The sequence below is a fragment of the uncultured Helicobacter sp. genome, from assembly GCF_949282165.1.
Classification (GTDB): Bacteria; Campylobacterota; Campylobacteria; order Campylobacterales; family Helicobacteraceae; genus Helicobacter_F.
Map to the genome: position 1 here is coordinate 56,197 of NZ_CASDOV010000001.1, position 55,758 is coordinate 111,954.

56 protein-coding genes and 3 tRNA genes (2 of these 59 cut by a window edge) are annotated in these 55,758 nt (G+C 48.5%); 23 read left to right on the top strand and 36 right to left on the bottom strand.

Annotated elements, in window-relative coordinates; translation table 11 throughout:
* The 5 genes from ACH2BK_RS00300 to feoB form a co-directional block, all read right to left on the bottom strand.
* A protein-coding gene (locus ACH2BK_RS00300) for a glycosyltransferase family 4 protein (RefSeq protein WP_395001648.1) crosses the window boundary here: on the bottom strand, positions 1–293 show its start. It extends 967 nt beyond the left edge of the window; only the first 293 of its 1,260 coding nucleotides appear in the window; the start codon lies at positions 291–293; its stop codon lies off the left edge, out of view.
* Positions 283–1,983, bottom strand: coding sequence for a DapH/DapD/GlmU-related protein (locus tag ACH2BK_RS00305; protein ID WP_395001649.1), 1,701 nt, complete (start codon positions 1,981–1,983; stop codon positions 283–285). The genes ACH2BK_RS00300 and ACH2BK_RS00305 overlap by 11 nt, the downstream gene beginning before the upstream one ends.
* Positions 1,973–2,530 (bottom strand): glycosyltransferase, encoded by a 558-nt coding sequence (locus ACH2BK_RS00310; protein WP_395001650.1) that lies wholly within the window; start codon positions 2,528–2,530, stop codon positions 1,973–1,975. The genes ACH2BK_RS00305 and ACH2BK_RS00310 overlap by 11 nt, the downstream gene beginning before the upstream one ends.
* A complete protein-coding gene (locus ACH2BK_RS00315) occupies positions 2,421–3,923 on the bottom strand; it encodes a glycosyltransferase family 4 protein (protein ID WP_395001651.1) in 1,503 nt (500 codons plus the stop codon). The genes ACH2BK_RS00310 and ACH2BK_RS00315 overlap by 110 nt, the downstream gene beginning before the upstream one ends.
* A gap of 617 nt (positions 3,924–4,540) precedes the next feature.
* A complete protein-coding gene (gene feoB, locus ACH2BK_RS00320; RefSeq protein ID WP_395001652.1) occupies positions 4,541–6,517 on the bottom strand; it encodes a ferrous iron transport protein B in 1,977 nt (658 codons plus the stop codon).
* Positions 6,518–6,890: 373 nt separating this feature from the next.
* Between feoB and ACH2BK_RS00325 the strand changes: the two genes are divergently transcribed.
* Positions 6,891–7,409 (top strand): HdeD family acid-resistance protein, encoded by a 519-nt coding sequence (locus ACH2BK_RS00325; protein WP_394996391.1) that lies wholly within the window; start codon positions 6,891–6,893, stop codon positions 7,407–7,409.
* Positions 7,410–7,419: 10 nt separating this feature from the next.
* Positions 7,420–8,088 (top strand): uroporphyrinogen-III synthase, encoded by a 669-nt coding sequence (locus ACH2BK_RS00330; RefSeq protein WP_394996228.1) that lies wholly within the window; start codon positions 7,420–7,422, stop codon positions 8,086–8,088.
* On the opposite strand, the gene ACH2BK_RS00335 is transcribed toward ACH2BK_RS00330, so the two are convergent.
* From ACH2BK_RS00335 to ACH2BK_RS00345, 3 genes are read right to left on the bottom strand one after another with little or no spacing between them, the layout of a single operon-like run.
* A complete protein-coding gene (locus ACH2BK_RS00335; RefSeq protein ID WP_395001653.1) occupies positions 8,085–8,531 on the bottom strand; it encodes a hypothetical protein in 447 nt (148 codons plus the stop codon). The genes ACH2BK_RS00330 and ACH2BK_RS00335 overlap by 4 nt on opposite strands.
* Complete coding sequence (locus tag ACH2BK_RS00340) at positions 8,524–9,264, bottom strand: glycosyltransferase family 10 domain-containing protein (protein ID WP_395001654.1); 741 nt, start codon at positions 9,262–9,264, stop codon at positions 8,524–8,526. The genes ACH2BK_RS00335 and ACH2BK_RS00340 overlap by 8 nt, the downstream gene beginning before the upstream one ends.
* 27 nt (positions 9,265–9,291) lie before the next feature.
* On the bottom strand, positions 9,292–10,566 hold the full coding sequence (locus ACH2BK_RS00345) for an Opr family porin (protein ID WP_395001655.1): 1,275 nt from the start codon (positions 10,564–10,566) through the stop codon (positions 9,292–9,294).
* Positions 10,567–10,750: 184 nt separating this feature from the next.
* Between ACH2BK_RS00345 and ACH2BK_RS00350 the strand changes: the two genes are divergently transcribed.
* Together ACH2BK_RS00350 and ACH2BK_RS00355 are read left to right on the top strand one after the other, a co-directional pair.
* Positions 10,751–11,320 (top strand): PAS domain-containing protein, encoded by a 570-nt coding sequence (locus ACH2BK_RS00350; protein ID WP_395001656.1) that lies wholly within the window; start codon positions 10,751–10,753, stop codon positions 11,318–11,320.
* Positions 11,321–11,455: 135 nt separating this feature from the next.
* Positions 11,456–11,644 (top strand): hypothetical protein, encoded by a 189-nt coding sequence (locus ACH2BK_RS00355; RefSeq protein WP_395001657.1) that lies wholly within the window; start codon positions 11,456–11,458, stop codon positions 11,642–11,644.
* A 997-nt stretch (positions 11,645–12,641) separates the two neighbouring features.
* On the opposite strand, the gene ACH2BK_RS00360 is transcribed toward ACH2BK_RS00355, so the two are convergent.
* Positions 12,642–13,370, bottom strand: coding sequence for a class I SAM-dependent methyltransferase (locus tag ACH2BK_RS00360; protein WP_395001658.1), 729 nt, complete (start codon positions 13,368–13,370; stop codon positions 12,642–12,644).
* A 149-nt stretch (positions 13,371–13,519) separates the two neighbouring features.
* Here ACH2BK_RS00360 and ACH2BK_RS00365 point away from each other — a divergent pair, with 149 nt between their 5' ends.
* Complete coding sequence (locus tag ACH2BK_RS00365) at positions 13,520–13,666, top strand: hypothetical protein (protein WP_395001659.1); 147 nt, start codon at positions 13,520–13,522, stop codon at positions 13,664–13,666.
* A gap of 152 nt (positions 13,667–13,818) precedes the next feature.
* Here ACH2BK_RS00365 and ACH2BK_RS00370 read toward each other — a convergent pair whose 3' ends face one another.
* A complete protein-coding gene (locus ACH2BK_RS00370) occupies positions 13,819–14,496 on the bottom strand; it encodes a YggS family pyridoxal phosphate-dependent enzyme (RefSeq protein ID WP_394996066.1) in 678 nt (225 codons plus the stop codon).
* 129 nt (positions 14,497–14,625) lie between these two features.
* Here ACH2BK_RS00370 and ACH2BK_RS00375 point away from each other — a divergent pair, with 129 nt between their 5' ends.
* Complete coding sequence (locus ACH2BK_RS00375) at positions 14,626–15,339, top strand: hypothetical protein (RefSeq protein WP_395001660.1); 714 nt, start codon at positions 14,626–14,628, stop codon at positions 15,337–15,339.
* Positions 15,340–15,644: 305 nt separating this feature from the next.
* Here the strand turns inward: ACH2BK_RS00375 and ACH2BK_RS00380 are convergent, their stop codons facing one another.
* Positions 15,645–16,310: a non-canonical purine NTP pyrophosphatase gene (locus ACH2BK_RS00380; protein ID WP_395001661.1), complete on the bottom strand. Its 666-nt coding sequence runs from the start codon at positions 16,308–16,310 to the stop codon at positions 15,645–15,647.
* Positions 16,311–16,357: 47 nt separating this feature from the next.
* Positions 16,358–16,434 (bottom strand) — tRNA-Arg (locus ACH2BK_RS00385).
* Positions 16,435–16,544: 110 nt separating this feature from the next.
* On the opposite strand from ACH2BK_RS00385, the gene gap reads away from it, so the two are divergent.
* Together gap and ACH2BK_RS00395 are read left to right on the top strand one after the other, a co-directional pair.
* Positions 16,545–17,531, top strand: a complete 987-nt coding sequence (gene gap / locus ACH2BK_RS00390) for a type I glyceraldehyde-3-phosphate dehydrogenase (RefSeq protein WP_395001662.1) — start codon at positions 16,545–16,547, stop codon at positions 17,529–17,531.
* A gap of 20 nt (positions 17,532–17,551) precedes the next feature.
* On the top strand, positions 17,552–18,787 hold the full coding sequence (locus ACH2BK_RS00395) for a glucose-6-phosphate isomerase (RefSeq protein ID WP_395001663.1): 1,236 nt from the start codon (positions 17,552–17,554) through the stop codon (positions 18,785–18,787).
* A gap of 544 nt (positions 18,788–19,331) precedes the next feature.
* On the opposite strand, the gene ACH2BK_RS00400 is transcribed toward ACH2BK_RS00395, so the two are convergent.
* Genes ACH2BK_RS00400 through ACH2BK_RS00420 form a run of 5 tightly spaced genes read right to left on the bottom strand, consistent with a single transcriptional unit; the run spans position 19,332 to position 23,409 of the window.
* Positions 19,332–19,916, bottom strand: coding sequence for a hypothetical protein (locus tag ACH2BK_RS00400; RefSeq protein WP_395001664.1), 585 nt, complete (start codon positions 19,914–19,916; stop codon positions 19,332–19,334).
* Positions 19,913–20,728 (bottom strand): 4-(cytidine 5'-diphospho)-2-C-methyl-D-erythritol kinase, encoded by an 816-nt coding sequence (locus ACH2BK_RS00405; protein WP_395001665.1) that lies wholly within the window; start codon positions 20,726–20,728, stop codon positions 19,913–19,915. The genes ACH2BK_RS00400 and ACH2BK_RS00405 overlap by 4 nt, the downstream gene beginning before the upstream one ends.
* A 1-nt stretch (position 20,729) precedes the next feature.
* The gene (locus tag ACH2BK_RS00410) at positions 20,730–20,963 is read right to left on the bottom strand and encodes a carbon storage regulator (protein ID WP_394996045.1); all 234 of its coding nucleotides are present in this window, start codon (positions 20,961–20,963) and stop codon (positions 20,730–20,732) included.
* Positions 20,947–21,822, bottom strand: a complete 876-nt coding sequence (truB, locus tag ACH2BK_RS00415; protein ID WP_394996043.1) for a tRNA pseudouridine(55) synthase TruB — start codon at positions 21,820–21,822, stop codon at positions 20,947–20,949. The genes ACH2BK_RS00410 and truB overlap by 17 nt, the downstream gene beginning before the upstream one ends.
* Before the next feature lie 12 nt (positions 21,823–21,834).
* A complete protein-coding gene (locus ACH2BK_RS00420; protein ID WP_395001666.1) occupies positions 21,835–23,409 on the bottom strand; it encodes a methyl-accepting chemotaxis protein in 1,575 nt (524 codons plus the stop codon).
* Between the two features lie 118 nt (positions 23,410–23,527).
* On the opposite strand from ACH2BK_RS00420, the gene ACH2BK_RS00425 reads away from it, so the two are divergent.
* Positions 23,528–23,917 (top strand): hypothetical protein, encoded by a 390-nt coding sequence (locus tag ACH2BK_RS00425; RefSeq protein ID WP_395001667.1) that lies wholly within the window; start codon positions 23,528–23,530, stop codon positions 23,915–23,917.
* Positions 23,918–24,046: 129 nt separating this feature from the next.
* Here ACH2BK_RS00425 and ACH2BK_RS00430 read toward each other — a convergent pair whose 3' ends face one another.
* Positions 24,047–24,502: a hypothetical protein gene (locus tag ACH2BK_RS00430; RefSeq protein WP_395001668.1), complete on the bottom strand. Its 456-nt coding sequence runs from the start codon at positions 24,500–24,502 to the stop codon at positions 24,047–24,049.
* On the opposite strand from ACH2BK_RS00430, the gene ACH2BK_RS00435 reads away from it, so the two are divergent.
* From ACH2BK_RS00435 to ACH2BK_RS00450, 4 genes are all read left to right on the top strand, one after another.
* Positions 24,485–24,742, top strand: a complete 258-nt coding sequence (locus ACH2BK_RS00435; protein ID WP_395001669.1) for a hypothetical protein — start codon at positions 24,485–24,487, stop codon at positions 24,740–24,742. The two genes, ACH2BK_RS00430 and ACH2BK_RS00435, sit on opposite strands and share 18 nt — an antisense overlap.
* Positions 24,743–24,744: 2 nt before the next feature.
* A complete protein-coding gene (locus ACH2BK_RS00440) occupies positions 24,745–26,190 on the top strand; it encodes an L-aspartate oxidase (protein WP_395001670.1) in 1,446 nt (481 codons plus the stop codon).
* A gap of 68 nt (positions 26,191–26,258) precedes the next feature.
* Positions 26,259–26,333 (top strand) — tRNA-Gln (locus tag ACH2BK_RS00445).
* A 31-nt stretch (positions 26,334–26,364) separates the two neighbouring features.
* A tRNA-Met gene (locus tag ACH2BK_RS00450) sits at positions 26,365–26,441 on the top strand.
* Between the two features lie 247 nt (positions 26,442–26,688).
* Here the strand turns inward: ACH2BK_RS00450 and ACH2BK_RS00455 are convergent.
* The 3 genes from ACH2BK_RS00455 to ligA form a co-directional block, all read right to left on the bottom strand.
* On the bottom strand, positions 26,689–27,504 hold the full coding sequence (locus ACH2BK_RS00455) for a glycosyltransferase family A protein (RefSeq protein ID WP_395001671.1): 816 nt from the start codon (positions 27,502–27,504) through the stop codon (positions 26,689–26,691).
* Positions 27,434–27,658: a hypothetical protein gene (locus ACH2BK_RS00460; protein ID WP_395001672.1), complete on the bottom strand. Its 225-nt coding sequence runs from the start codon at positions 27,656–27,658 to the stop codon at positions 27,434–27,436. Before ACH2BK_RS00460 ends, ACH2BK_RS00455 begins: the two co-directional genes overlap by 71 nt.
* Before the next feature lie 427 nt (positions 27,659–28,085).
* On the bottom strand, positions 28,086–30,038 hold the full coding sequence (gene ligA, locus ACH2BK_RS00465; RefSeq protein WP_395001869.1) for an NAD-dependent DNA ligase LigA: 1,953 nt from the start codon (positions 30,036–30,038) through the stop codon (positions 28,086–28,088).
* Between the two features lie 107 nt (positions 30,039–30,145).
* On the opposite strand from ligA, the gene ACH2BK_RS00470 reads away from it, so the two are divergent.
* The 5 genes from ACH2BK_RS00470 to acnB all read left to right on the top strand — a co-directional run bounded on the left by ACH2BK_RS00470 (position 30,146) and on the right by acnB (position 36,859).
* Positions 30,146–31,096, top strand: a complete 951-nt coding sequence (locus tag ACH2BK_RS00470) for a chemotaxis protein CheW (protein ID WP_394996022.1) — start codon at positions 30,146–30,148, stop codon at positions 31,094–31,096.
* Between the two features lie 26 nt (positions 31,097–31,122).
* A complete protein-coding gene (gene aspS, locus ACH2BK_RS00475) occupies positions 31,123–32,883 on the top strand; it encodes an aspartate--tRNA ligase (protein ID WP_395001673.1) in 1,761 nt (586 codons plus the stop codon).
* Positions 32,884–32,925: 42 nt separating this feature from the next.
* The gene (locus tag ACH2BK_RS00480) at positions 32,926–33,498 is read left to right on the top strand and encodes an adenylate kinase (protein ID WP_394996017.1); all 573 of its coding nucleotides are present in this window, start codon (positions 32,926–32,928) and stop codon (positions 33,496–33,498) included.
* 16 nt (positions 33,499–33,514) lie between these two features.
* Entirely contained in the window at positions 33,515–34,036 is a 522-nt protein-coding gene (gene ppa / locus ACH2BK_RS00485) for an inorganic diphosphatase (protein ID WP_394996015.1), read from the top strand.
* Positions 34,037–34,282: 246 nt separating this feature from the next.
* Complete coding sequence (acnB, locus tag ACH2BK_RS00490) at positions 34,283–36,859, top strand: bifunctional aconitate hydratase 2/2-methylisocitrate dehydratase (RefSeq protein ID WP_394996013.1); 2,577 nt, start codon at positions 34,283–34,285, stop codon at positions 36,857–36,859.
* Positions 36,860–36,882: 23 nt separating this feature from the next.
* Here the strand turns inward: acnB and ACH2BK_RS00495 are convergent, their stop codons facing one another.
* Positions 36,883–37,926 carry an FkbM family methyltransferase gene (locus ACH2BK_RS00495; protein ID WP_395001674.1) on the bottom strand — a complete coding sequence of 348 codons (1,044 nt, stop codon included), beginning with the start codon at positions 37,924–37,926 and terminating at the stop codon, positions 36,883–36,885.
* Between the two features lie 298 nt (positions 37,927–38,224).
* Between ACH2BK_RS00495 and ACH2BK_RS00500 the strand changes: the two genes are divergently transcribed.
* Both ACH2BK_RS00500 and ACH2BK_RS00505 read left to right on the top strand, forming a co-directional pair.
* Positions 38,225–39,532, top strand: coding sequence for an MBL fold metallo-hydrolase (locus ACH2BK_RS00500; RefSeq protein WP_395001675.1), 1,308 nt, complete (start codon positions 38,225–38,227; stop codon positions 39,530–39,532).
* An 89-nt stretch (positions 39,533–39,621) separates the two neighbouring features.
* Entirely contained in the window at positions 39,622–39,750 is a 129-nt protein-coding gene (locus tag ACH2BK_RS00505) for a hypothetical protein (RefSeq protein ID WP_395001676.1), read from the top strand.
* 65 nt (positions 39,751–39,815) lie between these two features.
* Here the strand turns inward: ACH2BK_RS00505 and ACH2BK_RS00510 are convergent, their stop codons facing one another.
* The 7 genes from ACH2BK_RS00510 to ACH2BK_RS00540 all read right to left on the bottom strand — a co-directional run bounded on the left by ACH2BK_RS00510 (position 39,816) and on the right by ACH2BK_RS00540 (position 46,975).
* The gene (locus ACH2BK_RS00510) at positions 39,816–39,959 is read right to left on the bottom strand and encodes a hypothetical protein (RefSeq protein ID WP_395001677.1); all 144 of its coding nucleotides are present in this window, start codon (positions 39,957–39,959) and stop codon (positions 39,816–39,818) included.
* 255 nt (positions 39,960–40,214) lie between these two features.
* The gene (gene cydB, locus ACH2BK_RS00515; RefSeq protein WP_395001678.1) at positions 40,215–41,330 is read right to left on the bottom strand and encodes a cytochrome d ubiquinol oxidase subunit II; all 1,116 of its coding nucleotides are present in this window, start codon (positions 41,328–41,330) and stop codon (positions 40,215–40,217) included.
* Positions 41,330–42,928 carry a cytochrome ubiquinol oxidase subunit I gene (locus tag ACH2BK_RS00520; protein WP_395001679.1) on the bottom strand — a complete coding sequence of 533 codons (1,599 nt, stop codon included), beginning with the start codon at positions 42,926–42,928 and terminating at the stop codon, positions 41,330–41,332. Before ACH2BK_RS00520 ends, cydB begins: the two co-directional genes overlap by 1 nt.
* 8 nt (positions 42,929–42,936) lie before the next feature.
* Positions 42,937–43,149: a DUF4492 domain-containing protein gene (locus ACH2BK_RS00525; protein WP_394995998.1), complete on the bottom strand. Its 213-nt coding sequence runs from the start codon at positions 43,147–43,149 to the stop codon at positions 42,937–42,939.
* Positions 43,150–43,220: 71 nt separating this feature from the next.
* Positions 43,221–44,153, bottom strand: a complete 933-nt coding sequence (locus ACH2BK_RS00530) for an SLAC1 anion channel family protein (protein WP_395001680.1) — start codon at positions 44,151–44,153, stop codon at positions 43,221–43,223.
* Positions 44,154–44,271: 118 nt separating this feature from the next.
* Positions 44,272–45,705 (bottom strand): aldehyde dehydrogenase family protein, encoded by a 1,434-nt coding sequence (locus ACH2BK_RS00535; protein WP_395001681.1) that lies wholly within the window; start codon positions 45,703–45,705, stop codon positions 44,272–44,274.
* A complete protein-coding gene (locus ACH2BK_RS00540) occupies positions 45,692–46,975 on the bottom strand; it encodes a citrate synthase (RefSeq protein ID WP_394995991.1) in 1,284 nt (427 codons plus the stop codon). The genes ACH2BK_RS00535 and ACH2BK_RS00540 overlap by 14 nt, the downstream gene beginning before the upstream one ends.
* A gap of 155 nt (positions 46,976–47,130) precedes the next feature.
* On the opposite strand from ACH2BK_RS00540, the gene ACH2BK_RS00545 reads away from it, so the two are divergent.
* Positions 47,131–48,195, top strand: a complete 1,065-nt coding sequence (locus ACH2BK_RS00545) for a CapA family protein (RefSeq protein ID WP_395001682.1) — start codon at positions 47,131–47,133, stop codon at positions 48,193–48,195.
* A gap of 18 nt (positions 48,196–48,213) precedes the next feature.
* Positions 48,214–49,164, top strand: coding sequence for an aspartate carbamoyltransferase catalytic subunit (locus ACH2BK_RS00550; protein ID WP_395001683.1), 951 nt, complete (start codon positions 48,214–48,216; stop codon positions 49,162–49,164).
* Positions 49,165–49,192: 28 nt separating this feature from the next.
* Here ACH2BK_RS00550 and ACH2BK_RS00555 read toward each other — a convergent pair whose 3' ends face one another.
* The 7 genes from ACH2BK_RS00555 to ACH2BK_RS00585 all read right to left on the bottom strand — a co-directional run bounded on the left by ACH2BK_RS00555 (position 49,193) and on the right by ACH2BK_RS00585 (position 54,971).
* The gene (locus tag ACH2BK_RS00555) at positions 49,193–49,342 is read right to left on the bottom strand and encodes a hypothetical protein (protein ID WP_395001684.1); all 150 of its coding nucleotides are present in this window, start codon (positions 49,340–49,342) and stop codon (positions 49,193–49,195) included.
* A 180-nt stretch (positions 49,343–49,522) separates the two neighbouring features.
* Positions 49,523–50,299 carry a DUF815 domain-containing protein gene (locus tag ACH2BK_RS00560; protein ID WP_395001685.1) on the bottom strand — a complete coding sequence of 259 codons (777 nt, stop codon included), beginning with the start codon at positions 50,297–50,299 and terminating at the stop codon, positions 49,523–49,525.
* Positions 50,300–50,542: 243 nt separating this feature from the next.
* Entirely contained in the window at positions 50,543–51,544 is a 1,002-nt protein-coding gene (locus ACH2BK_RS00565) for a glycosyltransferase family 25 protein (RefSeq protein WP_395001686.1), read from the bottom strand.
* Positions 51,537–51,776, bottom strand: a complete 240-nt coding sequence (locus ACH2BK_RS00570) for a HypC/HybG/HupF family hydrogenase formation chaperone (protein ID WP_395001687.1) — start codon at positions 51,774–51,776, stop codon at positions 51,537–51,539. Before ACH2BK_RS00570 ends, ACH2BK_RS00565 begins: the two co-directional genes overlap by 8 nt.
* A 133-nt stretch (positions 51,777–51,909) precedes the next feature.
* A complete protein-coding gene (hypB, locus tag ACH2BK_RS00575) occupies positions 51,910–52,716 on the bottom strand; it encodes a hydrogenase nickel incorporation protein HypB (protein ID WP_395001688.1) in 807 nt (268 codons plus the stop codon).
* 8 nt (positions 52,717–52,724) lie between these two features.
* The gene (traF, locus tag ACH2BK_RS00580) at positions 52,725–54,566 is read right to left on the bottom strand and encodes a conjugal transfer protein TraF (protein WP_395001689.1); all 1,842 of its coding nucleotides are present in this window, start codon (positions 54,564–54,566) and stop codon (positions 52,725–52,727) included.
* 183 nt (positions 54,567–54,749) lie between these two features.
* Positions 54,750–54,971, bottom strand: a complete 222-nt coding sequence (locus tag ACH2BK_RS00585; RefSeq protein ID WP_395001690.1) for a hypothetical protein — start codon at positions 54,969–54,971, stop codon at positions 54,750–54,752.
* A 159-nt stretch (positions 54,972–55,130) separates the two neighbouring features.
* Between ACH2BK_RS00585 and ACH2BK_RS00590 the strand changes: the two genes are divergently transcribed.
* Positions 55,131–55,758, top strand: partial view of a trans-sulfuration enzyme family protein gene (locus ACH2BK_RS00590; protein WP_395001691.1) — the 5' portion only. Its footprint extends 524 nt past the window's final position; the window shows 628 of its 1,152 coding nt (coding positions 1–628); it begins with the start codon at positions 55,131–55,133; its stop codon lies beyond the right edge, outside the window.

Genomic DNA, 55,758 nt, shown 5'->3' on the forward strand with positions numbered 1-55,758 from the left:
AGCAGCGTGTTTTTGGGCTTTGTGAGTGCTTTGTAGTAGCTTGGGTGGTAGATATCAAAGTGCTTGTATGCGCGCAGGATTCTCTCATAGGATTCATTAAGCGCGTAGATGAGGCGAGTTTTGCCACAGAAATGCTTTGTGTGCTTGTGGGTGTTTAGGTAGAGATTCTCGCTATATAGGGTGGGTATGAGGGCGCGGGGATTGCGAGCGCAGAGCTCATAGACATAGCGCGAGATGCCGCCGACATATTGCGTGGAAAAAATATCGTGAGAGTAGAGCACACTAGGCAGCATAGGCGACCTCGCGTGCAAATATCGGAGCGTGCGATGCGCAGCAGTGATGCGCTACGCGTTTATCTCCTGCCCCCCCCCCTAATTGCGTTTTATAAAGATTCTTTAAAAGAGATTCTAGGGAGTGGATATTTTGAAAATACGGCGCGTAATGCCTGATATCGCCTAGTGGGAGATCCCACCATTGCAGTGCTTGCAGGGCTTTAATCTGTTCTTTTGTGAATCTAAAGCCAATGAGCCTCGCAGGAGTGCCCCCATAGATTCCATAAGCAAGCAAGTCTTTGGTAACGACACTTCCCGCGCCCACAATCGCGCCATTGCCAATGTGTATGCCGTCTTTGATAATGCTGCCTTGCCCTATCCACACATCATTGCCTATGTGGATATGTGCGTGCTCTTTGAAGAGGTTTTCTCGCACAAAGCTCACGCCTGCCTGCTTGGCGGTGGAGTAAAAGGCTGGGTGCGTGGAGACAAAGCCCTTGCTAGGGTGCATACCAAGCCCTATGTGACAATCTGGAGCGATAGAGCAAAATTTGCCAATCGTGGCGTTGGCAATGCGTGTGTGAGCGCCTATGTAGCTAAAATCCCCGATTGTCACATTGTGCAGGGTGGCATTAGGATAAATATGTGTGTATTGCCCAAAGCGGCATTTGGAGTGAGCGACATTTTCATAAATCCTTGTGTGATTGCGCGCAAAAAATGCCTTGAGTGTGCGTGCGATATATCGTGAGAGAGGATTTTTATACAATGCTTGGAGATTGTGTAGGGCGTTTAGGGAAAAGGCATTTTGGAATCTGCGCTTTATTTTATCGCACAAACGCGTGGCATAGAACTCCTTGTAGGCTTGCTTGGTAAGCTCTAGGGCTTGGGCATTTTCGCAGATAGATTCGGGATAGGCGATGGTAGTTTTGTTATTGAGCAACGCGGTGCTAAAGAAAGATTCTTGTGATTTGGTGCAATGCACTCCAGAATCATCAAAGCCGATATTGCGCACATATGAGATACTAGGGCAGAGGGCTAGGGCTTTGTGTTTGAACGCCGTGGCGTAGTTGAAGACAAACCAAGTGTCGATTTTGCCTTTGGCATTGAGCGTGATTTGGGCAAAATAATCTATGGTATCATCGAGGTTAAACGCTCTTTTTTCTTTTTTGCTAAAGTTTTTTAAGAAATACATAGGATCTTTTTTGTAGTGCTGCCATCTATCGCGCCAAGTGCCCCAACCCCAGCAGTTTATCTCTCTGCTAAAAAAGCTCTCTCCTAGCTTTGGATAATCCAGCGGCAATGCCCAAGCGTTGATACTCCATACTTTAGATTCACACTCATAGCGCGTTAGAGAGGCATTCATATAGTCCAAAAACGCGGGGCTTGTGAAAATATCATCTTCTAAAATAATGGCTTTTGTGTGGTGGGCAAAAATCTCGCTAAGCCCCTCTATGATATTGCGCGAGAGTCCGTAATTGTGCGGGCGTATGATGAGGTGTGTGCGCCTAAAATCGCGTGAGTGTGCGCTAAATGCCATAAGGTAGCGTTTAAGGATTTTATGAGGTTTTTGAAAATCTTTTGGTGAATCTAGAAAAATATAAAGCTCGCTGTTGTGAGCAAGGAAGTTGCGTTTGAGCGCATCTAGGGTTATTTTGGTATGCCTAGGGCGATTGTAAGCAAAAAGGAGAATGGGAGCTAGATTATGCGGCATCTCTAGCTCCTTGTGCGGAGTAGGCACAAAGCAGGGAAGTGGTGGTAGAAAAACTAAAGGATATTAGAGATTCTTGCTTCTCTCTAGCCCCCCCCCCTATTAGAAGTTTATAAGATTGTATGTATTGCTCTGCTATGAGATGATGGGCAAATCTCTGTGTAACGCTCGCTCTAGCGTTGCGGGCGAGCGTGGCGTAAGAGTCTGAATCTAGTCCCAAAACCCACTTAATCCCGCGTGCGAGATCGGCACTATCATTGGGCTTAGCGAGGTAGCCATTGTATTTATGGGTGAGCATATCGCCATTGCCCCCGATGTCAAAGGCTACCACGGGCGTGCCACAGGAGAGAGACTCCATAATGGCATTGCTGAGGTTTTCGGCAAGGGAGGGCGTTATGAAAGCATTGCAGGCGTTGTAGGCGAGGTTTAGCGTGGCATCATCATACAGCATTCCTAAGAAATGCGCCTCTATCCCAGCGATTTCTTGCTGCTTGGCGGATTTGCCAAATACGATGATTTTGGTTTGGGCTTTGAGCGAGGAGGGGAGCATAGAGAGGGCTTGCTCGAGCTGGGAGAAGCCCTTGCGCTCTATGGCATCGCCCCCAATCGCCCCAAACCCAATAACATAATAGGAATGAGTAGCAAAGAGCAGCTTGGCTAAGTGTGCGTGTGCTGCCCCCCCCCCCTAATAGCCTTTCATAGGCTTTTGTGTAGTCTCTAGCGACTTTGCTGCTCTCAAACCTATCCACGACGCTTGCGCGGGCGTTTTGGGCGATCGTGGCGTATTTTTGTGAATCTAGTCCCAAAACCCACTCTATGCCCTCTCGCAAATCGTTGGTGTCAAAGGCTTTGGCGAGGTAGCCATTGTGCTTGTGCGTGATGATGTCTTTGAGCCCCGTGGTGTCAAACGCCACTACCGGCGTGCCACACGCAAGCGATTCGCTAGCGGTTTGCCCAAAAGACTCGGCGTGGCTAGGCACGACCATCACATCACACGCGCTATATACGAGGCGCAAGGACATATCATCGTGCAAAAATCCTAGGAAATGCGTCTGTATCCCCGCGATTTGCTCGCCCTCACTCGCGCCAAAGACAAGCAAAAGCAGGGATTGCTTATCAGGCATAGAATCTAGCGCAGCCCTCAGCTCCTCATAGCCCTTGCGCGGCACGGAGGTGGCACCTATCGCGCCAAAGGCGATGAGCTTTTTTGGCTTGTGCAGGCGCAGCAGCTCGCGCGCAAGGGGCTTTGAGAATGGCGCATAAATCTCTGTATCGATGGGATTTGGGAGATTGATAATGGGCTTATCTCCCAAAAGCGCGCTTTGTTTGGCACAATTGGCAATCCAGCGACTAAGCCCATTAATCGTAAGGTTGTGGATTTGTTTATACGCGTTTTGCTTATGCTTAAAGGTAAAAAAACTAATATCATAGGGAATCTTGGCGTGCAGGAGCGGGCAATTTTTGCAACCGACGCTAACCCCTACACAGGCGGCTGCCACGTAGTGGCAGCCGCCTGTGTAGGGGTTAGCGTCGTGCAAGCTCCAAAGCATAGGAATACCTAGCTTTGAGAGAGCGAGCAAATCGCTAGCATTGATAAAGCCAGATTCTATCCAGTGGAGGTGGATAATATCGGGTTTGAGGCGCGCGATGGTTTTGAGTAGCAGTCTATTGCGCGGAGGGAAAAGCGCGAGGTTTGGCGAAAAGATGTCTTTGTGCCGCTTGGGGTAGAGCATAAGGGGCAGCGTGCTAAGGGCTGGGCGGAGCTTTTCTATAATCTTTTGGAATTTGCTTTTGGCTAGGCGGATAGTTTGCGCGCCATCGCCCTTTTTGCTTTGCACGAGCAGGAGAGAATCTATGCCGTTTTTGAGCAGGGCGGTGTGGAGGCGCGTGCAGGCTCTGCCTGCGCCGCCATCGTCGATTGCGCTGAGGTGTAGGAATCGCATCGCTCTCCTTTTGTGAAAAATAATTAGGACATTCAGCTTTTGGCGATAAATCGTTGATTCTGCGCTCGGTGCTCGGTCACTACCGCTTAAGGTAGCTCCCTTCGCCCCTCGCTTGAAAACAACGATTTCTCATCCAAAATCTTAGAATGCCCGGGCAAGCCAAGTGCAGAATCTAAAGCCAAGTTCAGAATCTGCCATTTCATAGAATCTCATCAAGGCTTTGCCCCAATAAAATATGTAGCGCGTCAGCGCATACCGACACTCGCCCTTGTCGTGTGTGGTAAAGCGTAAGCTTCTTTAGAAAAATGCGTTAAGAAAATGCAGGAGTGCATTTTTAGCATTTTTGCCTAGACAAGGAAAAAGCGAGGCTCTCCCGCCAAAAGATATACTTTGTGGCTGCCGAAAAAGCGGCGGCTTTTTCGGGGCTTTGAGAGTGCGGGGAGGGGATAACACCCCTTTTTGCGAAAAAACACGAGATTCTAAAAAATTAGAAAGTATTCGTGAGAATGCAATTCTAAGGAATACAGAATCTAAAACTTTCAGATTCTAAACTTGCTTGCGAATCTTGCACTTGGTTTGCCTTAGTTCTAAAGCGCGGAATTATAGACTAATTTTCCTTAACCTATCCCTAGCGACGCAACAACATACCCCACAAACGCACATATATACGCCACAACACTCGTAAAAACAAAAAGCAGTGCGCTATATCGCCAGCCCCCAGCTTCTTTGGTAAAAATGATTGTGGCAGCAAGGCAGGGATTATAAAACATCACAAACAAAATAAAGGCAATCGCGGTGGGGAAGCTCACACTCGCCCTAATGGCTTCTTGCAAGCTCGCGCTACTCTCATCAAGCCCCTCGCCCAAGGCATACAGCACGCCCATAGAGGACACCACCACTTCCTTTGCTGCCAAGCCATTGAGTAGGCTGATACATAGCCGCCAATCAAACTCCATAGGCGCAAAGATAGGAGTCATCGCCTCGCCGACACGCCCTAGGAAACTCTGCTCTAGGAGCTTAGATTCTAGCTCTAGGCTAAGGGCGTCTTTGCTCTCTTGTGAATGCGCAAGGGCGATTTGTGCCTCATAGTTTTGCGTGAGCGCGTCGTTTTTGGGATAATTCGTCCCAAACCAAATAAGCATAGAGGCTAGCAGGATAAAGCCCCCCGCCTTTTTGACATACATTTTTGCTTTATTTAGCACACTTAAAAGTACGAGATTGAGGCTTGGGAGGCGGTATTTGGGGATTTCTAGCACAAATGGCTCGCTTTTGCCCCTAAAGACGCTAAGGCGCAGGAGCTTGGCACTCACCAGTGCCATAACCGCTCCTAGGATATAAATCCCAAAGAGCACGCTGCCTGCGACCTCCGCGCTAAAAAATATCCCCACAAAAAGCGTGTAAATAGGCAGTCTCGCGCTGCAACTCATAAAGTTGATGATAAAGAGCGTTAGGAGCTTGTCTATGGGGTTTTGTAGCGTGCGAGTAGCCATAAATGCCGGGACAGAGCAGCCAAATCCGCTCACAAGGGGGATAAAGCTCTTGCCGTGCAGCCCAAAATGCCGCAAGATTCCATCAAGCAGATACGCCACGCGCGCCATATAGCCCGTGCTCTCTAAAAGCACGATTCCTAAAAAAAGTATGAGGATATGGGGCAAAAAGCTTAGCACCGCGCCCACACCCGCGATAATCCCATCGCCCAGCAGCGAGCCAAGCTCGGGGTAGGGGATATGCTCTTTGAGCGTCTGCGCGAGGGAGTCCATACTAGATTCTATCCATTCTTTTGGGTATTCCCCGAGCGTGAAAGTCGTCTGAAAGAGACACCACATAGAGGCGAGAAAAATAGGCAGCCCTAGGAATTTGTGAAGCAGGATAGAATCTAGCTTGCGCGTGAGGCTTGAGGCGGCTTTGGGGCGTGAGGTGGTGCAGAGTTTGGCTAGATTTATGGCTTGTGTGCTAAGGGCGTGTGAATCTTGTGAATCTCGCTCATCGTGTGCGGAGCTAGTGCGCGCATTTTGGATTAAGGGCGCGATAAACTTGCGCGGGCGGAAGTTTGGGGGCGTGGGTGAGGGCATATGCGGGGCACTAAGGCTCACGCGTTTGCGCTCATAGGTGCGCATAATGCCCTCCAAAAGCGCGGGGATATTGTGCTTAGCTTTGGCACTAAGTGGGATACACTCCACGCCGAGATTTTTGGCTAGGAGCTCTGAATCTATACTGAGATTTTCCCTCTGAGCCTCATCGCTCATATTGAGGGCTAGGAGAAGGTGTGGCGTGAGGGAGAGGAGCTGGAGGCTTAGGGCGAGATTGCGCGCGAGATTGGTAGAATCTAGCACATTGACGATGATATCGTATTGGCTATGGTGCAAAAAATTTGTCGTGATGGATTCTTCAAGCGAGTATTGGCTGAGGCTATAAAGTCCGGGCAAATCGATAAAATGCAGGGTGTAGCCCTTGTATTGCAGAGTGGTTTGGGTTTTTTCGATCGTTACTCCGCTGAAATTGCCCACTTTGAGATTTGCGCCCGATATGGCGTTAATAAGCGAGCTTTTGCCCACATTTGGCTGTCCTACAAGCGCGATAGTGATTGTTTGCATACGCTTCCTTTGGGGTTAAAATGTCGGTGTGATTATAGCGGCACAAGGCTAATATAGGAATTATTATTGCTTTGAGTAACGATTTGTCTTAAGCTAAGTCGTGCAAAAATACCCTATAATTTTGGCAAGGATTTTGCTTTGAGTTAAGTTCTATTTAGGCATTGTATTTTTGCTTTGCTAATACGCAGGCTAAGGAGCGAGTTTCTAGGCACAATCTAGATAGATTTATAGAATCTATACAAACGCCAAATCACCTCGATGATGTGGCGACACTGAGATTGTTAGAATCTTGCTCTAGATTCTGTGTGTTGGCGTAGCGGAGGGAATGGGCTTGCCCTAAGTCCCAATACAACAACAAAAAGGGGGAGTAGTGATGAAAACACAGATTTTGAGTATCCTTTGGCTTTTGTGCAGTATTTGTGTGATTATCCTTGGCGTGGCGTGCATTGTGTTCCCAGATGGGACGATGCGCACGCTTAGCTATTTTGCCGCACTTTTGATGTGTAGCGTGGGGATTGTGTCGATTTATTATTATTTTCAGAGCTTGTATAGACCGCGTTGGGTGCTCTTTGATGGGATTATCTCGATTGTCTTGGCACTCATCTTGCTCTTTGGCAACGAGCAGATAGGGGAGAATTTTATCCCGCTTGTGATTGCGTTTTGGGTGCTTTTTAAAGGCATAGTGTGGATTATCCTTGCTTTTAATATGCGCGCCTTTAGCCACAATGCCTTTAGCTCGGTAATGATACTTGGCGTGATTTGCGTGATTTTGGGGCTTGTGTTTGTGGCATTTCCTAAGATTTTGGCGTTTTTACTAAGCTTTGTCGTGGGGCTGACGCTTATCGTGTGCGGCGTGGTGAGCGTGGTGTTTTGGAAAAGCTTTAGAGGCTAGGGGTGGCTAGATGAGAGAGATTGTGCTCGTAGGGACGCGCCCTAGCAAGGAGGTAAAAAGCCTCATCGTGAGTGAGATTGTTTTTAAAGAGATTGAATCTAGCGTGCTAGAGGGCAGGGATAGCCTCATCTTTACTTCCCGCTATGCGATTGCTGCACTCGCACAATGTGCGCAAAATACCCAAAAGCTCGCACATTGGAGAGAGCTGCCAAGCTATGTGATAGGTGGGAGCTCTGCTAAGGAGCTGCAAAAACACGGCGCAAACATCGCATTTATCGGGAGCGATGCGCACGGGGCGAATTTCGCAAACGATCTTGTGAATCTCCTCGCGGGCAAGGCACCGCTCTATGTGCGCGCACAGCACATTGTCTCAAGGCTCAATGAACGCCTGCTCGAGGCGCAGATTAATCTCAAAGAATGTATCGCGTATGTCAATGAGCCCCTAAAGCTTGAAGCCTCGCTAAAGCCAAAAAGCAATAGTGTTTTGATTTTTACCGCACCTAGCTCGTTTGAGAGTTTCAAGCAAAATTTTGGTTGGGATGCGCACTATGTGGCAGTGGCTATTGGTATGAGCACTTTTAGCGCGTTTGATCCCGATATGGTGGCGTTTGTGAGCCCTGTGCAGAGTATTGATGGGTGCATAGAGCTCGCTAGGGATCTCGCTCAAAAAATGCCCTAGACTTTGTATTTTGGCGGCAGTCCGAGGATTTTTAGGGCTTTGTTGCGCAGTTTGTTTTTGTAATACCTCTTAGGATTATCGCCTCGGCGCAAAAGGCTTAGGTGCAGCTCTGCAAAGCCATTTTCCTCCCGCCTTAGGGCATCTTTAGCATTTTGTGAAAAGATAGAATCTAAAAACGCCATTAGCTTTGCCTCGTAATAAGTGTAGGGGTCAAAATCCCCCAAAAACAAGGGTTGTAGATACATCTCCTCGTAGCTTTTTGTGTCTGTGTCGATTCGTATCACTTCTTGGGCGAGATCGTGGAGTGTGGGGAAGTCGTGAGCGTTGATGAAGGCTTTTGGGTTTAGCGTGTAGTCGCGCAAATGCTCTGCAATATGTGGGATAGTGGTATTAATAGCCTCGCGCGCATTTTCACACGCATTTTTGGGTGCGCTTTTAGGCACATTCTCTGCTATGCCCCCCCCCCTTATAGGTTTTAGACATATTTTCTTGCCCACACCGCAGGGTTGGATCGCCCCAATATATCGGGATACAGCCGCAGGCATACGCGTCAAAGAGCTTTTCGGTGAGATATCCCGGGTAGCTTGCGTTTTCAAAGCAAATGTTAAACTTATACCCTTCTAGCCATTTGCGCTTTGAGATTCTATAATCGCCCTCATCGCCCCTATCGCCCACCACGCCGCCTATGTTGTTGTTCCACTGCCCGCCAGAATCCACTTGCTTATATTGGCTTAATATCTCAAAAAACCGCTCGCGCATCCAAGTGTATTTGTCGCTATGCCTTGCCATAAAGGCGCAAAACTTCTCGCGTTTGGGAGCAAAAGCCTGCAGTGCGCGCGTGCGGGAGTGCTCACAGAGGGTTTGCAAATGCGCAGAGGGCAAAAAATCCAGCGGCAGGCGCAAATGCCTATCGCCAAAATCTATGTGATCAAAGTCGATACTATAATCCGCCACTCGCCAATCCGCCCTGACATTCTCGCCAGTGAAAAATATCCGCACACAATCATAGCGCAAATGCGCATAGCCAAAAGGTCCATAGAGTAAAAAGTCGGGATTTTCGCTATAGCGCACATCGTATTTGCGCGATAGGAGTTGTATAAACACATTTTCATAAAAATTCTCCTGCGTATCGGGCACCCACCAATCCACGACGCGCATACTAATGCTTGGTTTCATTGATCGCTCCTTAAATTTTCTTCGCGCTTAAAAAGCAAGCTTCATACCTAGATTCACCGCTGTGGTGTGTGGGTAGTAGAGGTTTTTACCCCCGTGGGTGTTGAGGACATTGAGCAGTAGGGAGGCGTGCTCGCTCATACCAAATTCTAGCAAGACATTCACCTCATTGACACGATCATAGCCCCCCTGCACCCTGCCTAGCGCAGAATACGGATTGTGGAATCTCGTGCTGCCATACACGAGTGCGAGGGAGATTCTATCGATACTAAAATTTATCTTACCAAACCCCAGCGAGGCGTCGCTCCCCAGCAAAAACGCCCTTCCGCCCCACATAAAAAATGGGCTTATGTTGTTGCCGATGATATTGAGGCTGCCTATACCATTTGCGCCGCTCATAATGTAGCCCCCGCTTATCTCCAAGCCATTGCGCATAGTTTCTATAAAGTCCTTCACGCCCACAAACGCGCGCGCATCAAAGACTACTCCATTGCCCGCAGCACTGCCTACAAAACTATGTGCGCCCTCAAAGCTTGTGGTGAAGTTCGCGCTCGCGCCTAGGTAGGAGTTGGAGACTTCGTATTTGAGCCCAGCTTTGAATCCTGCGGCACTAAAGATGGAGGGCGTGAAAATCCCATAAGCCTTGAGGGAAAGCAGATGCTCAAAGGTGTATTGGATACTTGCATTGAGTAAGCCAAAGCCGCTATGGGGGTTTAGCGCATACATTCCTGTCATTTTGTTGTATTGCACATAGCCGCTTGATTTTGCCCAAAATGCCTCTATGAGCGTGTTTTGGAGGGATTTATTGCGCACATAGATTCCATCAATGAGGCGATCTGCCCACTCGCTTTTGGCAAAGATCCGCCCCGCACGCACGCTGGTGTCGCCATCGAAGTATTCTAAATACGACTGCCCGAGCATAGCGCGGTAGGCGGAGTAGAAGTCTTTGGACGCATCGCCTGTGGAGCCTGCGCGGTTTGGGGAGTTTATATCATCAAGCCATAGGGAGTTTTTGTCCGCTTCATACAATGCCTTTGCAGCGCGGAAGCTTATCATAAAACGCCAAGTTTTATAAAATCCCGAGCGGTAGGCTAAGCCTATGCTGCCCGCGACATACCCGCTATTGCTTAGATCGCTGCCCGCGTGCGCTGCCCCGCCCTTTATACTTGTGCTAGAGCCATAGAGCACCACATCGCCATTTGATATGCCATTTTTTAGCGCGTCATCGAGTGTGTCATACGCCCACGCACAGCCCGAGTAGGCTAGAGAGGCTAGGGCTAGAGAGTAGAGGGGTTTTTGTATCATCATAATCCTTAGAAGAGTTTGTTGGCTACAAATCGGATTGTAGCAAAAAAGCTAAACTTAAAGAGGAGCGCGGGCGCGCAGGAGTAGGGAAATGGGAGCGCGTGGGCGGGCTTGTGTAGAAATTGCCAAATATTTGCCTTAAGGGGCACAAAAGAGGGGTAGGCACGCACACAGCCGAGGCTTTGTGCTATACTCATTTTGTAGATTCTATAACGCCCTAGGAGGTAGCACAGATATGGAGATTTTCTTACCCCAAGATTCACTCATCACATCAAAGACGGATTTGCGCGGCAGGATCACCTATGGGAATGACGACTTTGCGCGCTTTAGCGGGTATAGTGAGAGGGAGTTTTTGTATAAGCCTCATAATCTCATTCGCCATCCCGATATGCCGCGCATAGCCTTTAGGCTGCTATGGGAGAGCATAGAGAGTGGGCGGGAGTTTTTTGCGTTTGTTAAAAATCTTAGCAAGCAGCAGCAGGCGTATTGGGTATTTGCCAATATCACGCCTTCATATAATAGCAGTGGGGAGATGATAGGCTACTACTCGGTGAGGCGCTGCCCCAGCAAGGAGGGCGTGAAAACCCTAGAGGGCGTGTATAAGCAGCTCCTAGAGGCAGAAAAGGAGGGCGGTATGGAGTCCTCGCTAAAAACGCTCCAAGAGATTTTGGCGCGCGTTGGTATGAGCTATGAGGGGTTGTGTGTGCATTTGCAGGAGCAGGGGAGAGTGAGTGGGTGGTATGGCTGTGTTTAGGGCATTGAGCTTTTGTGCAGGGAAAATGGCTCCTTGGGTAATCGTTGTGTAGATTTGGCGGGTTTGGGGATAGTCACTACCCTCTAGGTAGCTCCCACCCCCAAACCCGCCAAAAACTCCACAAGCACCACCGCAATGACTAATTTTTTTGTTTGCAATAGCGAGCTCACACAATCCACACCAAGCAGGGCAAAGCCACGCGCGGAATGTAAGGAAAATACAGAATCTAAGGAAAGATTAGAATCTAGCCCAATAGATTCAGAATCCAAAAAACTCACACAATCCACAAAAGGGAATCTACAAAATGCACAACTTACAAACTAAAACAAGTTTAGATTTAAAAGTATTTACAATATCAATAATAGTGCGTGCGATAGCGCAAGCCGAGCAGAATCTAAGGATTTAGATTCTGCCATTTTTGCGCGGCAAAAATCAAATCAATGTGGAGGTGCGATAGCACCAACCGCCCCTCGCCCTTGTCGTGTGTGGCAAAGCGTAAGCTTCTTTAGAAAAATCAGGAAAAAGGTGGCAGCAGTGCCACCGCTGATTTTTCTAAAGAAGCTTCGTTTTGCCTAGACAAGGAAAGAGCGAGGCACTCCCGCCAAAAGATATGCTTTGTGGCTGCGCAAAAAGAGCCAACGGGTTGCAAGCAAAGCGCAGCAAAAACAGCGGCGGCTTTTTCGGGGCTTTGAGAGTGCGGGGAGGGGATAACACCCCTTTTTGCGAAAAAACAAAGCAATACACAGAATCTAGAAAGTATCCGTAAGGGAGAGAGTCTAAGAAACAGAGAAACTACAGAATCTAGCGTGGATTCAAAGACGATTACAGAATCTAGTTACATAGATTCTAAAACACACGCAGAATCTAAAGAGATTCTAAGAAGTGAGTAAAGACAGAATCTATCAATCAAAGAATCTGCAGAATCTAAAATGGATTCAGAATCCAACCCACGAGCAGACGAGGGGTGGTTGGTGCTAGCGCACCTACATATTGATGTGATTTTTGCTCTGCATTAATGGCAGAATCTAAGGACTTAGATTCTGCTTAGGCCTCGTGCTACCGCACGCACTATTTGTATTTGGCAAAGCCTCGCACAAGTTTTTTGAAGTAGTGGATTGTGTGAGTTGCTTAGATTCATAAGCAATCATAGAATCTAAAGAGATTCTAAACAACGCACAAAGACAGAATCTAAATGGCACAAAGCCCGCGCAATCCACGGCACAGAATCTAAGCGATACACAATCCGCACAATCCCTTGATTCACAAGCACAAAGCCAAGAGTGAAAACAAGGCAGATTCTATCCGTGCTTTAGGCATTGCCCTATGTGCTCGCTAATGCCTTAATCTCATAGCTAAAGACATCGGGGCTTGGGCTATGTGTGGCGCTTGCGGTGATTTTGTTCCAAAATCTATATTGCAGCTTGTAGAGCTTTAAAAACACTTTGCGCACGAGTTTTTTGAGCCTGCTAGAGCCCGCAAGCGCGTCCTTGTCGATGATAATTACATCGCTAAAACCAGCCATTTTGAGCGCGTAGATGAGGCTCCCTGCGGTAAAAAGCGTGGTGTGGGTGAAGTCCTCATACGCCCAGTAGCACCCAGTGTGGCTTTGGGCGTTTGGCACAGCAATGAAAAGCTTGCCACCTTGGGCGAGGCAGTGCTCCCTAAAGTGCGCAAGGATAGGGATTATAGAATCTTTTGGGAGATGCTCAAGGCAGTGGGTGGTGATGATGAGATCAAATTTTTGCGCGGGGAAAAACTCAAGGATATTCTCCACGACTTTAGATTCTATGCCTTGGGATTGGCAGTGTGCGATGGCTTTGGGGTTGATATCAATACCAAAGACATTTATCTCCTGCCCCCCCCCCCATTTAGAGGATTTCCATACAAAATGCTTGTTTTTTAGCGCATAGAGCGTCTGTCCAAACCCGCAGCCAAAGTCTAGCACCCGCGCCCCAAAATCTAAGCCCTCGACAACCTCCTCAAAATACGCAGGGAGCTTGTAGTCTGCATAAAACTCGCTTGCGACATTTCTTGCTTCAAAATATTCCATTGTTTCTCCTTTGTGATTGTTTTAGAATCTAGAAATTCGTCTCTTGTGCAATCTTTAAATGATTTCGGCGGCTCGGCTCGGTCACTACCGCTTAGGTAACTCCCTCGCACTTTTCCTTGCAACCCACATTTCTCATCTCAAATCCTAGAATGCCAAGAGGCAAGCCAATCACAGAATCTAAGACAGATTCAAAATCCATCAAAGGCTTAGATTCTAGATTCAGAAATTCAGAATCTAAGATATTTCAAAATCTGCCACTTTGTAGAATTCTGATTCAAGGCTTGCCGAAATTCTAGTATCTTGTGTAAGGTTTAAATGTTGTTTCGTTTCGCTAACGCTCACATCACTGCAAGCAGAAGCAAGGCGAGGCGAAGGGAGCTTACTAGGCGTAAGTGACCGAGCCAAGCCGCCGCACTCATTTAAAGATTGCACAAGAGACGAATTTCCTTCAGTGGGCAAAAAGTCGCGACCCAATGCGCACCACATTCGCCCCACACGCGATAGCAATCTCAAAATCCTCGCTCATACCCATTGAGAGCGTGCGAGCCCCAAAATCCTGCAGTGAGTCAAAGACTTCCTTTGCTAGGACAAAGCTCCTCTCCACCACTCTGTAATCCCCGCTATGCGCACCGATAGTCATCACACCCTCTAGCTTGATATTGGGGCATTGGCTAAGAATGGCGTGATAGAGCTCCGCAGCCTGCGCGGGTGGCACGCCGCTTTTGCTGGATTCAAAAGAAGTGTTGAGCTGGAGCAGGGCGCGCATAGTTTTGCCCTTAGATTCTAGGCGTTTTTGCAGCGCGAGGGCGAGCTTTAGCGAATCAAGCGAGTGCAGGAGTGCGGGGGCGAGCTCTATGAGCGCGTTTATCTTGTTTTCTTGCAGCGTGCCTATCATATGCCACTCTAGCGGGAGGGATTCTAGGGCTTGGGATTTGTGTTTGAGATCTTGGACTTTGTTCTCGCCAAACGCCCTCTGTCCGCACTCGTGCAATATCTGAATCTGCTCTGTCGTGGCGTATTTGCTCACAGCTAGCAGCGAGACGATATGGTGCGGGCTATATGCGAGGCGGGCGCGCTCGATTTTGCGTATGACTAGATCGAGGTTTTTGAGGTATGAGGTGCGCATCGCGACTTCCTTTGGGTGTGGATTGTGTTATGCAAAATTTGGGGGGAATTATAGGGGATTGAGCCTTAGACTTTGATTTTGTGGGCGCTTGAAGTATAATCCGCTACGCAAAAACCACAAGGAGGGCGTATGAAAATCTCTAAGTATTTTGCTTTGATACTCGCGCTAGTGGCGTGTGAGACGCTCTATGGGGCGCGCCCGATGAATACCGATGATGCGCGCGTAGTCGCGCCACAGAGCTGCCAGATAGAGAGCTGGGCGAAGTTTGGGGGCGGGAGTGAGTTTTGGGCGCTGCCTGCGTGCAATTTTTTGCTAGATACCGAGATGACAATCGGCGGCAACCTCACGCAGCAGGATTCTGTGGATTCTATAAATGGCGGGAACTCCGTGTATAAAGGCGCGGCGGTGTTTGCGCTCAAAAAAATCTTTAAGGACTTGGAGCGCGATGGCTTTAGCTATGGGCTTAGCGTGGGGAATGCGCGAATGGGGCGATTCCTGCGCTATAACGAGAGCTTTTATACCTACGCGCTGCTAAGCAAGGCGTTTTTTGATAATCAATTGTTTTTGCATACCAATCTGGGCTACAAAGCCGCGGGGCGGGAGCATCTCTACACTTTTGGCTTAGGGGTGGAATACGATATGAATGAGCGCATTTGGCTGATGGCGGAGGGCTTTAAGGAGCACTTTGTCCCCGCGCTCTATCAAGTGGGGATTAGAATCTGGCTCAAGCGCGATATGGTGCAGATAGACTGCACTTATGGCAATGCCTTTGCCCAACCCTTTGGGAGGAGTATGGCGTTTGGCTCGGTGGGGATACGGGTGCTGAGCGAAAAGCTATTTTGATAAGAGAGGGCGATGGAGCCCGCGCAAGTGCAGTAGATTTGCTCCTTGATAAGCGATAGGTTCTTTAAAAATACAGAATCTAGAGGGCACAGAGTCTAAGGCAAGTTCAGAATCTAAGAAAAGCTAAGATTTTGAAGCGATTATAGAATCTGCTATTTTATAAAATCTCATCAAGGCTTGCCCTTAGTGTGGTGTGGATTCTGTGGGCTTACCACTGCAAACAAAAAATTAGCGCAATCTATCAAATGATTACCCGCTCTGCTGATGTGAGCGCAGCGAAACGAAAAAGAGCCATTTTCGTGAGTTCAGAATCTATATAAATACTCTGCACACTCCTCCAGCGCCCGCCTCCTATGTGAAATCTCATTTTTAGATTCTATCTGTGCGAGAGTTTGGGCATAGCCATCGGGCACAAAGATCGGATCATACCCAAAGCCCCCATCGCCCTGCGGCGTGGTGATGACTTCACCCTCACACACACCTTGAAAGTTGCGATGTATCAAGCCACCTCCCAAATGCCCCATAAGGCAGACATTAGCCACAAATCGTGCGCGAGATACGCTAAGGTTGCGGGCTTGGAGCTCATACACCACGCGCGCGAGGTTGCGCGCATCAAGGGAGAGATTTGCCAAACGCGCTTGCCTCTCCTGCCAGCTATTGTCTCCAAACTCTATGAGGCTAAAGCGTGCGCTATATATTCCCGGCGCGCCGCCCAGCGCATCCACACATAGCCCGCTATCCTCGCTTAGCACGAGATACTCGCCCTCCCCGCGCGCTAGCAGCAGCGCATCATACACGGCTTTTGCCTTGATTGTAGCGTTTTGCTCAAAGCTTATGCCATTTTCCTCTATCTCAAAGGGGTTTAGAATCTCGCTAAGAGTGATAATCTCAATATGCGGCAGTGTCGCGGCAAAAATCGCTTTGATCTCAGTTTTTTTGTGTGGATTGGAAGTGGCGAGGATAAGCTGCATAAAAGTCCTTGTTGTGCAAATTTTGTGTAAGTAAAGAAGTTATGAAGTGGTGTCCCCGACGCGATTTGAACGCATGACCTCTCGATTAGGAATCGAACGCTCTATCCAGCTGAGCTACGGGGACAAATAAAGCGGGAATTTTACTTAGATTCTCGCCATAAATCAAGAAAACTTCATTTTTTTATGTTTTTTCTCCTATAATATTAGGGATATTTCTCAATGTAAAGGAGCATTATGTCGGTTAAAGTCGCTATCAATGGAACAGGACGCATTGGGCTATGCACAGCGCGTATCATCGGGAAAAGGGAGGATATAGAGCTCGTAGCACTCAACACTACCGCGCCTATTGATACCCTCGTGCATTTGCTACGCTACGACTCGGTGCATAGGGGCTATGAGGTGCAAAAGCTCGATGAGCACACAATCCAGATAGGCAAAGACAAAGTCGCAGTTCTTTCAGACAGAGATCCTGCCAAGCTAGATTTTAGCGCGCACGGCGCACAGGGCGTGATAGAATGCACGGGCAAATTCAACTCCCTGCAAGCCTCAAGTGCGCACCTAAGAGGCAGCGTGCAAAAAGTCATCATCTCCGCGCCAGCGGATGAGGCGCCAACCTTTGTCTATGGCGTCAATCACACGCAATACAAAGGCCAGAGCGTCATCTCAAACGCCTCCTGCACTACCAACTGCCTCGCCCCCATCGCCAAAGTCCTGCACGACGCTTATGGCGTGGAAAGCGCGCTGATGACGACTATCCATAGCTATACCAATGACCAAAATGTGCTCGATGTCAAGCACAAAGATATCCGCCGTGCGCGCGCCGCTGCGCTAAACATAATCCCCACGAGCTCGGGTGCTGCCAAAGCCGTGGGGCTCGTGATCCCCGAGCTTGCGGGGAGGTTTAATGGCTTTGCAGTGCGGGTGCCAACCCCAGATGTGAGCCTAGTGGATCTAAGCGTAAATCTAAGCAAAGCAGCGGGCAAAGACGCCATAAACGAGCTCTTTAGGCAAGTCCAGCACACAAGTATGAAGGGCATTATCTATGTCGATGAAGAAAAATGCGTCTCGAGTGACTTCATCGGATCGCCTTATAGCGCGATTTTCGTGCCCGATAAGACTTTGGTGATTGGCAAGAGTGCTAAAGTTTTGGCGTGGTATGACAACGAGATGGGCTACTCCGCGCGCCTTGTGGATATGAGCGTGTATGCCCTCACGCATTGATAGGCTGACAAAGGCAACCTATGCTAAGTTTTACACATTCCTTCAGTCATAGCGGCGATATCGAGCCACTCTTTGAATCCATCAAACAAGAGCGAGCCCAAGGCATAAGCGGCTATTATGAGCTGTCCTTTAGCAAAAAAGCGTTGCAAGATTCCCAAAACTATATCAAAAAGCACAAAGAGCTCATCGCCAAGCTAAAAAACCTCGTCATCATCGGTGTGGGCGGAAGCTCGCTGGGATTAAAAGCCCTAGATTCTATGCTGTGCTCCCTGCCCGAGCGCAACGCTATAAAATTGCGATTTTTGGAATGCACCGATGGCTTTGCCCTAAACAATGCGCTAAAAAAAGTCAAAACCAAAAACACGCTTTTTATCGTGATTTCTAAAAGCGGCAGCACGATAGAGACTTCCTCGCTCTTTAAGTATGTGCTAGAGAGATACGAGCTCCTAGCACCCAAGCACAAATCCCACCTGCTTGCCATCACTGATACCAACTCGCCGCTCCAAAAATGGTGCCAGAAGCAAAAAGTCGCCTTTGTCAATATCGATAGCAATGTGGGCGGGAGATTTTCGGTGCTAAGCAGCGTGGGAATCCTGCCCCTTATGCTGCTAGGTTATAAGGGCAAAGAGATTTTAGAGGGCGCGCGCGAGCTTGCCTTGAGGTTTTTTGAGCGCAAAGAGGATCATATCCTGCACAAAGCCCTCTATCTAGTCCAAAATCGCGAGCGTTGCCCCATAAATGTGCTGTTTTCCTACTCGAGCGTGTTTAGGGAGTTTAACGCGTGGTATGTGCAGCTGTGGGCGGAGAGCCTAGGCAAGCTCAATGCGCACAAGCAGCCTGTGGGGCTGACACCCATCGCGCTTGTGGGGAGTATCGATCAGCACTCGTTTTTGCAGCTCATCGTGCAAGGACCTCGGGATAAAAGCGTGACCTTCCTCTCGCTTGCTCCTAAGCACTATCCCAAGCCGCGCATTCCGCAAAAAAAGCTAGAGTTTTTAGAATCTAGTGATTTTGTCAATGGCGCGAGCTTCGCCACCCTGCTAGATAAGCAATGCCTAGCGACTATGCAAACCCTCCAAGCCCAAGAAGTCCCTACAGATTCTATCGTAGTGGATAGAGTCTCTGCATACAATGCCGGCGCGCTTGTGATGTATTATGAGCTTTTGACTTCGTGTGCGGGCTGCGCGCTAGAGATAAACACCTACGATCAGCCCGGCGTGGAGTTTGGCAAAGCACGCCTGCGGGATATGTTTTAGGGCATATTATTTAATGCAAGTTTTTGCTTTGGCAAAAACTTGTTGCCGCTCGTGCGGAATAAATCCGCCCTCACTCCGCTGCGCGTTCATACACTGCATTTTTAAGCGAGATTCTGTAGTTTTCTAGTGCCGCCGCGTCAGGAACGCCGCTTGGGCTAGCGCATTTTCTATAAACCCACCTTTTATTTAATACAAGTTTGTTTCACAAACTTGTTGCCGCTTGCGGAGAGTGAATCTCCGCTCGCTCCGGCTTACGCGTTCATACACGGCGTTTTTTAGCAAGCTTATAGAATCTCTTAGTGTAGCTGCGTCAGGAGCGCAATATTGGCGTTTGTATGGATTCTCTAAGCCAACGATTCTCTTAAAAACAAAGTTTCTTTAAAAATGCGTTACAGAATCTAAGCTTCTTTAGATTCTGTATTTGCCCCACATTCCGTGCTTGGCTTGCTAGAAATTCTAAGATTACTAAAGAAACTGCGGCTTTGCCTTGTTTTCTAAAGAAGCTTTGCTTTGCGTGCAAGCCAAATTTCTAAAATCAGTGAATCTAAAATTCCTCTCCAATACCCAACACAAGACACTTATCAAACCTCGGCAGCACACACAGCAGATAGATGAGCGTATCCGCCCCAAGCTCCTGCAAATCGCTCAGATACCGACTATCCACGCTAAAATACCTCACTCGCTCATCACCGCGCTCAAATCTCCCGCCTAGCCCCACGCCCCCAAGCTCGCTGTATTTGAGAAACGCGCTGATATACACGCGGCTTAGCACTAGCGCGCCTTGGAGTTTGGCTTTTTGCGCGCTATCTAGGGCATCATAGGCTTTGTGTCCGATGAGGATTCTACGGCGAAATCGCGCGTATTGCCCGTTTGCAGAGTTTGTCTCAAGCGTCTCATAAAAGGTTTGTAAAGAGGGAGTGAATCTTTGCAAAAAATACGCGCCGTCTTTGGGCTGGGAGTAGGGGGCGCTTGAGTTGCGCCCGTGCTCATCGCCCCCGCCATACTCATACTCGCGCTCCATCTTTTGGGGGCGGAGGTTGAGCACAGAATCTTCTTGGGGGTAGGCGTGCAGCGCGCAGCCAAGCACACCAAACACGCCCCAAAACAGGGCTTTTGTGATGAGTCTCACTCCTTTATCCGAAAAAAGCTGCTCCCACTCCCGCTAAAAAACCACCCGCGCCCAAGCTCTGTGCGCAGCGATTCTAGCTCTGGGGCGACAAAAAGTGCGCTAGCATAGAGATCGTTGAGCTCCTCTAGTGCGTGAGTTGCAAGGATTTGCGCACTTGGGATAGTGAGCCATTCTCGCGGCAGCGGGCTAAAGGCGCGCTTGCAAGTCGCGTGAGATTCTCTATAAGCCCCATATACCGCGGGTGTGGGGCACACAATCTGGGGGGTAAAAATCTCAAACTCGGGGAGATCCTCCACAAAGGATATAACTTCCTCGCCCACGCCGCTGACATTAGCACTTGGCACGCGTTGCAAAAAAAACGCCACATCCGCCCCGCACCGCCGCGCGATAAAGGCATAATCCTCCGCATTTAGCTCTATCTCACACAGCGCGCACACGCTATGCACAAAGCTCGCGGCATTGGCACTCCCACCGCCTAGCCCTGCGCCCTCTGGTATGCGCTTTTGCACACTGACTTTGAGGGATTGCACAAAATCCGCGATTTGAGGATCCACGCGCCCACATCGCTTGTCTGTAGCAAGCTCCTGTAGGGCGCACTTTGCCTTATAAATCGTATTAGATTCTATCTCGCAGCCAAAGTCTCCCTCTAGGGCAAAGCCACTAGGGCTAGATTCTATACTTAGCGTGTCAAAAAGTGCGCCCTTGGCAAGGACAAAGCGCGAGGAGAGGAGGTGGAAGCCATCTTCGCGCCTGCCGATGATTTTAAGAAAAATATTAAGTTTTGGATAGCTTTTGGAGATGAGGGGTTGCATATTATTTCTTTTTGATAGCTCCTACTTTGGGCAAAGTGAGATCGCTTGGGGCGTTGATAGAGGCTTGTTGGTTTTGCATAGCAATGGCGTCTTTGAGCTCGGAGCGCAAAATGAGCATATTTGATGGGGCTTTGAATCCTAGTCGCACGCTGCCCTTATCAATAGAGATGATTTTTATCTCTATATCATCGCCTATCATCACGCCTTCATCTTGTTTCCTAGAGAGTATCAGCATATGGAATCCTATTATAAAGGTATCGCACCTCTTTGTTTGCTAAAACCTCAATTATAGAGAAAAAATCCTCAAAATAAGTTTTATACACACCACTTTTTACGCTTTGCAGAGCAAATCTCGCGCCATTGCTGATGAGGGATTTGTGCTTAGAGAGCTCTAGGGTAGGGAATGGCAGGGCTTTTACAGAATCTAGCACAAACAAGGGATAGGAGAGTGAATCTAGCTTAATATGAGCGTGGGGCTGCGCGGGGGATAGGAGGCTTATGCTGCCCTCAGAGATTCTATGCAGGGCACTAAGCGCGCCATCTACCCCAAGTCTGTGCGCGATCATCTCGCCCAAAGAGCGCACATATGCGCCCTTTGACACACTCGCTTCAAAGCTCAAAAATGGGTGATTATACGCACACAGAGTGAGCTGATACACAGACATTTTATCCTGCGCTAGTGTGAATTCCACGCCCTCGCGCGCTAGCTTGTAGGCGCGCGTGCCATCGATATGCCTAGCACTAAAGCGCGGTGGCGTGTAGGCAATCTCGCCCGTGAGTGAATCTAGCACCTCCGCGACGCGCTCTAGGCTAAAGGGTGGGATTTGGCGCACAGATTCTATACCCTGTATATCAAGCGTGGGCGATCTCGCCCCTAGCCACAAAGTCGCCCTGTATCGCTTGGGCGTGAGCTGCAAAAATGGCAAAAGCCGCGTGTATTGCCCAAAGCCTATTACCAAAAGCCCGCTCGCAAAGGGATCGAGCGTGCCGCTGTATCCGGCTTTTGGCTCGCCTATGTGTTTTTTAAGGCGCGTAAGGAAGTGATTGGAGCTGATGTTTTTGGGCTTGTGCGCGGCGAGTAGGAGGTGTTTCATACGCGCCTTTGCTTAAAGCTCTCGGCTTTTTAAGTATTGGGCGCTTTGGTTGATGAGTGTGTTTAGCTGTTGGAAAGATTCTATCATATCTTGAATCTGCTTAGAGACGCCTAGCGTGCTAGAATTTTGGCTCGTGATGCCACTTATGATTGCTTGGAGTGAATCTTGGATATTTTGGAGGCTTTGCTTAGAATCCTCGCTCTCTTGGATAAGGTTGTCAAAAGTCTCCTTGCTTTCCTTGGCGTTGTGGCAAATCTCATCGATATTGCCCGCTAGGAGGTTTATGCTCACTTCAATATCTTTGAGGCTTTTTTGGGTGGATTCTGCGAGTTTGCGCACCTCATCAGCCACCACGGCAAAGCCCCGCCCGTGCTCGCCTGCGCGCGCTGCCTCAATCGCGGCATTGAGGGCGAGGAGATTGGTCCTGCTAGCAATATCATCGATAAAGCTTAGCACATCTTTAATCTGCGTCACACTCCCGCTCAAATCCGCAAACTTCGCGCTAAGCGCGCTTTGAATCTCAATACTCTCGCTAAGCTTTTCAAAAAGATGGGAGAGGTTGGTGCTTGCGCGCTCAAACTGCTCTTGTTCTTGCGTGATTTGGTTTTGGGAGTTGGTGCTATGCTCGATGGATTGGGTAATAGTGCGCAAAATATCTGCACTTGGCGCGAGACTCCTAGAGGCGTTTTGCTCTAGCGTGGCAATCTGGGATTTGAGCGTGGAGAGCGTCTGGGTAGCGAATGCTCTCTCCTCTTGGGCTTGGGCGGATTCTTGGTGTGATTTTTGGCTAAGTGCCTCTAAGTCTGCTTGGAGCGCGCTAAGAGATTCTGTATCGTAGGCTTGTGGGTTTTCTGTCTGAGTGCTGCTGCCCTGCGTGAGATTGTGTATGAGTGCATTTAGCCCCTGCCACTGCGTGCTCAAACGCTTCACAGAGCTAAAGCTCCTCCATAGCACGACACAAAGCAGCACACACGCTAGCAGTCCAAAGAGCGCAAGGACAATGAGCCCGCCGCGCGCACCGCCCCAAAGCCTCTCATCTCTAGGCTCGGCACTTTTGAGCACCTCGGCAATGCCATCATTTGATTTTTGTAATAAAAGCGCATAGACTTCTTGGAGGATTTGCTGGATGCGCGTGGCAAACTCCGTGCTAGATTCTATCTCGAGGGTTTTGTTTATCTGCTGATAGTAGCTTTGTAAATCCCGATCGTTTTTGACAAAGCTCTCATTCCAGCTTTTTAACATAGCGATGATGAGGGCTTTGTTTTGAGAATCTTTGGGAGTGATGAGGAGATTGCCTAGTCGCACATAAACCTGCCCGATAAACCCAAACTGCTCGAGCAAATCTTGATTTTCTAAAAGCGGATCGGCGAGGCTAGAGGCGTGCGCGGGCGCGGCATTGGCACGATACGCGCTTGTGGCAAAAAACACACACAAGCCCAAAAGTGCGACAAAGAGCGCGCCTATAATGATGAGATTGGCTCTAAAGGAGGGGAGGGAGAGGGGCTTGCCTGCCTCTGTGTGCGGAGAATGCGTGCTTAAGAGTGCCTGTGTATGGGTGCTTTGGGCTTTAGAATCTTGTTCTTGCATAGCAATCCTTTTGTAAGCTTTTGTGTGAGAATCCAGCAAATTATGTGCCACACTTGAGCGCATTTAGAATCTAGCGCGATTTGTCGATATTGGCATAATTTGCCAAAGGAATGAGGAGATGAAAACATACGCGTGGATTTTAGCATTGGGACTAGGGGGTATGTGGCTAGGGGCTAGTGAAGTGGCTAAAAAAATGCGCGATATGGAATACCACATAGGGACTATACAAAAGGGCTTTTTTTATAACGACAAGGCTCAAATCGCTAAGGGGCTTAGGGAGTTTGAGCGCACATACGGGGAGTTTAAGAAGCATAATGTGTTTGCCTACCTCAAAAGCTCGCAGGGTATGGAAGAGCATATCGTGCTAAACACGCTTAAGCGCGATGAGGAGAATATCAACGCATTCCAAGAGGCATTGCACAATAATCAGATCCTAAAAGCCGCGGAGATGCACGCAAAGATATTGCACTCCTGCACCGTGTGCCACGCCATCACAAGAGGGTGGTAGGGCATAATAGAATCTAGTTTATAGCAAAGGTGCTAGCCCAAGCAGCGTGCCTGACGCGATGACACTAAGAGATTCTATAATCTTGCCAAAAATGTAGTGTATGCTCGCGTAAGCGGAGCGAGTGGAGATTCACTCTTTATCTGTTTGATTGCGCAAAATCGCAAGGCGGAGCTTTTCAAAAAGCTCATAGAGCCTAGGGCTCGTGCAGTGGTTGGCAAACTCGCCCCTTGAGTGCTCGCTAAAGTAGTGCTTAGATTCTGTATGGGGGAGGGGTTTGGGCTCTAGGATATGGCGCGGGACATAGGCTTTGGCTTCTGTGAGTGTGCTTAGAGTTGGGAACTTTTGGGGATAGCTCCTTAAAGTCTGTATTATGTGCTTGCGTGTATAATTAAACTCCTGACAAAACGCTGGGTGCTTGGCAGCAAAAAAAAGCGTTTGGTTTTTGACAAAGATAAAGAGAATCTGCTCTCGCAGATAAGGCGTGAGATACGCGGCTTTAAAGAGATTTATCTCATCTTTTAATTGGAGTTTGGCAAACTCGGGCTGTGATTTGAGAAAGGAGATGATATGTTTAGAATCTTTCATAGCGCAATGATAGCATATTTTGCGATGGTTATGATGAGTGTGGTGCTAGGGGGCGCGATGGCGGGCTGTGGGTATAGAGCCAATCCCTACTATGAGCGTAGTGATAGCACCAAGCAGCCCCAAGGAGGCTTACAGGGTGCTGGCAAACAATCCCAAATTAATGAGCAAGATTCACAACCCACGCTCCAAAGCGTCAAAAGCATACATTCTGCAAGTCTTAGTGAAGACGATGGGGACTAGAGATGGAGAGATTGCATTATGATGTCGTGATTGTGGGGGCGGGGGTAGCTGGGCTGTATTGTGCGCGGCATTTGCCCAAAAATCTGCGCGTGCTCCTGCTGTGTAAGAACCAATCGTGGGAGTGCAATACCTTTTATGCGCAGGGTGGGATTACCATAGCAAGGGATTTGGAGGATATAGCACTGCACATTGAGGATACTATCCTCGCGGGCTCGCAGCTCAATGACGCCAAAAGCGTGGAGAAGCTAAGCGTGGAGAGTTTGGGGATCTTACAAGAGCTGCTAAGCGATGGGTTTAGCCTCGATAGGGAGGAGAGTGGGGCACTAAGCTACACCAAGGAGGGCGGGCACTCTATCGCGCGTATCGTGCATTCTGGCGGAGATGGCACGGGGCGCAATCTGCATACATTTCTGATGCACTCGCTAGGGCACACACTCTGGAAAAGCGCGCGTGTGGTGGATCTGCTCCTAGAAGATGAGCGCTGCTATGGCGTGAGCGTGCAGACAAAGAAGGGATTGGTGCATATCTATAGCGATCATATCGTGCTCGCAAGCGGGGGCATAGGCGGGCTGTATAAATACCACACCAACGCCCACACAATCGGCGGCGATATGCACGGGATTATCCTTGAGCACGGATTGAGGCTTGCTAATATGGAGATGCTACAATTCCACCCAAGTGTGTATGTGGAGACAAACACTGCGCGCAAATACCTCATCAGCGAGGCGGTGCGGGGCGAGGGTGGATTGGTGATAGATTCTAAGGGTAGGCGGTTTTTGTATGAGTATGATGAGCGCGGCGAGCTCGCACCTCGCGATATTGTCGCGCGGGCTATCGTGGATTATTGCACTAGATATGATGAGCGGGCGTTTTTGGATTTGCGCAGTTTTAGCAAGCAATCCTTTCGCGCACGCTTCCCAAATATCTATCGCGAGCTTAGCGCGTGCAGGCTAGATATACCAAAGGATCTCGTGCCCATCTCTCCAGCATTTCATTATTGTATGGGCGGGATTTTGTGCGATATCAGCACGAGGGTGGAGGGTATGGCAAACCTCTATGCTATCGGAGAGTGCGCATATAACGGCGTGCATGGGGCAAATCGCCTCGCCTCAAACTCACTGCTAGAGGGGCTTGTGTTTGGCAAAGTCGCGGCGATGGAGATATTAGGTGCCGTGGGCAAAAACCCAAAGCGATATTTTCCCTTTGATGAGAGCGTGCTAGAAAAGGAGGGCGATGCGCATCTGCGGGATTTGCTGCGTAAGATTATGTGGGAGAAGGTGGGGATCGTGCGCACCAAAGACAAGCTAAACGCCGCGCTTGGGGGGATTGAGGTAATGCTAGAATCTAATATCGGGCGTATGCTTAGGCTACGCTTGCTTGTAGCAAGAAACATCGTGCAATCAGCATTATCAAGACAGCAGAGCCTAGGCGCGCATTATATCGTGTAAATTTTGCATAAAACCTTGACTTTTAGGCGTGAAGTCATTATAATCACGCTTTTAATTTACTTCAGCAGTGGGGTATCGCCAAGCGGTAAGGCACCTGGTTTTGGTCCAGGCATTCAGAGGTTCGAATCCTTTTACCCCAGCCATCTTTCTTTTTCTTTCAATATCTTTTCATATCGCGGGGTAGAGCAGTCCGGTAGCTCGTTGGGCTCATAACCCAAAGGTCGGGGGTTCAAATCCCTCTCCCGCAACCATCTCTATCTTTATCCCACACCAATTTACAAAAGGTTATCCTAGCTTAAATCCAAGCACTCACATTTAAGAGGCAAAAGATTCTATATCCTCTGGAGCGTTTGAAACTCCAAAATGCGAGAGAGTTCATAGCACTCTAAAAATCTTAAATCAAGCTAAGCCTAGCAAAGCACAGATTTCCTAGCACGCGTATCCAAATCCTCTGGGCACTCCGTATGGCTACGATGGCTTTGCCCTGCGTAAGTCTTATCATTCCTCTACGATGAATCTTTGAATCTCTGGATACGCGCGCACGAGGTTTTCCCACTCAATCATAAATCTGTTTTCGCCCGATTTGGCGTTTGTCTCCCATAGGTTTGGGCTCTCAAATATCGCGATACTTGGCTGCTTTGGTATGCCTAGCGCGCCTTTGACAAGCACCTTTTTGCTCTCCTTTAGCATTCCCATCACAAAAAACCACAAATCGTCATTATGCGGCGCGAGCTCATAGAATCTTTGCGTATTAAACACCTCTGTGTCTAAGCAATGCGGAGGGTAGAGCACGCCCGATACTCCAAGCGGACAGATACCAAGCAGCGGCGTGTCCTCTAGCTCACACGCTCGCCACGCAAACGCGCCACTAGATTCTCTTATAGGCATATCGGCGTGGTGGGTGTGGATACACTGCGGGTATTTGCGGTATGAATCTAGCAGTAGTCTGAGCATATCACGCTCATAGAGCTGATCGTCATCGATGGTGACGCATATATCCTGCGTATAGAATTTAAGCGCGTGGATAAGCTTATTGCAGGATTTGTAGTTTGCCTCCACAAAATGCAGGCGGATAAAGTGCTGCGTGTGCAAAAACCTGAGAATCCTCGGCAAGGAGGCAAATCCACGCGGAAACTCCTCTAGGCTCAAAAATACCGCGATTTCATCGGCTGGGGTGCTTTGGCGAAGTAGGGAAAATATCGTGTGATGGAGCGTGGCTATGCGAGCGGGGAAGGAAGTGAGGCTAAAGACGACACGCGGAGAGAATGAGGCGCGCAGGGCTGAATCTCGTAGCTGCCCCCCCCCCCAATGCATTTTTAAACAGACGCGAGATAATCGCAGAGCTTACAAATCCCAAAAGTCGTGTGGTGCGGACAAATCGCCTTAGCACAAAGGAGCATTTTGTGACGCTTCGCTCGCTTAAGGCTAAAAGTAAGAGGCTTTTGGTATATCTTTTTAATAGGCGCATAGCTCTCCTTTGGTGTGAAATCTGGGGGATTTTATGCAAAAAATCTAAGAATGTGCTTAAGAGGCTATCTATTTATGCAAGTTTTGCTATGGCAAAACTTGTTATCGGGGCGTGGGGCAGAGCCCCTCGCCCCTCCGCTGCGCGAACATACACAGAATCTCAATGCGAGATTCTGTGACTTATTGGTGTCAGCACGTCATCAACGCCACTTGGACTAGCACCTTTTCTATAAACCGAGCTGGGGCTTATCATTTTTAATGCAAGTTTGCTAGCGCAAACTTGTTGCCGCTCGCGGAGAGTGAATCTCTGCTCGCTCCGCTGCGCGTGCATACACTGCATTTTTAAGCGAGATTCTGTGACTTATTGGTGTAACCGCGTCAGGCACGCGACTTGGCTTGTGTAGATTCTATAAACCCGACTAAAATCACTAGGCTTTTAGGTAGCTCTGCAAATCCTCCTCGCTGAGAATCCGCACGCCTAGATTCTGTGCTTTTGTGAGCTTGCTCCCAGCGTTTTCCCCACAGAGCAAAAAATCCGTCTTGCCACTCACCGATGAGCCAACCCTCGCTCCCAAGCCCTCCAAAATCTCGACAAAATGTTCTCTTGGCGCAGAGAGCGTGCCTGTGATCACCACGCTTTTGCCCGCAAATACAGAATCTAGCGCGACTTCGCGCTGCTGCACCTTTGGCTGCAAAATCTCTAGCATAGTGCTTATCAGCTCCCTATTGGCGTGGTTAAACTCACAGAGCGAGCGCGCCATCTCCTCCCCAAAGCCATCGATGTTGAGAATCTCCTCTTCACTCACGCTAAAAACCCTAATCCCAAAGTTTGTGGCAAGCTTCTTGCTCGCGCCCTCGCCGATATGCTCGATCCCAAAGGCATTGATAAGCCGCCAAAGCTCTATGCCATAGGTGTTTTTTATGCTATTTATGAGGTTTTGTGCGCGCTTTTGCTTCCACCCCTCCAAGCCTAGCAAATCCTCCTCCTTAAGCCTATAGAGATCGAGTATCCCGCGCACTAATCCCCTATCAAAGAGCTCATAAACGATTTTTTCGCCCAAACCATCGATATTGAGTGCCTTTTTGGAGGCAAAATGCACGAGGGATTCTTTGACGCGTGCGGGGCAGCTTAGATTCTGACATTTGATGAGGATTTCCTCGACTAGGAGTTCTTGGGCGCATTCTGGACAGAGGGTAGGGGTCTGTATGCGTATCTGCGAGTCATCGCGCAGGGCGTGGATAGAAGAGATGATTTTGGGGATCACATCGCCGCTGCGGATTATCACGACTTTATCGCCAAGTCGAATATCTTTTTTGGCGATCTCGCTAAAATTGTGCAAGCTCGCGCGCGTGATCATTGCGCCATCTATCTCCACGGGCTCTAGCTCCGCCACAGGCGTGATCACACCCGTGCGCCCGACTTGGAAGACGATATTTTTGATGATAGAGGTTTTTTCCACCGCGGGGAATTTATACGCGCACGCAAAGCGCGGGGATTTGATCGTCCAACCTAGCTGCTCTTGGATAGGTATCTCATCAATCATCACCACCATACCATCAAGCATTAGCGGGTAAGATTCTCGCGCGTCCAAAAGCGTGCGATAAGCGTGCAAAATCTCGCCCTTATCCCTGCAGTGCGCTAAAAATGGCATAGGCGCAAAGCCAAAAGATTCTAAAGATCGTAAAATCTCATAAAAACTCTCAATCTGCGTCTCCATCGCGCCTACACCCCAAGGCATAAAGCGCAGGGGACGCTTGGCAGTGATTTTAGAATCTAGCTGCCTTAGGCTACCTGCTGCGGCGTTGCGCGGGTTGGCAAAAAGCGGGAGATTGTCCGCAAGCCTTTGGGCGTTTAGGGAGCTAAAGTCGTCCTTGGCGATGAGCACCTCGCCGCGGATTTCTATGCGTTTATCATAGGGGATTTGGAGCGGGATTGAAAATATCGTGCGTGCGTTTTGGGTGACGAGCTCGCCCTCTATGCCATTGCCGCGCGTGGTGGCACTCCGTAGCAGCCCGCCCTCATAGAGGAGATTGAGCGAGGCACCATCAAATTTAGGCGAGCAGGTAAAACTAGCGCGCGGGTGGGTTTTGTAGATTCTAGTAAGCCATTCCTCTAGCTCCCCCTCATCAAACACATCATCAAGACTCCACATACGCTTAATGTGCGCATTTTTGCTAAACTCGCTTAGGGGCACATCGCCCACGCGTTGCGTGGGAGAGCTAGGCAGGATAGAATCTGGATTAGCCTCCTCATAGGCTTTGAGCTTGTGATAGAGCGCGTCGTATTCTGCGTCGCTTGCGATAGGAGAATCTAGCACATAGTAGTGGTATGCCATTTTGTTAAGCACTTCAATAGCTTTGGCGTAGTTTTGTGAATCTATAGAATCTAGGGATTGCAAGAAAGTCCTTTTGTGATTTTTAAGCTAGTTTTGCGTAGAATTATACACGATTTTTCACGCTTCTTTTACCATACGCCCGGGAGAATATTTTGATAGAAAACATTGACAAAACCACGACTTTGCATCTCAAAAATGAAGCGCAGTTTTTGTGCTTCACACTAGAAGAGGAGCAGGAGGGACTCACCCAACTCTATGCGATGAATGTCTTTAAAGTCCGCGAGATCATCTACTACAACGACGCGCTTACAGAGACAGAGGGGGATAATGCCGGAGTGCTGCTAGGATTTTTGACCGTGCGCGATGAGACAATACCGCTTGTGGATATGCGTCGCTGGCTCTATTTTAACCCATCAGATCCGCACAAAAACCTAAAAGACTACTCGATACAAAGCGATAAATGCCTCGTGGTGATTTGTGATTTTTCAAACTACACCGTGGGGCTTAAGATCCTCAATGTCAAGCGCATTATCCAAAAGAGCTGGAATGAAGTGAATGTGGGGAGTGAGTATGGAATCGATGGCAACGCCAAGGTAACGGCTACAACGAAGTATGATAATGGCGAAGTGGTGCAGATACTCGATGTGGAGCGGATGGTAGTGGATGCGTTCCCTATGCGAAGCTCCGTCAATGAACTAGAGTTAGAGAGCATAGGGCCTATTGCGAGTAACCAAGTCGTGCTTTTGGCAGAAGATTCTAAAGCCGCGGCTAAGAGCCTGCAGCATGTGATAGAAAAGCTCGATTTGCAGTATTTTACCTTCCCCAATGGCAAGAGTCTGCTAGAGTATCTCAACAACGCTGGTGTGGCAAAGATGGTGGGAGCGATCATCACTGATATTGAAATGCCTGTCATCTCGGGTTTTGAGGTGCTAAAGCGTGTCAAAGACAATCCCCAAACTGCCCATATCCCCGTGATTATCAACTCTTCTATGAGTTCAGATTCTAACAAGCAAATGGCTGAATCTCTCAAAGCCGATGCGTTTATCACAAAATCCAATCCTATCGAGATAGAGCAGGCTCTAAAGCGACTTCTAAAAAGCTAAATCAATTTTATAAGGGAATATGTTTTATGTATAGAACTCATTTGTGTGCTGAGATTGACAAAGAGTGTATCGGGCAGGAAGTGCGAGTGTGTGGGTGGTGCAATAGCTACCGCGATCACGGGGGGGTTGTGTTTCTTGATTTGCGCGATAAAAGCGGTATCGTGCAGCTCGTGTGCGATCCTAGTTCGCAAGCCTATGAGATCGCCTCGAGTGTGCGTGATGAGTTTGTCCTCATAGCTCAAGGCAAGGTGCGTGCGCGAGGAGAGGGGCTAGAAAATCCAAAGCTAAAAACGGGCTTTGTCGAAATCGTGCTCGATGAACTCGTGATAGAAAATAAATCCCTCACGCCACCTATCGATATAGGCAGCGAGAATGTCAGCGAGGATTTGCGGCTAAAATATCGGTATTTGGATTTGCGCGCTAAGAGGGCGTATGAGATTTTTAAAACCCGCTCGGATGTGGCGATAGCGGTGCGGAATTCATTGCAAAAAATGGGATTTTTGGAGATAGAAACGCCTATCCTCACTGCCTCAACTCCAGAGGGTGCGCGGGATTATCTCGTGCCCTCGCGCGTGCATGATGGGCAGTTTTTTGCGCTGCCCCAAAGCCCACAGATTTTTAAGCAACTTTTGATGGTGGGCGGATTTGATAGGTATTTTCAGATTGCAAAATGCTTTAGAGATGAGGATTTGCGCGCAGATAGGCAGCCAGAATTTACACAAATCGATGTGGAGATGAGTTTTTGTGAGCAAGAAGATGTGATGGCAGTGGCGCAGAATCTGCTTGTAGATATTTTCCGCGCTTGTGGCAGGGAGATTCACACGCCCTTTAGGCGTATGAGCTGGCAGGAAGCTATGGAATCCTATGGGAGTGATAAGCCAGATTTGCGCTTTGGTATGCCGCTTGTGGAAGTGGGCGATTTGTTTGTGGATTGTAGCAATGAGATTTTTGCCTCTATCGCGCAGGATTCTAAGGCAAATAGATTCAAAGCATTGTGTGTCAAGGGCGGCGATAGTGTCTTTACGCGCAAGAGCTTGGGCGAGGCGGAGGAATTCGTGCGTAAGTTTGGCGCCAAGGGCTTGGCGTATCTGCAGGTAAAAGAAAATGAGATCAAAGGACCTTTGGCAAAATTCCTCTCTAGCGCGCGTTTAGAGGAGCTTTTGGGGCGTGTGGGAGCAGAGGTGGGGGATATCGTGTTTTTTGGCGCAGGGGCGAAAAAAATCGTGTGGGATTATATGGGGCGATTGCGGCTTAAAATCGCGCAGGATATGGGGCTTGTAGATTCTAGCAAGCTAGAGTTTTTGTGGGTGGTGGATTTTCCTATGTTTGAGAAAAATGACGATGGCAGTGTCTCTGCGCTGCACCACCCCTTTACAATGCCCAAAAACTTAGAGCAGGGCGTGCAATCTAGTGATATAGAATCTATCCAATCCATCGCCTATGATATCGTGCTAAATGGCGTGGAGCTAGGCGGCGGGAGTATCAGAATCCACAAAGATTCTATCCAAAGCCAAGTGTTTGAGATCCTAAATATCTCGCAAGAGCAGGCAAAGGAGCGATTTGGATTTTTGCTAGAGGCTTTGAGCTATGGCGCGCCGCCGCACGGGGGCTTTGCGATAGGCTTTGATAGGCTTATTATGCTCCTTACAGGCAGTGCATCTTTGCGCGATGTGATCGCATTCCCCAAAACCCAAAAGGCGACTTGCCTCCTCACAAACGCACCAAGCGAAGTGAGCGAGGAGCAGCTGCGCGAGCTGCACATACGATTGCGCAATCCCAAACATTAGAATCTCATCAACGGGATTAATTCTTAAGCCAAAGGAGAGAGAATGAAAAAGCTATTTTTGATAATCGGGGCGCCGGGCAGCGGCAAAACCACAGATGCGCAAATCATCGCACAAAACAACGCCGATACGATTGTGCATTATTCCACGGGCGATCTTTTGCGCGCAGAGGTGGCGAGTGGCAGCGAGCAGGGCAAGCTCATCGATAGCTTTGTGAGCAAGGGCAATCTCGTGCCACTAGAGATCGTCGTGAGCACGATCATAGGAGCGATCAAAAACGCTCCCAAAGATGTGATCATCATCGATGGTTATCCGCGCAGTGTGGAGCAGATGGAGGCGCTAGATTCACAACTGCAAGGGCAGAGCGATGTGGTGCTAAAAAGCGTGATAGAAGTCGAGGTGAGCGAGGAAGTGGCGCGCGATAGGGTGCTAGGGCGCGCAAGGGGTGCTGATGATAATGTCGAGGTGTTCAACAACAGAATGAAAGTCTATCTCACGCCGCTAAAAGAGATCAAGGCGTTTTATACAAAGCACAATCTTTTGCACAAAATCAATGGCGAGCGCACGATAGAGGCGATTGTCGCTGATATGCAAAGCTTTATTTTGCAACGACTCTAAACTTAAGGAGCAAATAATGAATCTAGAAAAAATCGCTATTGGTTCTAATCCCGATGCTATCAATGTCGTGATTGAAATCCCCTATGGCTCAAATATCAAGTATGAAGTCGATAAAGAGAGTGGCGCGGTAGTCGTGGATCGCGTGATGTATAGCGCGATGTTTTATCCAGCAAATTATGGATTTGTGCCAAACACACTCAGTGATGATGGCGATCCTGCCGATGTGCTCGTGCTCAATGAATACCCGCTGCAGGCAGGAAGCGTCATCAAAGCGCGGCTTATTGGCGTGCTCATTATGGAAGATGAAAGCGGAGTGGATGAGAAGCTCATCAGCGTGCCGGTTTCTAAAATCGATCCGCGCTATGACAGGATTCAGAGCTTGCAGGATCTGCCACAAATCACGCTAGATAGGATCAAAAACTTCTTTGAGACTTACAAAACGCTTGAGCCAAACAAATGGGTGAAGGTGAAGGACTTTAAAGACAAGCAAGAAGCCCAGCGCATTTTGCAAACCTCCATCGAGAATTACAAAAAGTAACAATTTTCTTAACCTTTCAGCCCTTGCTCACTAGGGCGCGCAAAGAGCCTCTGTGAGCAAATCCCCGTGTTTTAAGAGGCTTTTGCTAACCCCTCTGTTTGCTTGCTTACGCCAAATCCCTTCTATATCTCCCCATTCGCCTATGAGTTTAGAATCTTTAGATTCTGTAATTAACTTCTTTGTCCTATAATGTAAGCACCTTTGGAAGTCAAGCGGCTTTCGAGTATTTCACACAAGGAGAGAAAGATGGATTTCGCACAATTCATAGAAGAATACAACAAACTCAAGGCAGAGCGGCAGGAGCAGGGCATTCCGCCATTGCCGCTGAATGTCAAGCAAGCGCAGTGTGCTATTGAGATTTGCAAAAGCGCAAATGCGAGCGCAGAGCAGAGGGCTTTTGCCAAAGAATTGCTCATACACAGAGTAAATCCCGGTGTCGATGACGCAGCAAAGCTCAAGGCGGAGTTTTTTGCCGAGATTCTAAAAAGCGGCAAGGAGCAGACATTCACACCGCTAGAGGCGATCAAATACCTCGGGACAATGCTAGGTGGCTACAATGTCAAGCCTTTAATCGAGGGGCTCTCTCTAAGCGACGCTGCTTTAGCCAAAGAATGCGCAAACGCCCTCAAGCACACACTGCTCGTGTATAATAGCTTTGAGGATATCACCAAGCTTAGCGCGAGTAATGCCCTAGCCAAAGAGGTTTTAGAATCTTGGGCAAATGCGGAGTGGTTTTTGCAAAAACCTGCCCTGCCAGAGGTGATCAAGGCTTGTGTGTTTAAAGTCGATGGCGAAACCAATACCGATGATTTGAGCCCAGCGGGCGATGCTTTCACGCGCAGCGATATTCCATTGCACGCCAAAGCTATGCTAAAAGCGCGCATAGAAAACTTTGAGCAGAGAATCCAAAATATCAAAGATGTAGCGGCTAAAAACGATGCGCAAGTAGCGTATGTCGGCGATGTGGTGGGGACAGGAAGCTCGAGAAAATCTGCGTGCAACTCTGTGATGTGGCATTTTGGTAAAGAAATCCCTTATGTCCCAAACAAAAAAGGTGGCGGCGTGATTTTGGGCGGCGTGATCGCACCTATTTTCTTTGCGACTTGTGAAGATTCAGGGGCGTTGCCTATCGCAGTAGATGTGAGCGCGCTAAATGAAGGCGATATCATCGAGATTCACACACAAAAGGGCGAGATTATAAAAAATGGTAGCGTGGTGGCTACATTCGAGCTAAGTCCGCTCACTATCAGCGATGAAGTGCGCGCAGGAGGCAGAATCTCCCTCATCATCGGACGCAACCTCACTGCAAAAGCGCGCGATTTCCTCAAACTCCCTCCAAGTGATGTGTTTAAAGCACCTAAGCAGCCAGCCCAAAAGTCTTGTGGATATTCTCTCGCACAAAAAATCGTAGGGCGTGCGTGCGGAGTAGAGGGCGTGAGACCGGGCACATACTGCGAGCCCAAAACCACGACAGTGGGCAGTCAGGACACCACTGGTCCAATGACGCGCGATGAGATCAAGGAGCTTGCGGCGATTAGTTTTGGCGCGGATTTTGTGATGCAGAGCTTTTGCCACACTGCAGCCTATCCCAAGCCCTCTGATGTGAGCACACACGCGACGCTACCAGAATTTATCTCCTCAAAGGGCGGCGTGGCATTGCGTCCTCGAGATGGTGTGATCCACTCTTGGCTCAATAGATTCTGTCTGCCCGATACGCTCGGCACTGGTGGGGATTCACACACGCGTTTTCCTATTGGCATTTCTTTCCCTGCAGGGAGCGGGCTTGTGGCGTTTGCGGCGGTTACGGGCACGATGCCTCTTGATATGCCAGAATCTGTGCTCGTGCGCTTTAAAGGCAAGCTAAATCCGGGTATTACCTTGCGTGATTTGGTAAATGCGATCCCCTACTATGCGATCAAACAGGGACTTTTAACCGTGGAGAAAAAGGGTAAGAAAAATATCTTTAGCGGCAGAATCTTAGAGATTGAAGGGCTAGGGGATTTGAAAGTCGAGCAGGCGTTTGAGCTAAGTGACGCGAGTGCAGAGCGGAGCGCGGCGGCGTGCAGCGTGCGACTAAACAAAGAGCCCATCATCGAGTATCTCAACTCAAATATCGCGCTTATTGAGGCAATGATCAAAGATGGCTACCAAAACGCCGATGCGCTACGCAGACGCGCACAAAAAATGCAAGAGTGGATTGACAACCCCGTGCTTTTAGAGCCTGATAGTGATGCGGAATACGCAGCAGTGATTGAGATTGATCTCGCAGAGATTACAGAGCCGATTTTGGCATGCCCCAACGATCCTGATGATGTGGCAACCCTTGGCGAGATCCTCGCAGATCCTAAGCGTCCTAAGACTATCAATGAAGTCTTTATCGGCAGCTGTATGACAAATATCGGGCATTTCCGCGCCTTTGGCGAGATCGTCAAAAACGAGGGGCAGTCTAAAACACAGATTTGGATAGCACCACCCACCAAAATGGATGAAAAAGAGCTCAATCAAGAGGGATATTTCTCTGTGTTTGGCGCGGCGGGTGCGCGTATGGAGGTGCCCGGCTGCAGTCTGTGTATGGGTAACCAAGCACGCGTGAGGGATAATGCAGTGGTATTCTCGACTTCAACGCGTAATTTTGATAATCGTATGGGCAAGGGCGCGCAAGTGTATCTAGGCAGTGCAGAGCTCGGCGGTGTGTGTGCGATACTAGGGCGACTGCCAAGCGTGGAGGAATACCTCAATCTCGTGCCTAATAAGCTCAAAGGCAAAGAGGACAATGTCTATACCTACCTAAACTTCGATAAAATCGAGGACTTCGCACTTTAGCACTCGTCTATGAAGTAAGAGATTTACTCTCTTACTTCGCAAAAAAGTGCTATTTCATCACTCAAACTTAAATCAGTAGCTTTCACGATTTTAAATGTATAACCAAGATTCCAAGATTCTATCATTGGTTTAATATCAAAAAAATCACTAGCTTGATGATAGATACTAATAAGCATAGCAGGTTTTTGCTCGGCGATTGTCTGCCTTGCACCTTTGAGAAACTCCTGCTCAAAGCCCTCAATATCAACCTTGATAAAACCCACTTGTATATTACGCTCACGCACAAATGAATCTAGTGTGATAATCTCTACATCGTGTGAAGCAGTGCGATTATCAAAGACGAGACTAGACGCTCCCCCATGCACACTGATTTGCCCCTTTGAGGCACTCGCACCTAGGGCTTTTTTGATAGGGATAATGCGTGTGGTGTTGTTAAGCTCAATAGTTTGGAGCAAAAATGCGTAGTTCTCATTTGTAGGCTCAAAAGCATAGATATGTCTATCGGTGTATTTTTGGAAAACCAACGCGCTATCGCCCACGCACGCGCCCACATCGATAATGTCTTTATTTTTCATTTTGGCAAGCGTGCTAGCCTCTAGCTCATCTAGGCTATGTTTGTGCCACAGGACGCTTATTTCAAAAAAATCGGTGGGTAGTAGATAATGCCCGTAGCGATAGGGCTTATACCCCAATTGTGCAATGTCTCCATAGAATCTTTGTCCGATTTGCTCTAGCTCCTCAGATTCTTCTAAGGTTATGTTGGTGTATATCTCTTTGCCCTGTGTGTAAGCTTCTTTGCAACGATTGAGCAGTGTATGCACTCTAGCCTTACTTTTATCGTCTAAGTTTTTACAAAGTTTTTGGATTTTTTCTTGCGTTTGTGAATCTAGCATAGCCTTGCCCAAGCTACGGCTTGCGTCATTAACTCGCAATCCTAGAGGGAATTGTGCGGTGTGAGTGTAGAGGGTTTGTCCAAAGACTTTATAGCTTGTTACAATAGCCCCCCCCCTTCGTGCCCATATACAGATTCTTGATGCGCGAAAACACAGACTGCTTCCATAAGACAATCTCGATCCTATAACCTCTAGGGTGGTATATGTTTCCTTCTTTTTTGATGACACAGATATCCATCGTTTAAGCTCCTTGTTTGTGGTATTAAAGGGTTTGATTATAATACAAACTTGAGTGTTTGTAAATATGTAGATTATTTGATGATAAAGCTCTCTCCAAATGTTCAAATAATTTATGAAAACTGTAATTTTCAACTTTTTTTATACACCCACTGCCCTATCTGATTATGGCAAATTTCCCGCAAACTTGCCTGATGATATTGCTATAATTACCAAAAACCAAAAAGAGTCGCAAATGAAGCCTATCTACCAAAGCCTTGCGTGGTGTGTGGCGCTGTGTGTTTTTGCGGGCTGCTCTAGGGAATATCTACAAGAGCAGGATTATCTCGCGCATCATTCTTTAGCAAGTATCACGATGCTAAAGCCAAGCACCTCAGATACGCGAGATCCCAAGCACCCTGCCGCCAACGCTCAATCCACCCACCCAAGCACGCTAGATTCAAACCCAAATCGGACAAAGGACGCGCCTATGCCACACACTCCCTACCCAAACCCTCCAGCACCCGCGCTCACGCTGCGCAAATTCGCTCTTGCCAAGCCAAAAGCCAAGCAGATTTTGCACAAAAATACTCTCATTTATACCAACCAAAACCCCGAGGCTGCCCTACCCCCAAGCGTGAGTTTTGGCGATGTGCTGGAGTTTTATACCACGCCCGTGGCAAACGCCAAGCCACCAAAGCCCCTGCCTATGGCTAATGAGAGCTTCCATCATCTCGCCCACCTCCCCCAAAGCCCCAAAACCTCGATCGTGTGGCTAGGGCATTCCTCACTCTATGTGGTGCATAATGGGCTGCATATTCTCATCGATCCGCTTTTTACCTCCTACGCCTCGCCCGTGTGGTTTGTCAATCGCGCGTTCAAGGCGCACAAAACCTACAAAAAGGAGGACTTCCCGAGGATTGACATCGTGCTTATTACGCATTCGCACTACGATCATCTTGATAAAAAAACGCTCAAATCCCTTAAAAGTAGCGCGTCGTATTTCATCGTGCCACAGGGCAGCGCGCAGATTCTCATCAAATACAAAATCCCGCGCGAGAAAATCATCGAGCTTAATTGGTGGGAGGGCGTGCGGTCCGCTGCCCACAGCCTGCGCATTACCGCCACTCCAGCCCAGCACAACACAAAACGCCTAGGCTACGCAGCAAACACGAGCCTATGGGTGAGCTATGCCCTAGAGCTCGGGGATAAGAAGGTATTTGTGAGCGGCGATGGTGGGTATTATACGCATTTTAGGGAGATTGGGGAGTTTTTTGGCAGTTTTGACCTTGCACTGCTAGAAAATGGACAATACAACAAGGCGTGGCAATACTCGCACTCTTTCCCCGAGCAGACGATACGAGCGGCACAGGATTTGAGGGCTAAAGTCGTGCAGCCCATACATTGGGGGCGATTTAGTGCTGGCACGCACGCGTGGAATGAGCCTGTGGATATCCTCAAGCAGCTCGCACAAATCGCGGGCATTGGTTATAATGCCCCACAGATTGGCGAGGTGTATTACCTTGGCGATGAGCCCAAAAACACGCTGTGGTATAGGTTTTAGTCAAAAGTCTAATCGCCTTTTGTGCGTGGGAAAATGGCTCTTTTGCTTTCACTCCTCCCTTAGCCAAAGCGGGTAGTCATCGCGCAGATTTGGCGGGCTTGGGAGTGCTCGCTATCCTTTTAGAATCCAAAGATTCACAAAAGCAAAATACAGAATCTAAAGCATTTATAGAATCTAGCCCAATAGATTCAGAATCTAGGGGGAGACATAGAAGCTAGTTTCAATGCTTTAGATTCAAAATCAGAATCCACCTCCATAGAATCTAAAACAATTACAGAATCTACTACTTTAAAAAAACCTCATCAAGGCTTTGCCAAATACAATTAATGGGCGCGATAGCGCAATACCGAGCAGAATCTAAAGATTTAGAATCTTTAGATTCTGCTCGGCTCGTGCTTGCGCACGCACTATTTATCTTATTTGGCAAAGCCTTGGTAAGAATTTTGGCGTTGTGGATTGTGTAATTGCTCAGATTCTGTATTTTGCTTTTTCTTTTAAATCTTGGTTGGATTTTTGGGAGTGGATTGCGTAATGACTTGAGAATCTGTGGAGCTAGATTCTGTGTTTGGGCTCGCCCCTTGGCATTTTAAGATTTACGAGAGAAACTGCATTTGCTAAAAAACTACACTTTGCGCACAAGCCAAACTCCCTTGTCGTGGCAAGCCCAATGCCCTGCAAAAACCTAATACGAATGCCCCTCCAAGTCCTTATCCGTGAGCTTTTGGGCATCCATAGCGCGCCACACATACACGATATAGGCTAGCACAAATGGTATCACCAAGCTCACATACGCCATCACACTAAGCGTGTAGTAGCTCGAACTCGCATTAGCGATAGTAAGCGAGCTCTGCAAATGCGAGCTAGAGGGATAAAACGCGCTCCTCCCAAGCCCCACATTCAAAAACACCGCCATCACCGCTAGCACCACGCCCGCACCAAGCGCGAAAATCCCCCGCGTGCCCTTGATACTCTGATAAATCCCCGCCAGCACGCCACACACGCCAAGCAGTAGCAGGATAAGAATGAGCGGGTTTTGCACAAAATTGTGAAAATACAGATGAGGCACCATCTCCACCACGCCATTTTCACTCACTCCAAAGCCGCTTTTGAGACAAATCCACGCCAAAAATCCCAAGAAAAACGGCAAGAAAAAAATCGTGTTGATGAGGATATCCCTGCGCGCCCTGTGGCGTATAGAATCTAGCCCAATGGCGTTGATAAAATAACTATCAGCTAGGATTCTGCTCACAAACACGAGCGCAAAGCCAAGCAGGTAGTTAAAGGGATTTTTGAGCTGCTCTAGCCCGCGCCACTCCCCCTCCCACACGACGAAATTTTGTGAATCTAGCCTAAAGGCTGAACCACTAAAAAATGTGCTTACCGCCACGCCTATGAGAAACACGCCCAAAATCCCGTTGATTTTTAAAAACACCTCATAGGTTTTTGCGCCCAAGAGATTGCCCTGCTTTTTGCGATACTCATAGCTCACCGCCTGAATGATAAAGCAAAACAAAATCGCTAGCCATACCCAATACGCCCCGCCAAAGCTCGTGCTATAAAAGAGCGGAAACGCCGCGAACGCCGCCCCGCCAAAGAGCACCAAAGTCGTGAATCCAAGCTCCCATTTGCGCCCAAGGCAAGTGATGAGCAGGGTTTTTTCCTCCTCATTGCGTGAGAGCCTATCGATAAGCCCCTGCCCGCCCTGCACAAAAAACATAAACACGAGCAAACCGCCCAAAAGGCTTTGTATCACCCACCAATACACTTGCAAATCGCTATGACTTAAGCCAAAAAACATCATCGCTCCTTTGTTGGTTTTGCGCTTATTGGTTTTGTGTTTGAGCGCGCGCCAGATTCTGTGCCAAAGTCTGCGCTAAAATCCGTGCCAAAGCCCTTTTTTATCTGCCTAGCCATAATGCCTAGCTCGGCGATGAGTAAAGTGCTAAAAAGCGCGAGAAAGATAAAAAAGGAAACCTGCACATTGGTGTGCGAGAGATTTGTCGCGGCGATATGCACGGGCATAAGATCCTGTATCGCCCATGGCTGCCGCCCCACTTCAGCTACGATCCACCCAGCCTCCGCTGCGATATACCCAAAGGGCACAGCGATGACGCATAGCCACAGAATCTTCTTAAAGCGCGTGATATCATTTGCCATTGAGAGATAGAGCACCACGATAAAGAGCACAAAAAACAAGCTCCCCAACGCCACCATAAGATGGAAGCTATAAAAGGTTATGGCAATAGGCGGCACGGCTTGCTCGCTAGATTCTAAATACCCATAGCCAAAGTCTTTCATATGGGATTGTAAGATACTCCTATGCTCGCTCATCGCGATTGTGTCGCCCTGCTCTTTAGCGAGTTTGTAGCTCTTTAGTGCCTCAAGCGCGCGCTTGCCATTTGCTATGCGCGTATCTAGGGGCACGATACCGTGCTCCTCATTGCCATAAAGCAAGTCGTTTATCCCCGCGACAAAGCCCTGTGAATCTCGCTTGCCAAGGATTGAGAGCGCGTAGGGAATGCTTATGTCAAAAAGAAAGGTAGGTTGCGCATCTCCGGGCTTTTTGTCGGGATTGAGTATCCCAAAGGCTACGAGTGAGGCTCTGTGCTCGCCCTCATAGATTCCCTCCATAGCTGCGAGCTTCATAGGCTGCTTTTGGGCTACCTGATACGCACTCTCATCGCCGCTAAAAAACAAAAATATCGAGGTAACAAAGCCAAAGCTCGCACCGATGATGAGGCTCTTTTTTGCCGCGAGAGTGTGCCTGCCTCTAAGTAGATACCACGCGCTCACGCCCATCACAAAGAGTGCGGAGATCACATAGCCGCTCGCCACTGTGTGTAAAAACTTCGAAACCGCCACGGGCGAGAGGACGACTTCTAGGAAGCTTGCCATCTCATTGCGCGCGGTATCGGGATTAAATATCGTGCCCACGGGGTATTGCATCCAGCCATTTGCCACGAGTATCCAAAACGCGCTGAGATTGCTCCCAATGGCTACAAGCCAAGTGGAGATGAGATGAAAGCGTTTAGAAACCCTATCCCAGCCAAAAAACATCACAGCAAAAAATGTCGCCTCCAAAAAAAACGCCACAATCCCCTCAATCGCCAAGGGCGCGCCAAAAATATCGCCCACAAACCACGAGTAATTCGCCCAATTCGTGCCAAACTCAAATTCCATAATGATGCCTGTCGCCACGCCGATAGCGAAATTTATCCCAAAAAGCGTGAGCCAAAATTTGGTGATAGTGCGCCACTCCTCTCGCCCCGTCCTCACATAGATACTCTCCATAATCGCCACGATAAACGAGAGCCCCAAAGTCAGCGGCACAAACAAAAAATGATAAATCGCCGTGAGCCCAAACTGCGCCCTACTCCAATCAACGCTAAGATCCATACTCCCTCCTATTTGTTGTGTTTCTCTTGTGTGAGATTTTGCAGCACAAACGCGCTTTTTGCCTGCGCGCTACCAAAATCACGCAAGCCCCCTCCATAGATAAAGACTTTAATAATGGCAAAAATCACTATGAGCTTGATAACAATCACAAGCCACAGCGTTTTGCCTAGCTTCATATTTTTAAACCCATCGCGATAAAAGAGAAAGATATTTTTTAGCATTCTAATGCCTCCTTGTGAAGTTTGTGAGATTCTAACGCCGCAAGCATAGGCGCAAATACAGCCCCATATGCTCAATCCTCAAAAACACTCCTATCCATAATCCCCCTAAGTGTGAAAAAGCTCACGATACACATTATCACGCACAAGCACACATACAAAAACACGCCTAGATACAGCCACGATGAGGATTGTGGCATAAGCTCATACATCTTAAACACCGCCATCACTACCGCAGCACTAGGGAAGGTAAAAGCCCACCACGAGAGGAAAAACTTGAGCTTTAAAAAACTCTTATACAAAAAGAAAAACAAAAACACAAAAAAGAGCATAACGCTAAAGAGGAATTGTGCGAAAAAATCATAGCCCTCAAGCTTGATATAGGTGCTAAAGCCCATACTAGGCGGTGCGAGCATAATAAAAAGCGTGGGGATAAACTTTTGGGCGAGCTGATCGTGGAAGAGGATTCTATAAAAGATGATGATAAAAAGCACGAGATAAAAAAACATCGCAATATCAAAGTAATACCACAAAAATCCAAACTCACTTTTCCCCGCTGCCACCACGATGATATTGCCCACTATGGGGATAAACCACGCGGGGTTAGAGTGCTTAATCTCCATATTGTTGCGTATCCAAAAAGCAACCACATAAAAAGTGAGAAAAGTCTGCAGCACGAGCCCAGAGAAAAAGAGCACATCATAGGCAAGCGCGTATCGCTCAAAAAGCTTGGCAAGGAGCAAAAGCGAGATAGAAAAAGTCGCAAAAAAATTAATCTTTATGGGGTGGTGGAGCTCGGCTCGCACAGATTCTATCGCACTTAAGATTTTAAGCCCATAGCAGAGCACAAAAACCACAAAAAGCCCCAAGCACACCCATCGCAAGGCTTCAGACACCATAAACGCGACATTACTCTCTACAACCACACCTAGCTCCAAAGTCGCTAGGATAAACCCACACAGCCCCATAATAACGGCAAAAAACATAATGGGAAACTTCTCAAACATACCCAACTCCTTGAGGCAAACACCATATAAAGCGGATTGGATTATAGCATTATTCTTATGCTTTTTTATATCAATCAGCTACCCATAAAGGCCGAGATTATCACACAATCGCGCGTGTTTAAAATCTCATTACAAATTTACAAATTTTCTTAAAATCTATCCCAAAGAGCTTGTCCCTAAATGGCGGATAGCGTAGCGCAATCTCAAAATGATTTTCTAGCACGCTTTTTTGATGGGTAAAAGTCCTAAAGCTCTGCACGCCATGATAGCTTCCCATACCGCTACTGCCAATTCCACCAAAGGGCAAATGCGGATTTGCCACCTGCATTACGCAGTCATTGACACAGCCATTACCAAAGCTGAAATTTTGTAAGAAAAATTCTCTCTCTGTAGAATCTCGCGTAAAAATATAGCTTGCCAAAGGCTTAGGGAATTGGGCACTAAAGACAAGACATTCAGAAAGCTCCCTAAAAGGCATAATGGGCACAATGGGCGCGAAAATCTCTTCTTGCATGAGAGGGTGTGTCCTATCACGCGGGAGGATAAAAATCGTGGGTGCGACATAGAGGGATTTGGCGTCTAGCTCGCCACCGAGGACTAATTTTATAGAATCTGTCTTTGGCACATTGCGAGCACTCGTAGGGAGCGAATCCATATATTCCAAACTCCGATACATAAGAGATTCTATCCGTGCGAAGTGGCGCGCACTGATGATGCGCCCAAAATTCTCACTCTGCTTTGGATTTTCTCCAAAAAATTCCCTAATCCATTTTTTAAGAGCCTCTACAAACTCCTCTAGCACGCATTCTTGCACGAGTAGATAATCTGGTGCTATGCAAGTCTGCCCAGCATTGAGGAATTTCCCCCACGCTACTTTTTTGGCAGCACTCATAATGTCCGCGCTCTTTGTGATGATACAGGGATTTTTGCCCCCTAGCTCTAGCACCACAGGCGTGAGGTGGGCAGCTGCCTTTTGCATTACGATCCGCCCCACAGGCACGCTACCAGTAAAAAATACCAAATCAAATTGCTCTTCAAGCAGAGATTCACTCACCTTGCTATCTCCTAGCACCACTTGTGCGAGCTTTGGCAGTGATTCACTAATGATGCGCATAAGCAATGCTGAAGTGTGCGTGCTGTATTCTGAAGGCTTTAGCAGGACGCAATTACCCCCAGCGATAGCACCAATAAGCGGAATTAGCGAGAGATTGAGCGGATAATTCCAAGGCGAGATGATGAGCACGAGTCCGTAGCTTTGTGGGTAGATTCTACTCTGTGAGCCAAAATGCGTAAGCGGGGTTTTGACTTTCTTGGGGCGCATAAGTTTGGGCAAGTGCTTTAGCATAAACTCTAGCTCTTTATAGACTTGGAGCAATTCTGAGAGGAAAGATTCACTAGGATGCTTGTGGAGATCTTTTTGCAGTGCCTCTAGGATTTGGGGTTCATACTTTTGGAGGGTTTTTTTGAGGCTTTGGAGCGCCTCTGTGCGCTCCTGCAGTGGTTTATAAACCTTGCTATATTCACGCAAGGGGGCGAGCTTATTTGCCAACATACACTTGGCGCGGGCGTGTGATACGTGTGGTGGGATCTTTGACATGCTCGATGAGCTGCGCGCACCAGCCCGGCATCCTACCTATGACAAAAATCGGCGTGAAAAGCGATACAGGGATTTTGAGCGCAGTGAGGATAATCCCGCTATAAAAATCCACATTTGGATACAAGCCTCGCGCCTTAAAGTAGTCATCACTTAGCGCGACTTCCTCGAGTTTCTCGGCGATATCGCTTAAGCGACGATCCATTTTGATACCTTTTTTGTCTAGCTCGTCTTTGAGATTTTTAATCGTCTTGGCGCGTGGATCGTAGCTCTTATACACCCTATGGCCAAAGCCCATTAGCCTAAATGGATCGTTCTTATCCTTTGCCCTCTGAACAAATTTTGCCACATTATTGACATCGCCAATCTCATCGAGTTGGACTAGCACCTTTTCGTTTGCTCCGCCGTGTGCCGCGCCCCATAGCGCGTTTATCCCCGCAGAGATCGCAGCATATGGATGCGCGCCCGTCGAGGCGACATTGCGCACGGTGGTAGTAGAGGCGTTTTGCCCGTGATCAGCGTGGAGGCTAAAAAGCTTGTCGAGTGCCTCCACTTCTAGCGGTGTGATTTCCTGCTCGCCTTGTAGTGTGTGCTTTAGCTTGCCGTGTGGGTAGGCGCGCAGCATATAGAGGAAGTTCTCTACATACGAGCGATTGATATCTGGATAGATAAATGGCGCACCCACGGAGTTGCGATATGAAAACGCTACAAGAGTCGTGATTTTGGCGATGATTCGGCGCGCCATTGTTTGATAATCCTCTTCTTTTTGCATATCTCTGTGCTCAAAGTAAAATGTCGAGAGTGCCGCCACTGCTGAGCTTAGGTTTGCCATAGGGTGGGCATTATCAGGGAATGCTTGGAAGATATTGACAAGTCCCTCGTGCAAAAAGCCCCTATGGCGCAGCTCCAAATCAAACTCATCAGACTCGCGCTTATCCTTAGGCAGTGAATCTGTAATGAGCAGCTTGCACACATCGGTAAAGGAGTATTTCTCCACAATGTCCTCAATCGGGATACCTTTATAGAGCAGTTGGCTATTTTTGCCATCTATGTAGCTTATCGTGCTTTTGCACCCTGCAGTGCTTCCATAGCCCGGATCGTAGCTAAAGATATTGGTGCGCTCAAAGAGCTTAGAAAAATCCACTGCCTGCGGTCCGCGATTGCAATCGATGAGCTCAAACTCAAAGCTTTCGTTTGTTTGGTTGTTGGTGAGAGTGATTGTTCCCATAAGTTACCTCCTAATTTTAGTGTTTGTGCTTAAAGTCTTACATAAGTTTCTAAATAGGAGGTTAAAAGATTTTTAAACTTATGCGCAAGTTTTTCAAAAAGTAAAGCTTTGGTTTTGCGTGTGTTATAATTACACAATTTATACAAAGGGCGGCGATGGTAAGAGCGTTTTTGTTGTGCATTGTGTGTGTGGCGCATCTTTTGGCATTAGATTCACTAAAAATCGTGATGGTGGGCGACGCGCTGCTGCACAAAAGCGTATATGAGGACGCGCGCACCGAGAGTGGCTTTGACTTCTCGCCTATGCTAGAGCCCATCGCCCCGCTTCTTTTGCCCTATGATGTGCGCTTTTACAATCAAGAGACGATTTTAGGTGGCAGCGAGCTTGGGCTTAGCACCTATCCAGCGTTTAACTCCCCTCAAGAATTTGGCGATTCTATGCTCGCACTAGGCTTTAACCTCATAAGCCTAGCTAATAACCACACGCTTGATAAGGGCGAGAGAGGCGTGCGCGCAATGCTAAAATATTGGCGCGCTATGGAATCTAAAAGGAGCGATCTACTCACTGCTGGGAGCTATGAGAGTGCGCACTCTCGCGCCACGCCGCGCATAATGCACAAAAATGGCATAACCTACACAATGCTCGCCTACACCTATGGGACTAATGGTATCCCGCTCCCCAAAGGCAAGGAATACCTCGTAAATGTCTATACCAAAGAGATGCTACTAGAGGACATTAGAGCCGTGCGCCCTAAGGTGGATTTGCTCATCGTCTCAATGCATTGGGGGATTGAGTATGAGCATAGCCCGAGTGAGGAGCAGCGCGATCTTGCGCGCTTTTTGGCTCAAAATGGCGTAGATATCATCATCGGCAACCACCCCCACGTGATTCAGCCCATTGAAATCATCGATAATGCCTTTGTCGTGTATAGCCTAGGGAACTTCCTCTCGGGGCAAAGGGGGCTAGCCAAAAATATCGGCGCGCTTATTGGGCTTAGTTTGCATAAAAATAAAGAGGGCAAAATCGTCTTTGATGATATCCAATCCGAGCTCATCTACACGCACTCTACGCAAGGCAAGCACTTCCGCCTTTATCCATTTAGTAAGCTTGATAACTCGCTCCTACCAGAGTATAAAAAAATCGAGCGAGACTACAACGCCATTTTGTTCTCAAACTTTGCCCACAAGCCCGCCAAGCAGAGCAAAGCACCCAAGCCATAAACCACATAAGGAGATTCTATGCCACCACGCCATCTAATCCGCACGAGCGACTTTAGCACTGCCGAGATTCTCACGCTCTTTGTCAATGCCTTGCATTATAAGCAGCTCCTAGCCTCCAAAACCCCCACGCACCACCCCCTAAAGCACAAAAATGTGATCACGATTTTTTTTGAAAACTCCACGCGCACCCTCTCAAGCTTCGAACTAGCGGTAAAAAACCTCGGGGGCGATATCCTGCGCCTTGATGTCTCGCGCAGCTCGACTTCTAAGGGCGAGACGATCTCTGATACCGCTGCCAATCTCAACGCGATGAATCCAGACGCCATCATCATACGCCACAAAAACGCGGGCGCGGGGTATTACCTAAGCTCGCAAGTCAATTGCCCCATCATCAATGGCGGCGATGGCGCGCACTCCCACCCCACCCAAGCTCTGCTAGATTTGCTCACTATCATCGAGCATTTTGGGCTTGAGGAGCTACTCGCCACGGAGGGCAGGAGCGATATCGCCCCCATCGCGCCCCTAGATTCTATACGGGGCAAAAAAATCGCCATCGTGGGCGATGTGATAAACTCGCGCGTGGCAAATAGCAATCTCGAATTGCTCACACGCTTTGGTATGGAAGTGATTTTGGTAGCACCGCCGCACTTCCTGCCTCAGAGCGAGCTGCGCACGAGCGATGATTTGCGCACAATCGCCAAGGAAGTCGATGTGATTATGAGTCTGCGCACCCAGACAGAACGGCATAACCAAGTCATTTATGGCTCGCTCAAAGACTACGCCTCGCGCTTTTGTGTTACCAAAGAGATTTTGGGAGATAGCCCCTGCATTATCCTCCACCCCGGACCTGTGCATCGCAATATCGATATCGATGATGAAGTGCTCAAAGATCCGCGCTCCAAGGTGCTCGAGCAGGTAACTAATGGCGTATGCGTGCGTATGGCAGCTCTTGATTTCCTCATCGCCTAGAGCCTATATATCATTTGATGCAAGTTTGCTAAGGCAAACTTGTTATCGGGGCTTGAGGCAGAGCCCCTCGCCCCTCCGCTGCGCGAACATACACTGCAATTTTTAGCAAGATTATAGAATCTCTTAGTGTAATCGCGTCAGGAACGCCCCTTGGGCTAGCGCATTTTCTATAAACCAAACTAGAGCCTATCATTTGATGCAATTTGCCTCTAGCAAATTGCTGCCGCTCGTGGGGAGTGAATCCCCACTCGCTCCGGCTTACGCGAGCATACACTGCCTGAATCTATCGTTTTGGATTGCTTAGATTCTATAATGTCGCTAATGGGCTTAGATTCTATAACTCCCCCGCTAGTGCGGCTTATGAGAGCAGTCCATTTTGGTAGAGCTTTACAAATTCCTTAGCGATACGCGGATTTTTGCTCCCCTTTTGCGTGGCGTAGTTGAGAGCTCTTTGTCGCAGCGTGGGCTCTAGCGCGCCAGATTCTATCCCTAGATAGTGCGCGATGAGATTCGCATACTCGCCACTGCCAAGCGTATAGAATCCCAGCGCGATCCCAAATCTATCGCTGAGCGAGATAAGCTCATCTTGCATATCGCTTAGGTGCATCGTGTCTTGGGCGTATTCCTCTAGCAGGAGGTGGCGTATATTAGAGGTGGCATAAAACAAAATATTGCGCGCCTGCGCCTCAAAGCCCCCATCTAGGATACTTTTTAGTGCCTTGTAGCTCTCATCGCCCCGCCCAAAGCACAAATCATCGCACATAATGACAAATTTATAGGGCTGAGTGCGCAGGAAATCCACCAAATGCGGCAAAATCGCTAGCGAGGGCTTAGGTATCTCCACCACGCGCAGCGTATCGCTAGAGTGCAAAAACTCGCACAAAACCGCACGCATACTCGAGCTTTTGCCACAGCCTCTAGCACCCCACAGCAGGACATTGCTCGCCCCTGCATTGTCCAAAAAGCTCTGTGTGTTGCCCCGCAGAGCGGTAATAATCTCACTAATCCCCACCAAATGTGCCGCCTCCACGCACTGAAATTCCACAATAGGGCGCAAAAATCCGCCATAGCCCTCAAACTCCCCGCGATACACGCACGCCTTTGTGCTGCTAAAGTCTATGTCAAAGTGTTTCATATCGCTCCTTTGTAGTGGATTGTGTGTTTTAATGTCAAAAAATCTTAACGAGGCTTTGCCAAATATAAATAGTGCGTGTGAGAGCACGATGCCTAAGCAGAATCTAAGGACTTAGATTCTGCCATTTTTGCAGAGTAAAAATCAAGCAAAAATATGTCGCACAAAGCGCAAACCGCCCCTTATTTTAACAACAAAACTTCTTTGAGAAAAATGCAAAAGTGTATTTTTAGATGATTTTATGGATTATGCGAGCTTTTTAGATTCTGAATCCAAATCCAAAGTGCCAAAGCTAGATTCTAAGCTTTCTTTAGATTCTGTATTTTCTTTAGATTCCGCATTTGGCTTGCCGGAAATTCTAGGATTGTGCGTAAGATTTGCTTGTTTTTGGAGTCGAGGCGAGGGAGCTACCTTGTCGGTAGTGACTGATGCCGAGCCGAACAAATCAAGCAAAGATTGCGTGCAAGCCGAATTTCTCGGACTTTTGCAAAGTCTCTTGCGTTCCCAATAATGCACTATACAAAACACCTGCCTATACACCTGCAACCCTAGCCTTGAGAGCTCGCGCGTGAGTTTTCTTATCTTGGAGGGTTTGAGTGCCTCTCTATCGGTGATATTTGTCTCTAGTGCCTCATTGGAGGCTAGCAGATAGGGCACACTGACAAAAATCCATACTTTGTGGATATAAAACATATCCATATAATCATCTACGGGAAACACCCACTTCTTAGCGTGAGCGAGGAATTTGCGCGCTGCGCTAGGGGCGAGGTAGTAGCCCTGCGTGCCGCCACATAGCTGCGTGGTAGAGTGGATATGCGGCGCGTGCGTGGGCTTGGAAGATTTGAGCACCCGCAGCTGCATAAGCCGCACATACTCATACCCGCTCTCTAGTATCTCTCGCACGCCTTGTGCGAAATGCTCGCTAAAGAGCACATCATCCTCGATGATGATGCAGGGCTTGGATTGATCCGCGCACCGCTGCCATAGGAGGTAATGCGAGGCAAAGCAGGCTAGCTCCCCATCGCTTAGCTCCTTGCCGCGTAGCCATAGGGAGAGCTTGCTATCATAATATGTGCTAAATCTCTTATGCTCTCCTGCCCTGCCATCGATAGCTTCAAAAAACTCAAACTCTAATATGTCTTTTAAGTGCGGGTGAGAATCTAGCAGCGCAGCGATCCGCTCGCACATACTTTCATAACGATCTTTGGAGCGTTTGAGGTTGATGATGTAGATTGTTAGCTTACTCATCAGCTTCCATAGATTCTATAATCTCCTCATAGAGCTCTAGGCTCTCTCTAGCGGCTTGTTCATCGATCTTGCTCATCACAAACCCGATATGCAGCAGCACCCAATCCCCCACCGCAAGCTCCTCATCGAGCAGATCCAGCCGCGCCTCGCGTTTGACACCCATCGTATCGACCATCGCCGTATTGCTCGCCCTATCGATAGAATCCACCCTAGAAGGTATCGCTAGACACATTTTCGCTCCTTATCACAAATTTCCTTATCACAAATTTTGCCAAAGCCGCGCGCCCCTCAAGCACGCTACACACGCCCATGCCCTGCCCCCTTAAGCGAGCAGTGCTTACGCACAAATCTCTACCATAAGCCACCTAAAAAATATGCGCGCTATAAAATCCCTCATCTCTGCAGCGCACAAAAAACTCCTTTATCGCCCCCACGCTCGCGCTATCCCTGCTATTTAGCAAAAATAGCGGCACATCTTTTTTGAGCCTCGATAAATCCTCCCTCACACGCTCTATACTAAAGCCAAACACCTCGCACAAATCCGCCTTAGACACCACCACGGCATCCGCGCACAGAAACATACTCGGGTATTTGAGGATCTTGTCATCGCCCTCGGGCGTGGAGAGAAACACGACATTGAGTGCCGCGCCCAGATCGTAGCTCGCGGGGCACACGAGATTACCCACATTCTCGATGATGAGATACTCATAGCTCCCCACATTACAGCACTTCCCTAGCTCCTCTAGCCCCTGCTCCACCATCGCCGCTTCGAGATGGCACGCCTCGCCCGTGGTTATCTGATACGCGCTCACGCCCTTTGCCTGCAGCCGCTCCGCGTCGCGATTAGTCTGCAAATCGCCCTCTAATACACAGAATCTAAAATCCTCAAAAACACTTAGAGATTCTAAAAATGTCGTTTTGCCGCTGCCCGGCGAGCTCATTAGGTTTATCACATACAGATTGTGCGCTTTGTAAAACGCGCGCAGTTCGTTAGCCTTTTTGTCGTTTTGTGAGAGTATGCGCTTGGCGACTTGGACGCTCTTAGGGCTTAGCGCGGCGTTGGATTCTAGTCTGTCTTGGCGCGTGGGCGTGGTTTGGGGGCTTATTTGGGGATTACTTTGGGAGTTTGCTTGCGGGCTTAGTTGAGAGTTTGTTTGAGGGCTTGTGTGCATACGCGCTCCTACCAGCTAAACTGCCCGCCGAGCTTGATTGCCATATAGTTTGAGACATTAAAGCCATAGAGCGTTACATTCTGCCCTAGCCCGTATTCTACCGCCACATCAAAAAACCCAAAGAGATTGAGCCCCGTGGTGAGGATCGCGCCCTCCCCTGCCTTGCTCTGCAAGTCTTTCATCGCACCTAGACGGAAATCCACGAATTTGAAGTCCGCGAGCACCCCGCCGCCTATCATTTGGCTTTTGGGATTGGTGAGCGATAGGGTGTTATTAGGCAGTATGTCCGCATCAAAGGCGAGCGTGAGGAAGTCTAGCAGCTCGTAGCTCACTCCCGCGCGAAATTGGCGGTTTAGCACCACATCCGCGCCATTTTTCATATTTATCGTGGGGGCATTGAGATTTTTTGCCACGAGCCCGATGTTAAACTTACGCAAAAACGAGGGTGTGTAGAGAATCCCCACATCGATACCAAAAGTCTGCTGCATCGTCATATCATTGATGCTTGGTTGCTCAAACTTGAGATCGCTAAAGCTAAGAGGCGTGCTATAGACATAGCCAAAGGCTTGGATAAACTTCACCGCGCCCCCGATATTGATATCTCCCGCGCCCGTGTAGATCGTATGCCCATAGCCCACGGGCACCTCGATGAGCCCTAGCGCGATGCCGTGAGGCGTGTGTTTCCCGCTAAGGATAGAATGATCGGTAAATTCGCTTGGAGGGTTACTGTTACCATTGCCGCCATTTATCACGCTAAATTCTAGTCCCCCATCAGTGGGCTTAGCTTCGATAAAATGGCTACAACCTGCCCCCGTGGCCATATCACTGCACCCACCGATACCGATGATTAGTCGCTGATGATTGGGGTTTATCGTGGCTGAGAGATTCACAAACATTTGCGGGAGCACCGCCACAGCCACCGCGCCGCGCCCGCTATCGGCTTCCTGCACGGTTACTTCGCCGATACCATCAGCCTCCACTTTCTTAGTGCGCTCCTTACCGCGGAATTGTATCACGATACCATTTTGGGAGTTTAGGCTAAAGTCATTGCCCTGCAAGGTGTTATTGAGTGTATCAAAGGCATCTAGGAGCTTATCTATATCAGAATCCGCCCCGCGCGGGATTGTGACAGTGCCTGCTGATGCGAGGAATTTTTCCATATTAAAATCCCCCTTGCCCACCTCTTCTATAATCTTTCCTATGTTGCTCGCATCAATCCCATCAAGCATGCCGGTAAGCAATGGAGGCGCACCCGCAGCCTCTGCCGCATCGACGAGCTTGTCTTTGAGTTTATTTTGCGCGTCTGTGTTGTTTTTTAAGGAACCGCCTAGACTTGAGAGGCTATCGCATTGTGTTGCGCCACTACCATTGCAAGTAATCCCCACTTGTTGTGCAAGACTTTTAATGTTTTCTTCGTTCACACTCCCATTAGCTCCTACCCCAAAGAGCTTGCCGAGTGCGCTTCCAAGCGCACCATCGATGGTAACGCTGCCATTGCTACCGCCTGTGCCGCCCGGTATCGTGATAGCTCCACCCGCGACACTCGCGCCACCTAGGAGCTTTTCATCAAGCGTGGTAGTGATTTGGCTTAGCTCCTCAAAGTCGATGGTGGCGAGCTGGAGGAGGTTTTGCTCTCTAAACTGCGCACCAAAGCTATAGCCCACTTTTGCGCGTCTATCAGCGCCTAGCAGAGCGGGATTGTAGTAGATGCCCCACGCAGAGTTTTTGAGCGCGACACCCGCACCGCCCATCGAGCTAGAGACTTGCCCCATAGAGCCAAATCCCAGCCCATAGCCCTGCGTGAGCGCGAGCACACCCACTAGCATACCAAGTCTTGTGATGTGTTTCATAGATTCTATCCTTGAGAAAGTCTTAAAATACACAAAGCGCGGGGATTGTAGTCTAAGTAAGATTAAATAGGGCTTAGGGGGCTTTCAATCCTTTTTGCTATCATCAAGGGCGACTTTGATCGCCATAGCGGGGATAAGCAACAATCCTAGCGCGATAATCCCAAGTGCGATATTTTCTAGCATTTACAACTCCTCTAGATTCTCTTTAGCAATGCGCTTATTAAGCAGATACGCAGCCACAAACAACCCTAGCAGTGATATGAAGCTACACACCATAAGCAGACTATGCGCTCTGTGTAGATTTGTAGCCAGCCACCCCGCGATAGCCAAAAATGTAGCCACCACAATGCCAAGCCAAAACTTCAAAAGCCCTATTTTTTCTTTTTCTCTATCTAGTTTGCTCATAGGCTTGATTGTAGCACAAAAAGCCTAAATGCAAAGAGATTTGTCTCTTAAAGACTGATTACGCCTAATGTATGATTAACCTTTTAAGCTATAATGCGCGCGTTTGTGGCGAGCTCACGGAGAGCCCACACCAAAGCAGACTCACACAAAGGACAATATATGAAAACCTCCCTTGACACACTCCTCATCCACGGCGGACTTACGACAGATTCTAAAACAGGCGCGGTAAATACGCCCATCTATCAGACTTCCACCTACGCGCAAACCGCCCTAGGACAGAATCTAGGCTATGAATACTCACGCACCAAAAACCCCACGCGCGATGGGATTGAGAGCCTCATCGCCGAGCTAGAGGGCGGGAGGTTTGGCTTTGCCTTTGCTTCAGGTATGGCAGCCATTGGCACGATTTTGAGCCTCTTTAAAAGTGGGGATAAGATTCTCATATCACACAATGTCTATGGCGGGACTTTTAGAATCTTAGACAAAGTTTTTAGCAATTTTAATATCAGCTATGAAATCCTCGATATGCGTGATCTCGCCCTGCTAGAATCCGCCATCACGCCCCAAGTCAAAGCCCTGCTCATCGAAACTCCCGCAAATCCGCTGATGAGCGTGATCTCCCTAGAGCAAATCACTAAAATCGCTAAGAAAAAGGGAATCCTAAGTATCGTGGATAATACCTTTATGACGCCCTATCTGCAGCGTCCGCTGGAGTTTGGCGTGGATATAGTCGTGCATTCTGCGACTAAATACCTCGGCGGGCATAGCGATGTCGTGGCGGGGCTAG

What these genes read in the sequence shown, in the direction of transcription:
- ACH2BK_RS00305 (WP_395001649.1), bottom strand. Translation starts at nt 1,983, where the DNA reads ATGCCGCATAATCTAGCTCCCATTCTCCTTTTTGCTTACAATCGCCCT.
- ACH2BK_RS00310 (WP_395001650.1), bottom strand. Translation starts at nt 2,530, where the DNA reads ATGCTCCCCTCCTCGCTCAAAGCCCAAACCAAAATCATCGTATTTGGC.
- ACH2BK_RS00315 (WP_395001651.1), bottom strand. Translation starts at nt 3,923, where the DNA reads ATGCGATTCCTACACCTCAGCGCAATCGACGATGGCGGCGCAGGCAGA.
- feoB (WP_395001652.1), bottom strand. Translation starts at nt 6,517, where the DNA reads ATGCAAACAATCACTATCGCGCTTGTAGGACAGCCAAATGTGGGCAAA.
- ACH2BK_RS00325 (WP_394996391.1), top strand. Translation starts at nt 6,891, where the DNA reads ATGAAAACACAGATTTTGAGTATCCTTTGGCTTTTGTGCAGTATTTGT.
- ACH2BK_RS00330 (WP_394996228.1), top strand. Translation starts at nt 7,420, where the DNA reads ATGAGAGAGATTGTGCTCGTAGGGACGCGCCCTAGCAAGGAGGTAAAA.
- ACH2BK_RS00340 (WP_395001654.1), bottom strand. Translation starts at nt 9,264, where the DNA reads ATGAAACCAAGCATTAGTATGCGCGTCGTGGATTGGTGGGTGCCCGAT.
- ACH2BK_RS00345 (WP_395001655.1), bottom strand. Translation starts at nt 10,566, where the DNA reads ATGATACAAAAACCCCTCTACTCTCTAGCCCTAGCCTCTCTAGCCTAC.
- ACH2BK_RS00355 (WP_395001657.1), top strand. Translation starts at nt 11,456, where the DNA reads ATGACTAATTTTTTTGTTTGCAATAGCGAGCTCACACAATCCACACCA.
- ACH2BK_RS00360 (WP_395001658.1), bottom strand. Translation starts at nt 13,370, where the DNA reads ATGGAATATTTTGAAGCAAGAAATGTCGCAAGCGAGTTTTATGCAGAC.
- ACH2BK_RS00365 (WP_395001659.1), top strand. Translation starts at nt 13,520, where the DNA reads ATGCCAAGAGGCAAGCCAATCACAGAATCTAAGACAGATTCAAAATCC.
- ACH2BK_RS00370 (WP_394996066.1), bottom strand. Translation starts at nt 14,496, where the DNA reads ATGCGCACCTCATACCTCAAAAACCTCGATCTAGTCATACGCAAAATC.
- ACH2BK_RS00375 (WP_395001660.1), top strand. Translation starts at nt 14,626, where the DNA reads ATGAAAATCTCTAAGTATTTTGCTTTGATACTCGCGCTAGTGGCGTGT.
- ACH2BK_RS00380 (WP_395001661.1), bottom strand. Translation starts at nt 16,310, where the DNA reads ATGCAGCTTATCCTCGCCACTTCCAATCCACACAAAAAAACTGAGATC.
- gap (WP_395001662.1), top strand. Translation starts at nt 16,545, where the DNA reads ATGTCGGTTAAAGTCGCTATCAATGGAACAGGACGCATTGGGCTATGC.
- ACH2BK_RS00395 (WP_395001663.1), top strand. Translation starts at nt 17,552, where the DNA reads ATGCTAAGTTTTACACATTCCTTCAGTCATAGCGGCGATATCGAGCCA.
- ACH2BK_RS00405 (WP_395001665.1), bottom strand. Translation starts at nt 20,728, where the DNA reads ATGCAACCCCTCATCTCCAAAAGCTATCCAAAACTTAATATTTTTCTT.
- ACH2BK_RS00410 (WP_394996045.1), bottom strand. Translation starts at nt 20,963, where the DNA reads ATGCTGATACTCTCTAGGAAACAAGATGAAGGCGTGATGATAGGCGAT.
- truB (WP_394996043.1), bottom strand. Translation starts at nt 21,822, where the DNA reads ATGAAACACCTCCTACTCGCCGCGCACAAGCCCAAAAACATCAGCTCC.
- ACH2BK_RS00420 (WP_395001666.1), bottom strand. Translation starts at nt 23,409, where the DNA reads ATGCAAGAACAAGATTCTAAAGCCCAAAGCACCCATACACAGGCACTC.
- ACH2BK_RS00425 (WP_395001667.1), top strand. Translation starts at nt 23,528, where the DNA reads ATGAAAACATACGCGTGGATTTTAGCATTGGGACTAGGGGGTATGTGG.
- ACH2BK_RS00435 (WP_395001669.1), top strand. Translation starts at nt 24,485, where the DNA reads ATGTTTAGAATCTTTCATAGCGCAATGATAGCATATTTTGCGATGGTT.
- ACH2BK_RS00430 (WP_395001668.1), bottom strand. Translation starts at nt 24,502, where the DNA reads ATGAAAGATTCTAAACATATCATCTCCTTTCTCAAATCACAGCCCGAG.
- ACH2BK_RS00440 (WP_395001670.1), top strand. Translation starts at nt 24,745, where the DNA reads ATGGAGAGATTGCATTATGATGTCGTGATTGTGGGGGCGGGGGTAGCT.
- ACH2BK_RS00455 (WP_395001671.1), bottom strand. Translation starts at nt 27,504, where the DNA reads ATGCATTGGGGGGGGGGGCAGCTACGAGATTCAGCCCTGCGCGCCTCA.
- ACH2BK_RS00460 (WP_395001672.1), bottom strand. Translation starts at nt 27,658, where the DNA reads ATGCGCCTATTAAAAAGATATACCAAAAGCCTCTTACTTTTAGCCTTA.
- aspS (WP_395001673.1), top strand. Translation starts at nt 31,123, where the DNA reads ATGTATAGAACTCATTTGTGTGCTGAGATTGACAAAGAGTGTATCGGG.
- ACH2BK_RS00480 (WP_394996017.1), top strand. Translation starts at nt 32,926, where the DNA reads ATGAAAAAGCTATTTTTGATAATCGGGGCGCCGGGCAGCGGCAAAACC.
- ppa (WP_394996015.1), top strand. Translation starts at nt 33,515, where the DNA reads ATGAATCTAGAAAAAATCGCTATTGGTTCTAATCCCGATGCTATCAAT.
- acnB (WP_394996013.1), top strand. Translation starts at nt 34,283, where the DNA reads ATGGATTTCGCACAATTCATAGAAGAATACAACAAACTCAAGGCAGAG.
- ACH2BK_RS00500 (WP_395001675.1), top strand. Translation starts at nt 38,225, where the DNA reads ATGAAGCCTATCTACCAAAGCCTTGCGTGGTGTGTGGCGCTGTGTGTT.
- cydB (WP_395001678.1), bottom strand. Translation starts at nt 41,330, where the DNA reads ATGTTTTTTGGCTTAAGTCATAGCGATTTGCAAGTGTATTGGTGGGTG.
- ACH2BK_RS00520 (WP_395001679.1), bottom strand. Translation starts at nt 42,928, where the DNA reads ATGGATCTTAGCGTTGATTGGAGTAGGGCGCAGTTTGGGCTCACGGCG.
- ACH2BK_RS00525 (WP_394995998.1), bottom strand. Translation starts at nt 43,149, where the DNA reads ATGCTAAAAAATATCTTTCTCTTTTATCGCGATGGGTTTAAAAATATG.
- ACH2BK_RS00530 (WP_395001680.1), bottom strand. Translation starts at nt 44,153, where the DNA reads ATGTTTGAGAAGTTTCCCATTATGTTTTTTGCCGTTATTATGGGGCTG.
- ACH2BK_RS00535 (WP_395001681.1), bottom strand. Translation starts at nt 45,705, where the DNA reads ATGTTGGCAAATAAGCTCGCCCCCTTGCGTGAATATAGCAAGGTTTAT.
- ACH2BK_RS00540 (WP_394995991.1), bottom strand. Translation starts at nt 46,975, where the DNA reads ATGGGAACAATCACTCTCACCAACAACCAAACAAACGAAAGCTTTGAG.
- ACH2BK_RS00545 (WP_395001682.1), top strand. Translation starts at nt 47,131, where the DNA reads ATGGTAAGAGCGTTTTTGTTGTGCATTGTGTGTGTGGCGCATCTTTTG.
- ACH2BK_RS00550 (WP_395001683.1), top strand. Translation starts at nt 48,214, where the DNA reads ATGCCACCACGCCATCTAATCCGCACGAGCGACTTTAGCACTGCCGAG.
- ACH2BK_RS00560 (WP_395001685.1), bottom strand. Translation starts at nt 50,299, where the DNA reads ATGAAACACTTTGACATAGACTTTAGCAGCACAAAGGCGTGCGTGTAT.
- ACH2BK_RS00565 (WP_395001686.1), bottom strand. Translation starts at nt 51,544, where the DNA reads ATGAGTAAGCTAACAATCTACATCATCAACCTCAAACGCTCCAAAGAT.
- ACH2BK_RS00570 (WP_395001687.1), bottom strand. Translation starts at nt 51,776, where the DNA reads ATGTGTCTAGCGATACCTTCTAGGGTGGATTCTATCGATAGGGCGAGC.
- hypB (WP_395001688.1), bottom strand. Translation starts at nt 52,716, where the DNA reads ATGCACACAAGCCCTCAAACAAACTCTCAACTAAGCCCGCAAGCAAAC.
- traF (WP_395001689.1), bottom strand. Translation starts at nt 54,566, where the DNA reads ATGAAACACATCACAAGACTTGGTATGCTAGTGGGTGTGCTCGCGCTC.
- ACH2BK_RS00585 (WP_395001690.1), bottom strand. Translation starts at nt 54,971, where the DNA reads ATGAGCAAACTAGATAGAGAAAAAGAAAAAATAGGGCTTTTGAAGTTT.